Source organism: Kineosporia sp. A_224, assembly GCF_002198655.1.
Taxonomy (GTDB): Bacteria; Actinomycetota; Actinomycetes; order Actinomycetales; family Kineosporiaceae; genus R-H-3.
The window spans coordinates 1-49006 of sequence record NZ_MWLN01000179.1 but is presented as its reverse complement, the minus strand read 5'-3'; the positions used below and the strand labels follow the sequence as shown (position 1 = coordinate 49006).

At 72.7% G+C, this 49006-nt stretch carries 50 protein-coding genes; 27 read left to right on the top strand and 23 right to left on the bottom strand.

Annotated features, from left to right (window positions below; genetic code table 11):
- Together EDJALFJO_RS18455 and EDJALFJO_RS18450 are read left to right on the top strand one after the other, a co-directional pair.
- Positions 1–400, top strand: a 400-nt coding sequence (locus EDJALFJO_RS18455) for a transposase (protein WP_143448648.1), incomplete at its 5' end; no start/stop codon positions are given.
- A gap of 21 nt (positions 401–421) precedes the next feature.
- Positions 422–1432, top strand: a complete 1011-nt coding sequence (locus EDJALFJO_RS18450) for an IS481 family transposase (protein WP_369812556.1) — start codon at positions 422–424, stop codon at positions 1430–1432.
- A gap of 19 nt (positions 1433–1451) precedes the next feature.
- On the opposite strand, the gene EDJALFJO_RS18445 is transcribed toward EDJALFJO_RS18450, so the two are convergent.
- From EDJALFJO_RS18445 to EDJALFJO_RS18420, 6 genes are all read right to left on the bottom strand, one after another.
- Complete coding sequence (locus EDJALFJO_RS18445; protein ID WP_088287779.1) at positions 1452–2639, bottom strand: glycosyltransferase; 1188 nt, start codon at positions 2637–2639, stop codon at positions 1452–1454.
- Positions 2636–3721, bottom strand: a complete 1086-nt coding sequence (locus EDJALFJO_RS18440; RefSeq protein WP_158220479.1) for a glycosyltransferase — start codon at positions 3719–3721, stop codon at positions 2636–2638. The genes EDJALFJO_RS18445 and EDJALFJO_RS18440 overlap by 4 nt, the downstream gene beginning before the upstream one ends.
- A gap of 182 nt (positions 3722–3903) precedes the next feature.
- Positions 3904–4956 carry a glycosyltransferase family 4 protein gene (locus EDJALFJO_RS18435; protein WP_233149935.1) on the bottom strand — a complete coding sequence of 351 codons (1053 nt, stop codon included), beginning with the start codon at positions 4954–4956 and terminating at the stop codon, positions 3904–3906.
- 56 nt (positions 4957–5012) lie between these two features.
- Positions 5013–5570, bottom strand: coding sequence for a putative colanic acid biosynthesis acetyltransferase (locus EDJALFJO_RS18430; protein ID WP_198950425.1), 558 nt, complete (start codon positions 5568–5570; stop codon positions 5013–5015).
- Entirely contained in the window at positions 5567–6952 is a 1386-nt protein-coding gene (locus EDJALFJO_RS18425) for a WcaI family glycosyltransferase (protein ID WP_088287776.1), read from the bottom strand. The genes EDJALFJO_RS18430 and EDJALFJO_RS18425 overlap by 4 nt, the downstream gene beginning before the upstream one ends.
- A 365-nt stretch (positions 6953–7317) precedes the next feature.
- Positions 7318–8001, bottom strand: coding sequence for a hypothetical protein (locus EDJALFJO_RS18420; protein WP_088287775.1), 684 nt, complete (start codon positions 7999–8001; stop codon positions 7318–7320).
- A 518-nt stretch (positions 8002–8519) separates the two neighbouring features.
- Between EDJALFJO_RS18420 and EDJALFJO_RS18415 the strand changes: the two genes are divergently transcribed.
- The 8 genes from EDJALFJO_RS18415 to EDJALFJO_RS18380 all read left to right on the top strand — a co-directional run bounded on the left by EDJALFJO_RS18415 (position 8520) and on the right by EDJALFJO_RS18380 (position 14160).
- Positions 8520–8990, top strand: coding sequence for a hypothetical protein (locus tag EDJALFJO_RS18415; protein WP_088287774.1), 471 nt, complete (start codon positions 8520–8522; stop codon positions 8988–8990).
- A 138-nt stretch (positions 8991–9128) separates the two neighbouring features.
- On the top strand, positions 9129–9632 hold the full coding sequence (locus EDJALFJO_RS18410; protein ID WP_088287773.1) for a hypothetical protein: 504 nt from the start codon (positions 9129–9131) through the stop codon (positions 9630–9632).
- Complete coding sequence (locus EDJALFJO_RS18405) at positions 9580–10155, top strand: hypothetical protein (RefSeq protein ID WP_143448647.1); 576 nt, start codon at positions 9580–9582, stop codon at positions 10153–10155. Before EDJALFJO_RS18410 ends, EDJALFJO_RS18405 begins: the two co-directional genes overlap by 53 nt.
- Positions 10152–11855, top strand: a complete 1704-nt coding sequence (locus EDJALFJO_RS34430) for a hypothetical protein (protein ID WP_088287771.1) — start codon at positions 10152–10154, stop codon at positions 11853–11855. Before EDJALFJO_RS18405 ends, EDJALFJO_RS34430 begins: the two co-directional genes overlap by 4 nt.
- Positions 11856–11908: 53 nt before the next feature.
- Positions 11909–12385 carry a hypothetical protein gene (locus EDJALFJO_RS18395; protein WP_088287770.1) on the top strand — a complete coding sequence of 159 codons (477 nt, stop codon included), beginning with the start codon at positions 11909–11911 and terminating at the stop codon, positions 12383–12385.
- A 160-nt stretch (positions 12386–12545) separates the two neighbouring features.
- Positions 12546–12833, top strand: coding sequence for a hypothetical protein (locus tag EDJALFJO_RS18390; RefSeq protein ID WP_088287769.1), 288 nt, complete (start codon positions 12546–12548; stop codon positions 12831–12833).
- Between the two features lie 158 nt (positions 12834–12991).
- On the top strand, positions 12992–13519 hold the full coding sequence (locus EDJALFJO_RS18385; RefSeq protein ID WP_088287768.1) for a pyruvoyl-dependent arginine decarboxylase: 528 nt from the start codon (positions 12992–12994) through the stop codon (positions 13517–13519).
- A complete protein-coding gene (locus EDJALFJO_RS18380) occupies positions 13516–14160 on the top strand; it encodes a hypothetical protein (protein WP_143448646.1) in 645 nt (214 codons plus the stop codon). Before EDJALFJO_RS18385 ends, EDJALFJO_RS18380 begins: the two co-directional genes overlap by 4 nt.
- On the opposite strand, the gene EDJALFJO_RS18375 is transcribed toward EDJALFJO_RS18380, so the two are convergent.
- Positions 14113–14961, bottom strand: a complete 849-nt coding sequence (locus EDJALFJO_RS18375; protein WP_143448645.1) for a helix-turn-helix transcriptional regulator — start codon at positions 14959–14961, stop codon at positions 14113–14115. The two genes, EDJALFJO_RS18380 and EDJALFJO_RS18375, sit on opposite strands and share 48 nt — an antisense overlap.
- 117 nt (positions 14962–15078) lie before the next feature.
- On the opposite strand from EDJALFJO_RS18375, the gene EDJALFJO_RS18370 reads away from it, so the two are divergent.
- Positions 15079–15405, top strand: coding sequence for a hypothetical protein (locus EDJALFJO_RS18370; RefSeq protein WP_143448644.1), 327 nt, complete (start codon positions 15079–15081; stop codon positions 15403–15405).
- Positions 15406–15426: 21 nt separating this feature from the next.
- Here EDJALFJO_RS18370 and EDJALFJO_RS18365 read toward each other — a convergent pair whose 3' ends face one another.
- The gene (locus EDJALFJO_RS18365) at positions 15427–15750 is read right to left on the bottom strand and encodes a recombinase family protein (protein ID WP_088287764.1); all 324 of its coding nucleotides are present in this window, start codon (positions 15748–15750) and stop codon (positions 15427–15429) included.
- Between the two features lie 105 nt (positions 15751–15855).
- On the bottom strand, positions 15856–16434 hold the full coding sequence (locus EDJALFJO_RS18360; RefSeq protein WP_088287763.1) for a hypothetical protein: 579 nt from the start codon (positions 16432–16434) through the stop codon (positions 15856–15858).
- Between the two features lie 522 nt (positions 16435–16956).
- On the opposite strand from EDJALFJO_RS18360, the gene EDJALFJO_RS18355 reads away from it, so the two are divergent.
- On the top strand, positions 16957–17526 hold the full coding sequence (locus tag EDJALFJO_RS18355) for an SRPBCC family protein (RefSeq protein WP_088287762.1): 570 nt from the start codon (positions 16957–16959) through the stop codon (positions 17524–17526).
- A 208-nt stretch (positions 17527–17734) separates the two neighbouring features.
- Here the strand turns inward: EDJALFJO_RS18355 and EDJALFJO_RS18350 are convergent, their stop codons facing one another.
- Positions 17735–18961, bottom strand: a complete 1227-nt coding sequence (locus tag EDJALFJO_RS18350; protein WP_088287761.1) for a S8 family peptidase — start codon at positions 18959–18961, stop codon at positions 17735–17737.
- 229 nt (positions 18962–19190) lie between these two features.
- On the opposite strand from EDJALFJO_RS18350, the gene EDJALFJO_RS18345 reads away from it, so the two are divergent.
- Together EDJALFJO_RS18345 and holA are read left to right on the top strand one after the other, a co-directional pair.
- Entirely contained in the window at positions 19191–20270 is a 1080-nt protein-coding gene (locus EDJALFJO_RS18345; protein ID WP_143448643.1) for a hypothetical protein, read from the top strand.
- Positions 20271–20319: 49 nt separating this feature from the next.
- The gene (gene holA, locus EDJALFJO_RS18340) at positions 20320–21381 is read left to right on the top strand and encodes a DNA polymerase III subunit delta (protein WP_198950424.1); all 1062 of its coding nucleotides are present in this window, start codon (positions 20320–20322) and stop codon (positions 21379–21381) included.
- A gap of 30 nt (positions 21382–21411) precedes the next feature.
- On the opposite strand, the gene EDJALFJO_RS18335 is transcribed toward holA, so the two are convergent.
- The 3 genes from EDJALFJO_RS18335 to EDJALFJO_RS18325 form a co-directional block, all read right to left on the bottom strand.
- On the bottom strand, positions 21412–22233 hold the full coding sequence (locus tag EDJALFJO_RS18335; RefSeq protein ID WP_088287759.1) for a CAP domain-containing protein: 822 nt from the start codon (positions 22231–22233) through the stop codon (positions 21412–21414).
- Positions 22234–22543: 310 nt separating this feature from the next.
- Positions 22544–22804: a 30S ribosomal protein S20 gene (gene rpsT, locus EDJALFJO_RS18330; protein ID WP_088287758.1), complete on the bottom strand. Its 261-nt coding sequence runs from the start codon at positions 22802–22804 to the stop codon at positions 22544–22546.
- A 156-nt stretch (positions 22805–22960) separates the two neighbouring features.
- Positions 22961–23569 (bottom strand): type II toxin-antitoxin system PemK/MazF family toxin, encoded by a 609-nt coding sequence (locus EDJALFJO_RS18325; protein WP_198950423.1) that lies wholly within the window; start codon positions 23567–23569, stop codon positions 22961–22963.
- Positions 23570–23758: 189 nt separating this feature from the next.
- Between EDJALFJO_RS18325 and EDJALFJO_RS18320 the strand changes: the two genes are divergently transcribed.
- The 3 genes from EDJALFJO_RS18320 to EDJALFJO_RS18310 are packed head-to-tail and all read left to right on the top strand — an operon-like array spanning position 23759 to position 27182.
- The gene (locus EDJALFJO_RS18320; RefSeq protein WP_088287757.1) at positions 23759–25351 is read left to right on the top strand and encodes a circularly permuted type 2 ATP-grasp protein; all 1593 of its coding nucleotides are present in this window, start codon (positions 23759–23761) and stop codon (positions 25349–25351) included.
- Positions 25345–26304 (top strand): alpha-E domain-containing protein, encoded by a 960-nt coding sequence (locus EDJALFJO_RS18315; protein WP_088287756.1) that lies wholly within the window; start codon positions 25345–25347, stop codon positions 26302–26304. Before EDJALFJO_RS18320 ends, EDJALFJO_RS18315 begins: the two co-directional genes overlap by 7 nt.
- Positions 26301–27182: a transglutaminase family protein gene (locus EDJALFJO_RS18310; RefSeq protein WP_198950422.1), complete on the top strand. Its 882-nt coding sequence runs from the start codon at positions 26301–26303 to the stop codon at positions 27180–27182. The genes EDJALFJO_RS18315 and EDJALFJO_RS18310 overlap by 4 nt, the downstream gene beginning before the upstream one ends.
- A 71-nt stretch (positions 27183–27253) precedes the next feature.
- Here the strand turns inward: EDJALFJO_RS18310 and EDJALFJO_RS18305 are convergent, their stop codons facing one another.
- On the bottom strand, positions 27254–27514 hold the full coding sequence (locus EDJALFJO_RS18305; RefSeq protein WP_088287755.1) for a toxin-antitoxin system HicB family antitoxin: 261 nt from the start codon (positions 27512–27514) through the stop codon (positions 27254–27256).
- Between the two features lie 21 nt (positions 27515–27535).
- Positions 27536–28507 carry an SPFH domain-containing protein gene (locus tag EDJALFJO_RS18300; RefSeq protein ID WP_088287754.1) on the bottom strand — a complete coding sequence of 324 codons (972 nt, stop codon included), beginning with the start codon at positions 28505–28507 and terminating at the stop codon, positions 27536–27538.
- Between the two features lie 198 nt (positions 28508–28705).
- On the opposite strand from EDJALFJO_RS18300, the gene lepA reads away from it, so the two are divergent.
- From lepA to EDJALFJO_RS18280, 4 genes are all read left to right on the top strand, one after another.
- On the top strand, positions 28706–30550 hold the full coding sequence (gene lepA, locus EDJALFJO_RS18295; protein ID WP_088287753.1) for a translation elongation factor 4: 1845 nt from the start codon (positions 28706–28708) through the stop codon (positions 30548–30550).
- 103 nt (positions 30551–30653) lie between these two features.
- A complete protein-coding gene (locus EDJALFJO_RS18290; RefSeq protein ID WP_088287752.1) occupies positions 30654–32156 on the top strand; it encodes an acyltransferase in 1503 nt (500 codons plus the stop codon).
- A 110-nt stretch (positions 32157–32266) separates the two neighbouring features.
- Positions 32267–32476 carry a hypothetical protein gene (locus tag EDJALFJO_RS18285; protein ID WP_088287751.1) on the top strand — a complete coding sequence of 70 codons (210 nt, stop codon included), beginning with the start codon at positions 32267–32269 and terminating at the stop codon, positions 32474–32476.
- Positions 32477–32547: 71 nt separating this feature from the next.
- Positions 32548–33615 carry a LacI family DNA-binding transcriptional regulator gene (locus EDJALFJO_RS18280; protein ID WP_088287750.1) on the top strand — a complete coding sequence of 356 codons (1068 nt, stop codon included), beginning with the start codon at positions 32548–32550 and terminating at the stop codon, positions 33613–33615.
- Between the two features lie 67 nt (positions 33616–33682).
- Here EDJALFJO_RS18280 and EDJALFJO_RS18275 read toward each other — a convergent pair whose 3' ends face one another.
- Together EDJALFJO_RS18275 and EDJALFJO_RS18270 are read right to left on the bottom strand one after the other, a co-directional pair.
- Positions 33683–34624, bottom strand: a complete 942-nt coding sequence (locus tag EDJALFJO_RS18275) for a hypothetical protein (RefSeq protein WP_143448642.1) — start codon at positions 34622–34624, stop codon at positions 33683–33685.
- 210 nt (positions 34625–34834) lie between these two features.
- Positions 34835–36448: an amidase gene (locus tag EDJALFJO_RS18270; protein ID WP_088287784.1), complete on the bottom strand. Its 1614-nt coding sequence runs from the start codon at positions 36446–36448 to the stop codon at positions 34835–34837.
- A gap of 77 nt (positions 36449–36525) precedes the next feature.
- On the opposite strand from EDJALFJO_RS18270, the gene EDJALFJO_RS18265 reads away from it, so the two are divergent.
- Entirely contained in the window at positions 36526–37200 is a 675-nt protein-coding gene (locus EDJALFJO_RS18265; RefSeq protein WP_088287748.1) for an MOSC domain-containing protein, read from the top strand.
- The gene (gene hemW / locus EDJALFJO_RS18260) at positions 37200–38441 is read left to right on the top strand and encodes a radical SAM family heme chaperone HemW (RefSeq protein WP_088287747.1); all 1242 of its coding nucleotides are present in this window, start codon (positions 37200–37202) and stop codon (positions 38439–38441) included. Before EDJALFJO_RS18265 ends, hemW begins: the two co-directional genes overlap by 1 nt.
- Before the next feature lie 113 nt (positions 38442–38554).
- On the opposite strand, the gene EDJALFJO_RS35065 is transcribed toward hemW, so the two are convergent.
- The 4 genes from EDJALFJO_RS35065 to EDJALFJO_RS18240 form a co-directional block, all read right to left on the bottom strand.
- On the bottom strand, positions 38555–39061 hold the full coding sequence (locus tag EDJALFJO_RS35065) for a DUF4870 domain-containing protein (protein WP_198950421.1): 507 nt from the start codon (positions 39059–39061) through the stop codon (positions 38555–38557).
- A gap of 389 nt (positions 39062–39450) precedes the next feature.
- Positions 39451–39843, bottom strand: coding sequence for a DUF4870 domain-containing protein (locus EDJALFJO_RS18250; protein ID WP_198950420.1), 393 nt, complete (start codon positions 39841–39843; stop codon positions 39451–39453).
- A 129-nt stretch (positions 39844–39972) separates the two neighbouring features.
- On the bottom strand, positions 39973–40824 hold the full coding sequence (locus EDJALFJO_RS18245) for a DUF3097 domain-containing protein (RefSeq protein WP_088287746.1): 852 nt from the start codon (positions 40822–40824) through the stop codon (positions 39973–39975).
- Between the two features lie 309 nt (positions 40825–41133).
- Positions 41134–42522 (bottom strand): hypothetical protein, encoded by a 1389-nt coding sequence (locus EDJALFJO_RS18240; protein WP_158220477.1) that lies wholly within the window; start codon positions 42520–42522, stop codon positions 41134–41136.
- A 181-nt stretch (positions 42523–42703) separates the two neighbouring features.
- On the opposite strand from EDJALFJO_RS18240, the gene hrcA reads away from it, so the two are divergent.
- The 4 genes from hrcA (at position 42704) to EDJALFJO_RS18220 (ending at position 47257) form a co-directional block, all read left to right on the top strand.
- Positions 42704–43723 (top strand): heat-inducible transcriptional repressor HrcA, encoded by a 1020-nt coding sequence (hrcA, locus tag EDJALFJO_RS18235; RefSeq protein ID WP_088287781.1) that lies wholly within the window; start codon positions 42704–42706, stop codon positions 43721–43723.
- 131 nt (positions 43724–43854) lie between these two features.
- On the top strand, positions 43855–44973 hold the full coding sequence (dnaJ, locus tag EDJALFJO_RS18230; RefSeq protein WP_088287744.1) for a molecular chaperone DnaJ: 1119 nt from the start codon (positions 43855–43857) through the stop codon (positions 44971–44973).
- A gap of 230 nt (positions 44974–45203) precedes the next feature.
- Positions 45204–46211 (top strand): hypothetical protein, encoded by a 1008-nt coding sequence (locus EDJALFJO_RS18225; protein WP_088287743.1) that lies wholly within the window; start codon positions 45204–45206, stop codon positions 46209–46211.
- Positions 46212–46486: 275 nt separating this feature from the next.
- On the top strand, positions 46487–47257 hold the full coding sequence (locus tag EDJALFJO_RS18220; RefSeq protein WP_088287742.1) for a 16S rRNA (uracil(1498)-N(3))-methyltransferase: 771 nt from the start codon (positions 46487–46489) through the stop codon (positions 47255–47257).
- Positions 47258–47281: 24 nt separating this feature from the next.
- Here the strand turns inward: EDJALFJO_RS18220 and EDJALFJO_RS18215 are convergent, their stop codons facing one another.
- On the bottom strand, positions 47282–48466 hold the full coding sequence (locus EDJALFJO_RS18215) for a hypothetical protein (RefSeq protein ID WP_088287741.1): 1185 nt from the start codon (positions 48464–48466) through the stop codon (positions 47282–47284).
- Complete coding sequence (locus tag EDJALFJO_RS18210) at positions 48463–48948, bottom strand: SigE family RNA polymerase sigma factor (protein WP_369812555.1); 486 nt, start codon at positions 48946–48948, stop codon at positions 48463–48465. The genes EDJALFJO_RS18215 and EDJALFJO_RS18210 overlap by 4 nt, the downstream gene beginning before the upstream one ends.
- Positions 48949–49006: the final 58 nt, after the last annotated feature.

The window sequence follows — 49006 nt, the reverse complement described above, 5'->3', positions numbered from 1 at the left end:
CCGGCTGACCGGTGGGCAGGCCGGCGACAACCCGCAGCTCGTCCCGGTCCTGGACGCCATCGCCGTCCCGACCGGTCACCGGCCCAGGTCGCGGCCGGACGTGGTGGTCGCGCACAAGGCGTACTCGCATCCTTCGACCCGGCAGGTGCTGCGGCGCAGGGGAATCCGTGTGGTCATCCCCGAGCGGCGAGACCAGCACGAACGCAGAGCAGCCAAGGGCTCCCGCGGTGGTCGTCCGCCGGCGTTCGACGCCGCCGCCTACCGCGGCCGCAACGTCGTCGAGCGCTGCTTCAACCGGCTCAAGCAGTGGCGAGGCATCGCGTCGCGCTACGACAAGACCGGCCGCAACTACCGCGCCGGCATCACCATTGCCGCCATCGTCCTGTTCTGGCTCAACTGATCCGCAAGACAGGCCCTAAGCATCCTGCTCACCGCATCCGGCACCCGCCGCTACCGACCCCGACCACGCTTCCGTAGAGCCCCTAACGCTCGTCTGACGCCGCACGGGCGGCTGCTGCTGGTTCAGCGCGTCGTCGTGCACGATCGACCGATCGCTCATGCGGCGCGCGAGCTGGGAGTCTCACGCCAGTGCGCGCACCGGTGGGTGACCCGTTACCGCGCCGAGGGCGAGGCCGGTCTGGTCGACAGGTCCAGCCGACCACTGAGGACTCCGTCGCGGACCCCGGCACGAGTCGAGGCCCGCGTCCTGCGTGTGCCGGCCCGGTCCCGGCAGGGCCGCGACCGGGTTGCCTCCGCGACCGGTGTCCCGGCCCGCACCGTGAGCCGGATCCTGGCCCGCCACGCAGTGCCGGCGTTGACTGTCTGCGACCCGGTGACCGGGCTGCCGATCCGGGCCACACGGGCCACCAGCTGCCGCTACGAACGCGACGCCCCCGGGCGACCTGGTGCATGTCGACGTCAAGAAGCTCGGCCGGATCCCCGACGGTGGCGGCTGGCGCGTGCACGGCCGTGGATCAAGCGCACAGCGGCACGCGACCTGGGGTTCGACTACGTGCACGCCGCAGTCGCCGACCACTCCCGGCTGGCGTACGCAGAGATCCTGCCCGACGAGAAGGGCGCGACCTGCGCGGCATGCCTGCTGCGGGCCGCGGCCTGGTTCGCCGGCCACGGGATCGTTGTCCGCGAGGTCATCACGGACAACGCGAAGAACTACATCCTGTCCCGTGACTTCGCGGCCGCCCTGGCAGCGATCGGCGCCAAGCACCGCCGGATCAAGCCCCACTGCCCGTGGCAGAACGGGAAGGTCGAGCGGTTCAACCGGACCATGGCCACCGAATGGGCTTACCGTCGCCCGTTCGTCAGCAACACCGCCCGCACCAGAGCCCTGGCACCCTGGCTGCGCTTCTACAACACTGAACGCGCCCACCACGCGCTCGGCGGCCACCCACCCATCAGCCGCGCCATGTCATGAACGTCGTGGTTGAGTACAGCTAGGACGGTACGACGGTGCCCTCCTCCGGAAGATTCAAAGTCGTTGGACCGCGCCCCTGCGCCGCCTGGCCAAGCGTCGCCACATAGCGCTCGGTGCTTTCAAGCAGTGCCCGGGAGCGTTCCCGGGCGACTTCATCGTTGGCAATCCTAACGTAGTAGAGCAGGTTCACGATTGCGCCGGCACCACATCGCGCAAGCAGGTCGACTATCAGTAGGCGGAGTATGCTTCGCCAACCCCGTCTGTACGTCGTTGCTGCCCTTAGGGCTGCTAGGAATCTTCGATTCAGCCAGTGGTTCTTGAGATCCAACTGCGCGCGCAGATCGTGATTGTGCCGACTCAGCAGATGGGCATACCTCGGCACATTCATCACTACTCGCCGCTGGAGCTCATCCGTCGCGGCCGAAGATATGTAGTCCACGACGGAACGTTCGTCGCCTTTGAAGTGGGCAGCTGTAGAGCGTGACATCCGCCCGAGCATTCGCTTTGCAAGACACAGGGGTTCGTCTACGTAATGCGGGCGCACGCCCATTCGCAGAACCTGGTAGCCGAAGAGGACATCTTCTGCTGTGCTTCTGCTCAGGTTCGGGTCGAAGCGAAGATTCTCGTTCTCCAACAGGAGGGATCGTTCAACGACAGTCGCGCTGCCCATGCCCACAGGGAAGTTGTTCAGTAGATGCCATGCTAGGAAATCCGTGTAGGGCGAGGCGTTGTGGATTTCCAAGGAGCCGAACGACGATACCCGGGAACGGCGACCAAGGCTGGTGAGTAGGTCCGTCCGTACTAAGAGTACGCGTCTTGTAGGATCGCTAAGTGCGGCTTCCCACACCATCTCCAGGAATCTCGGATGCCAGCAATCATCGTAGTCAAGGAACGCCACGAACCTGCCGTGCGCCGCCTCTATTCCGGCGTTCCTTGCACCGCAAACGCCGACATTCTCAGGCAAATCTAGAACCTGCGCGCGAGATTTCAATATCTCGTCGCGTGAAACCAGTTCCTGCAGGATCGCCTGGGTTGCGTCTGGGCTTGCGTCGTTAACGAGGATGAGTTCAAAGCTGGTATCTGTCTGCATCGCGATACTAGCAAGACACCCCTCGATGAGTTGTCTTTCCAACGCGACCTTATAGCACGGGACCACGATGGTGAAGTGTAGGTCCGTGGTGTCGGTGGACTCCGGGCGAATGCTCACCTGCGCGCCCTCACTGCTCCCTGGTCAGCGCGTTCCGGCGAGAGGGAGCTCCCAACGACTTCGCACAAGTTGCGCTTGAAGTCCGGCCATCGGTACCTCTCTACGTTCCTCCGCGCCGCACCGGCGACCCGTTCGTCTGTGAGCTGTCTAGCAAGTGACTCCCATGCGTCCTGGCCGAATGATTCGAACTGCTCCGGGTCTACGTACACTGCGCCGTCACCCCCAGTACTACGAAACACGGGATCGTCGGTGACAAGCGGCACCTTTCCATGCGCCTGGCTCTCCACAATTGGCCACCCAAAGCCCTCATACTGGCTCAGAACGAGCGTGGCTGCGCAGCCACGGTAGAGCTCGGAAAGTTCCGCGTCAGAGACGTTGTGCAGCTCCATGATTCTGTCACGAGAGTGCTGAGGAACGGATTGATCTTCGTCAGCCGTGAGCGGCGGACCTACAATGACCAGACCAGCACCGTGGAGGGTGGCCGTGCTCCCGAGTCGACTCCATGCGTGAACACTCTTCTCGCGGCGCTTTCGGTAGCCGACTGAACTGACAACCAGGAGATATGGGCGGCGGGCTTCGGATGATTGCGATGAACTGCCCAGTACGCCATCGAGGGAAGGGTCAAGAGGATTCGGCAGAAGATGAGCGGTTGCTCGCGTCAGGCGTTCCACGTCGGATGCCGTCTCCGTACTGACGCTTGCCACTCTCCATGCGCGCTGAAGGCCAGCCAAGACCAGTCGCTGATAGATGCGGCCCAACGGATCGATCCTCACGAGGGGGATCTCGCCCAACGCTGCGCGAACTGCAATTAGGTCGTGACAGGTGACTAGTGCAGGCGTACGCTGGCCAAGTTGTAGCAGCCAAATTGCGTCGGAGTGGTCGGCAACATGAAGGATATCTGCCCCCCGGATCTGATACTTGGCTACCCAAGGAAACCAGATAAACTTCTCAACGTACGAGATCCACTTGCGCAAATGTGCGCTGCTCGTTCGACTGGATAGTTTGGATGGGGGGGACGCGAGTATGACTTGCCACCCCAATTCTTGATATGCGCGGCATAGCAGTCGAGTGTAGCGCTTCATGCTTTGGCCGCTACTCGCATGTGCCCCAAGAATTGCTACTTTGTGGACCAAACTCCACCCCCTGTTGTGTTCCATCGTCCTGGTAGATCCTAAGTGCTACGGTGCTCGGTCTCCGAGCGTACGCTCCGGGTCTCCGGACGTCGTGTGTGGGAATGTCACCCGGTGTGGTGGCCGATGCTGAACTACTCGTGCGGTTCGACTAAGGGTGCGGAGACTCGACTGTACGCATCGATGAGTTGCCGCGAAAGTGTCTCCTCGGACAGTGGGCCAGCCGCCAGAAGGCGCGCTCCTTGCGAATAGAAGGTCCGGTCGGCGACGACCGTTTCAATCGCCTGTGCGAGTGCGTCAGTATCCTCGTCTCGATAGATCACGCCGGCTGAGAACTCTCGCACTAGCGGGGAAAGCGCGGCGCTTTCAGCGACAACGACAGGGATTCCAAGGGCCAGAGAAGCTACCAATGTGTTCCCCCAAGGTTCGTCCCGCGAGGGCAATACAAACACGCTGCATCGTGCGATGCGATCAGCGACGGCACTCAGCGGAATGGCGCCCTCATAGGAGATGGAGTCGAATGACTCAGCCCCGCGTAGTGCCACGGAGAGATCGCCGCCGTCTGGCCCCACTATTGAGAAATTGACCCTTGTGTTTCGAGTCGACACGACGCTGGCTGCGGCTATGAAGTCGGCAACGCGTTTCCGCGGATGCAGACGGCCAAGGAACAGGACCTCGCACCCTGTGCTACTGAGGTCGGCTGTGGAGCGCGAGAGGCCAGGCAGTGGTGGATTACCTGCGACGACGATCGGGGGGTGCTTGCTGCGGAACCATTGTTCAAGTTGATGCTGTTCGCGGGCTGTTAGGGCGATAACGAGCGCGGCACGACGGGCGAGAGGACGAATAGCCGCATCAATGAACGCGCCCCTGCCTCTGCCTACGGTGAGCATCCCGTGCGGCTGCAGAATCACCTTCTTGCGAAATGCGAGCGCCACTATCAAAGCTGTAAGTGGTACAAGCTCTCGCGCTAGTGAGACATGAACGACTTGGGACCATTTGACAAGGCGCGCGGTTGTCCGGGCCATAGCCAGCGAGTAGAACAGGGGTGCGGGCGCGCCGCGTAGTAGTGTCGCTCGCGCTGTTACGAGCTCAACACCATCGCCAGTTTCAGGTTCGTCTCCTGGCGCGGAGGCGGCACAGACCCGGACATCATGGCCGTAGGTGCTCAGCACCCGCGCTTGGCTCATGCTTGTGTCAAAAGGACCGCCGTAGATCCCTTTCCTGCTGGCACGTGTAACAATCTTCACAATGCGCATGGTGGACTTTTCCGCCGATGGGGCGCCTCGAGGGTGCCCATTCGAACCATCTGCCCCGGGTCTAGGACTGTGCCCGGTGCAACTAGTGCCCGGGCGGCGACCCAAACTCCGGTGCGCACCGATATGGGCCTATTGCGGAAGGCGAATGCAGGGTCAGTGTGGCTGTGCCCCCCGGTGCACAGCAGGGCTTCCTGGCTGATGCACACGTCGTGCTCGATCGTGATCGGCTCAAGGTTGAGCAACCAGACGCCCTCCCCGATCCAGCAGTCGTCGCCGATCGTCAGCTTCCAGGGCCAGAGCACGCGCACCCGGTGACGGATGAGCACCCGATCGCCGATCTGGGCGCCGAACGCTCGCAGGATCGGCGGGCGGAGACGGGGCGGAAGCCACCACTTCATGAAGACCATGTTCATGACGGCGAACCAGGTCGCCTGCCACACCTTGTTGCGGCCCTTGTCGTAGCCGGCGCCGGTGAAGCTGCGGAGGCTTCGCTGCACCGGGGACGCGGTCACGGTGGGGGAGTCGCTGGTGCTCACATCGGTCACGGGAACAGGCCTTCGAGGACGGCATCGAGTCGGGTCATCGCGGCCGCGTAGCCGAGCGTTCGCTCAGCGTAGTCACGACCGATGGTGCCCATTCTGTGGCAGAGAGTGTCGTCCGCGTGGAGCTTTCGGACACCTGCGACGAAGTGCGACGGGTCGCCCGGGGCGACGACGAGGGCCGCGCCGCCGGTGCGGGCGAGCTCGCGGGCTGTCGCGCCGTCCGTTCCGACGGCGGCGAGCACCGGCCGGCCGGAGGTGAAGTAGGAGGTGAGCTTGCTCGGGAGGGACATGTCGGCGACGCCGGGCCGCTCGTTGACGACGAGCACGTCGGCCGCGGAGAGGGCCAGCGGGTACTGCTCGGTGTCGAGCGGGTCGACGAAGGCGACGTTCGGGAGACCGGCGGCCTGGTGCTGCACCGCGCTGCGCTGGCTGCCGTCGCCGACGATGACGAAACGTAGGCCTGGGTCGGCCCGCGCGAGGCGGGCTGCCTCGACGATGTTGCCGAGGTCCTGCTTGAGGCCGATGTTTCCGGTGTGCACGACGGTGAACGGCTCGGCCGGCCAGCCGAGGGCGGCCCGGGCCGCCGGACCGGCGACGTCGGTGGGGGAGACGTGCGACCAGTTCGGCAGCACACTGATCCGCTCGTCGGGCACGCCGTACTCCCGCACCTGCGCGCGGAACGCCTCGCTCACCACCAGAACCCTGTCCGCCTGGGTGAGCGCGTAGCGCTCCAGGGCGGCCGTCGCGGTCGCGGCCCGGCCGCCGCCGCTGATGCCGCTCTGCGCGGCCGCCTTTGCCATGAGGTCCTGGACGACGATGACGAGCTTCGCGCCGTGCCGGCGGGCCAGCCGCGCCGCGGCGATGGCGCCGCCCAGGCTCGGGGTGACGCCGACGACGACGGCGGGGGCGTGCCGCACTCGCGTCGCCCACGCATTCGCGAGGAATGTCAGCTCGTAGGCGGCCCGCGTCATCGCGGTCTGCCGGGTGGGCACGTAGTGCCGCATCCGCTGCATGAGCAGGCCTGCGTCGTTCGGCAGCTTCGACTGCTCGCTGAACCGGAAGCGCCAGCGGTACGCCGCCGGCACCCGCCACTGCGGGTAGTGCGGCACCCCGGTGAGGACGGTGACGCTCGCGGCGTGCTGGGCCAGGTGCTCGGCCAGGCCGGTCGTGTACGGGGCGATGCCCGTCGGCTCGGGGGCGTAGTTGATGCCGACGACGAGCGCGTGCCGGTCGGTGAGCGGGTGCCGGCCGGCGCGGCCCGCGCGGACGGCGAGCGCATCCGGTGCCGTTCGCTGCGGTACGACCCCCACCGTGAGGCGATCGGCCGGTGCAGCAGGCCCGACGGTGACCGGGGGCGACGTCACCCGGGCCGGTGCGCCGCTCATCGGGCCACCTTCGTGACGGTCCGCAGCGGGCAGTGGGCCCAGCGGCCATTCGATCCGGAAAGAATCACGTGCGGTTACCCCCAGGGTTTCGACCGCATCGTTCGGCGCCGGATTCTGACGCTGCGTGATGCGAGCGAGATATGCATTTCTTGATCGAGACAAGGCGTGGTCGAGCAGCGCCGCAGCGAGCCATGCGCGTGGCGCCGGGAAAGACTCATGCGCCCCCGCGCGGAAATCCCCCAACCGGTTCGAACGCTAGTGGTGACGCTGCGTGCGGCGGGCATTCTTCGATGAATGCGATATCGCTCACCGGCGTGCGATCGATAACCAGCGCCCTGTCGGGCTGGTGCGCCGGTGCGGCTTGATCAGCCGGTGAGGGCCGGTGTCGGTGCCAGCAGGTTCGCGAGGCGCTGCAGGCCTGTCGATGCGCCGGGTGTCGTCGTTAAGGCCGCTCCGACGACGACCTCATCGCCGCTCGCCGGATGCAGCTCGAGGCCGCCGGTGACGAGCAGGAGCGGCACGTGGTGCAGGACCGGCAGGGTCTCGCCGGCGCGGAGCCGGTGCTGCCGGAGGAAGAGCGGCGCGACGATCCCGGGGTCGTCGGGCCGGTCCGCCGCGAGCGCGACGACGGTGTGCAGTGCTGAAGTAGAACCGTTGAGCGGGAACGGATCGATCCCTGCCGTGAGCCGCCGGGCCCGGTCCGCGACGTCGTGCGCGATGCGGTCTGGCGACGCGAACTTCGAGAGCAGAGCGCGGGCCAGGCCGCACAGTGCGGCGCTGCCCGGCGCCGTCCGGTCGGTGGACCGGGCCGCGTGCTCGACAGCCGCCCGCACCCGGACCGTCGTCGGCAGGGCGAGCAGGGCGAGGAGCGTCGTCACCGCCGGGGCCGGGAGCCACCCGTGCAGCACGGTGCAGTCGGTGAGGGCCTCCATCACCGGGCCGGGCGCTGTGTCGTGAGTGGTGAGATCGACGACGTCCGGGTGCGACGCGGAATGCGTCAGAGGACCCTTCGCGGGGACGACGACGAACAGAGGCGTCGGCCCGAACATCCGGGTCCCGACCGTCGGGCGGATATCGGCGAGCGTTGTCACAGTATTTCCCCCGTGCATGTCAGATCAGTTCTCGTGGCCCGCCGGCGCGTCACTGCAACCGGAGCAGGAAACGGTCGCCGCCGCCGCGAGGACGGTGCCCGGCCATCGGCTTCACGAGGAGATTGCAGGAATTCCCCGAACGTCACCGGAAATGATTCTCCGGCCGACAAGCAGTCACAGTAGTCCGCACTTCACCATCACGCGGCGTAAATCGGTCAGAGACGGAGCGTGTCGCCCGCAGTCGGTCCGGTCGGCCCCCGCGGACCCTGGCCGAACGGGCGATCTTCCCTGGATTCCGGTGAGGTCGGCGCGTCGCGTCGCGTGTTGCTGTACGTGACTGAGAAGTTACGGACGGTCCTGATGGGGCCACGGTGACTACAGGAGTCGCCGACCGTGACAGCCAGTGCGCATCTACCGGCGGGGGTCGCACGCACTGGTTGCTCCGGGCTTCCAATCGCGCTCAGGGGAAGAGAGCCATGATCGTCCACAAGAAGACCCTCGCCGTCTCGACCGCTGCCCTGCTCATGACAGGCGGTGTCGCCTACGCGTTCATCAGCGCGACCAGCGTCAGCGGCTCCGGTACCGCGGGCACGGCGACCGCCTCGACCGCGCTCGTGCTGACGACCGCTGTCGGCGACACCGCCGATCCGTTCTCCAGCGTCCCGAACGCCGGCGACGTCGTCGTGGTCGCGTCGAGCAGTTCGACGGTGGCGCTCACGTCGCCGTCGTCCGCCGCCGTCGAGGTGGCGGTCACGCTCGACGCCGCACACGCGGCGACCTGCGAGCCGGGCTCCTTCACGGCGACCTTCACCGGCACGCCGGCGTCGGTCCCGGCCGGGGCATCGGGCGTGCCGGTCGGCTTCGCCACCGTTGTGTTCAACGAGAAGCCGGTCGACCAGGCGGGCTGCATCGGCGCCGAGCTGACGCTCGCGTTCAGCACCGTCTGATTCGACGCACTCCCCGAGGTGCCGGCCCGCGCGATGGGCCGGCACCCGGGGTTGCAGCAGGCAGACGCAGGAGACCGCTGGGGGAGGCACCACGTGTTCGCGGTGAGAGCTGGGCGAGGCCGGGGCGTTCCGTTAGCGGTGATCGGCGCCGCGACGGCGCTCATGCTCGGCGGCTCGCAGAGCGTCGACCCGGCGACGGTTCTCACACACTCGTCTTCGCACCGGGTCAAGGTGAGCGGCAGCGCCAAGGGCCTGCTGCCCGGCGGCACGGTCCACCTCGACGCGAAGATCCGCAATCGGTCCTCGAAGCCGCTGCTCGTCGACGCGCTGACGGTCACTGTCGTCAAGGTCGACAAGAAGCACCGCGCGTGCGCCCTGGAGAACTACGAGCCGGTCGCGTACAGCGGGCCGCTGCCCCTCGTCGTCCCGCCCCGCAAGACCCGGAAGCTCTCCCAGCTGCACATCCCCCTGGCCCAGCGGCCGGGGGTCACGATGCCCGACCGCCCGTGGCCGCAGAACGCCTGCCTCGGCGCGAAGCTCACCGTCACCTACACGGGGACGGCGCGGATCCAGAGCGGAGGTGACGGACATGGCCACCACGACGACGATGACGACGACCACGACGACCACCACCACCGCTGACGGTCGGCGCAGCCCCCGGCACCAGGCGGGCGACGCCCCCTACCGGGGCCGGCCGCGCCGCGTGCGTCTCGTGCGCTCCCTCGCGCTGGTCGGTCTGGCCGCGTCCGGTGTCGCCGTGGCCGCCGGTGCGGCGACCGGGTTCGTGGGCGGGCTCGCCTCCGGCTCCGGCACGACGCCCGTCGGTGCCCCCGTGCCGTTCACCGCGCTCGCCCGCCCCGCCGAGGACCTCGCCCCCGGGCTCGAGGTGCCCGCGACCGTCACGGTGGAGAACCCGTACGACCGGCCGGTCGTCGTCCAGTCCCTGACGGCGGACGGCGCCCGGCTCGCCGACGGGGACCCCGCCTGCGACCCGGCGGTCGTCGGGTTCGCCGCGACCGTCGACCCGCTCGCGCTGGCCTCGACCGTGCCGGCCGGTGGGCAGGCGACCTTCACCGGCAGCATCACCATGTCGTCCGCCGCGGCGCCCGCCTGCCAGGGGGCCTCGTTCCGGATCCCCGTCGTGGTCTCGGTGAGGCTCTCGTGAGGCGCCGCCCGCTGACGCCGGTCACCGTCGCCGCCCTCGGTGCCGCGCTCGTCGTCGGCGTCGCCGGGCCCGCGCTCGCCTGGGTCGCGCTCTCCGGCACGGCCGACGTCGCCGTCGGGACGGCGCGGCTCGCGGCCCCGACCGACCTCGCGACGAGCGTCACCGCGACCGACCTCGACACCGGCCGCGTCCGGCTCGCGTGGCAGGAGCCGACCGGGCTCGCGGCCACCGGCTGGCAGGTCGAGCGCAGGGGAGTCGGCAGCGCGGCGTGGGCGGTCGTCAGCCCGACGTCCGGCCCCGCATGCTCCGCCGGGGCGTGCACCGCCGTCGACACCCACGGCGCACCCGGCGGCTCCTTCCGGTACCGGGTCACGGCCCTGCGCCACACCTGGGCCGGGCCCCCGAGCGAGGAGCGGCTCTCCGCCTCGCTCGAGCCGGGCCGCGCCGACGTCGTCGGTGCGCGAGCCGCGCTGCACGGGATCGCGGTCGCCGCCGACGGGGCACGCGGGTTCGCCGTCGGGGACGGTGGCAGCGAGGTCGTCTGCGCGGACAGCGACTGCACCGACGACACACGCCCGCACTGGGTGCCCGCTCTGAGCGGGACGACGGCCGACCTGCGGGCCGCCACCTACCTGTCGGCGTCGCAGGCCTGGGCCGTCGGGGCGGCGGCCGTGCGGCACTGCACCGACGACTGCTGGGACGACAGTGCAGGCTGGAACGCCGTACCCGCCGCCGAGGCGTTGCTCGACGGCGCGACCGCCACCGGGGTCCGCGGCTCCGACGACGACAGGCTCGTCGCCGTCGCCGCCGGCGCACACTTCCTGCGGTCCACGGACGGCGGGCAGACCTGGGCGGACGACGCCGCCGCCGTCGCGGCACCGGACGGCGTCGCGCTGCTCGGCGTCGCCGGCCCGACCGACCACGACCTGCTCGTCACCGGCACCGACGGCTTCGCGGCGCGCTGCGTCACCGACACCACGACCTGCGGCGACCCGGGCACCTTCGCGCCCCTCGCCGTCCCCGTCGCGCTGTCGGCCCTCACCTGGGACCGGACCGGGCAGACCTACCTCGCGCTGGGCGCCGACGGTCACCTGTGGCGCGGCACCCCGGACGCGACGACGATCACCTGGGCGCAGGACGTGGCCGGCAGCGGCGCCCCGGCCGGCATCCGCGGGCTCGCGGCCGCCACCGTGCTCGGCGCCTCGCACGTCTGGGCCGTGGCCGACCCCGCCTCCGGTGTCGCCGCCGCCGGCATCTGGCACTTCGACGGCACCGCCTGGGCACCGCAGCCCGTGACGGCGCCCCTCGACCCCGCCGCGCTCGCCGGCCCGGGCGGCGGTGCCGTGGAGGTGCCGCCGGACCCGGCCGGCCCGCTCCCGGCGACCTGCACCGCGCCGGCGCTCGTCGTGGCGGTCGCCGTCCCGGCCGGGCCCACGCCCGTGACGACGCCGACGGTCACCGCCCGGCTGCGGTTCGCCGGTACCCCGGCCGGGGTGGACGAGGCCCAGGTCATGGCGTCCCTGGACGGCACCACCTGGGGACCGGCCGAACCGCTCGACCTCGGCGCGGACGCCACGTCGGTGACCTTCACCGGCCCGGCCTTCGACACCACGACGCCCCGCACGCTCCACGTGTGCGTCATGGCCCGCGGCAGCGCGGGTCTCGAGATCGACGCACTGCGGATCGGGGTCCAGGAATGAGCACCGCAGCACGCCACAGGAACCGCACGGCCCATCGGGGAAGGACATAGAACATGAAGGTCAGGACGAGGACCGTGCTGGTCGCAGCCGCGACGCTGGTGGCGATCGGCGGTGTGGCGAACGCGTTCGTGCCGGCGACGTCCGTCAGCGGCTCGGGGCAGGTCCAGACGCCCGCCGACGCGGCCCGCCTGCGGCTCACCGTCGACAAGGTCGGCGTCGACGTCATCGGTGCGGGGACGGCGTACCTCGACGTCATCGCCTTCAACCCCACCGTCGCGAACGTCGTGCTGCCGGCGGGGCGGCTCGCCGCGCCCCAGATCGAGGTGTTCAAGAAGGTCGGCGTCGCCGGCGTCTGCCCGCAGGAGAGCTTCACCGTCGGAGCCCCGACCAACTACACCCTCACCCAGGTCGCCCCGGCGGACACCGCCGTCGTCGCGCAGGTGCCCGTGACGTTCAACAACCTGCCCGTGAACCAGAACGCGTGCATCGGTGCAACCCTTCTGCTCACCTGGCCGCTGCAGTCGATCTGACCGCGCTCTGGATGCCCTGCGGGGCAACGGGTCCTGCCCGCGGGTGATCGGCGCTGATCTGTGCCGATGTGCATCGGTCCCGGCGCGTCGTCGGTCTGCCGGTCGCCCGTCCCGTCAGGATGGCCGTGTCGGGTGACGGTCGAGTCGGGAGGTGACGGGCGTGGGCGGGCAGAAGCTCTCCATGACGATGACCGTCATCACTGCCGAACCGCGCTCCCGCCGGCGCCGCGCCCGGCGACCGGGCGAGGAGTGCGCCGCACCGCGGCACGAGGCCGGAGCGCCGCCACGGTCGAGGTCGGCCCGCCCGCGGGGCAGCCGGGTCAGGGTGCCCCGCGCGGCCGCGCACGCCGTCCGGCCGCGGGTGCGGACCACCGTGCTCGCCGTGGGGCTGGCGGCGAGTGGCGTCGTCCTGTTCGGCGGGACGGCGCTTGCGTTCGTCCCGGGCTGACCGGCCACCGCCGGCCGCGGTCGTGCGCATCGCGGTCGTACGTATCACGCGTGCCTCCACGGACCTCGTTGTGACGCCGCACTGATCCACTCGCGCGACTCTCTCGCCGGGTGGCGCCCACGACCGGGCGTGCGGACCCGCCAGGCCAGGAGGGGTACGTGGATATTCCCGTCGTCGCAGCGGTCGGTCACGGGCCGACGGAGCTGAGCGCCTTCGACGCGGCGCTCGTGAGCGCCGGCATCGCCGACCGCAACCTCATCTACCTCAGCTCGGTGCTGCCACCGGGGGCGCGGCCGCGGCTCGTGCCGCGGGTCCGGGACACCCCGGGCGGCTGGGGCGACCGGCTCTACTGCGTCATGGCGCAGGCGCGCACGAGCACGCCGGGCGACGAGGTGTGGGCCGGGATCGGCTGGGTACAGGACCGCACCGGCCGCGGCCTGCTCGTCGAGCACGAGGCGCACGGGGAGACCGCGCTGCGCGAGACGGTCGCGGCGAGCCTCGACGCCTTGCGGGCCAACCGCGGCGGCATCGCGCTGCCGTCGTCCGGGCTGCAGGTCGCGGGGGCGCGCTGCGACGGGACACCGGTGTGCGCGCTCGTCGTCGCCGTCTTCGAGTCCGTCGCGTGGCGGTCCACCCGGCCGGTCGCCGAGCGGTGGCCGGTCGCCGAGCCGGTGCCGGCGCCGTGACGCCGTCCGTGGCGCTCGACGTCTTCGCGGTCGCCGGCCTGCTCGGCGGGCTGCTCGCCGTCGTCGACCCGGTGCCGTACGTGCGCGACATCATGCGCGGCACGACCCGGCCGCACCGCGGCACGTGGCTCATCTGGAGCGTGCTCGGCTGCACGGCGCTCGCCTCGCAGGTCGCGTCGGGCGGCGGGTGGAGCCTCGTCGTCCTCACCGTGCAGGCGGCGAGCACGACGCTCGTGCTGCTGCTGTCGCTGCGCCGCGGGGTCGGCGGCGTGAGCCCGGGGGAGTGGGCGCTGCTCGTGCTCGCCGGAGCAGGCATCGTGGGCTGGGCCGTCTCGGCGCAGCCGCTCGTCGCCACCGCGTGCGTGCTCGTCGCGGACGCCATCGGCGTGCTGCTCATGCTGCCGAAGACCTGGCGCGACCCGTCGTCCGAGACGGCGAGCACGTTCGCGCTCGCCGCCGGCTCCGGGGTGCTCGGCACCGTCGCGGTCGGGCAGGTCGCGGTCGACCTGCTCCTCTATCCGGCCTACTTCGCCGTGGTGAACGCCGTGACGACGGCCGTCATCCTCGGTCGCCGGCGGATGCTGGGCCTGGTCTCAGACGCCGAGGTCCTCCAGCGGCACGGCCCGGGCGTGCACGGCTGACCACACCGCGCGGTGCCGCTCCACGGGCGCCGTCCGGTCGTAGTAGCGCGAGGCGACGTACGACGCGTCGTACGCGACGGAGGGGTCCTCGGCGTCCGGGAAGTCCATGATCGTGAAGTCGCCGAGCAGGCCTGTGTGCGGGCCGTCGCGAAAACGGAGCACCCGGATCTCGGTGCTGTCCGAGCGGGCGACGTCCAGCAGATGCGCGCCCTGGTCCTTCATGAGCGAGTCGTCGCCGACGGTCAGCCGCAGCACCCCCTCGCCGAGCACGACGTGCAGGTCCACGGGCACCTCGCGCTCGGCGAGCGCGGTCTGCCGCAGCATCCGCAGCCGGACGGCGGTCTCGACCGCCGCGGCCGGCCGGTCCGGGGCGCTCGCGCGTTCCAGTGCCCGCGCGTAGTCCTCGGTCTGGAGCAGGTCGGGGACGACGAGCTGCTGGACGACGTAGACGGCGCTCGCGGCGTACTCGAGGTCGACGAGCGTCTGGAGCGTCTTGTCGGCGGCGCCGCCGCGTTCCGGCCACCACCCGTCGTGGGTGGTGGCGCTCGCGAGCTCGCGCAGTGCCGTGGTGACCTCGGGTGCCGCGCCGTAGAGCGCGCAGAGCTCGTACACGTCCCCGGGCCGGACGGCGGCGCGCCCGTACTCGATCGTCTCGAGCTTGCCGTGCGACATGATCCGCGTCGTCACGACGTCCTGCCGGGTCTTCCCGCAGGCCTCGCGCAGCGCCCGGAGCCGGCGGCCGAGCTGCCGCCGGACCATCGTCGAGCTGCCCGGCGCCGGAGGGCCCGCAGTCTGGCTCACGGCGCCCCGCCCCTGCCGTTCCCAACTACTGGGACTCGCCCGGTGCGCACCGTCGTGACGATGATGGGGCAGGCGGATGCGCTCGGGGGAGCCACCGCCCTATGCAGGGGGGACTCCATGCGCAGCACGCCTTTCGACGGCCCAGGACCCGGTCGGCGCGGCGACCTCCGGGCGGTGCAGGAGGCCCGCACCCGGGTGTTCGACGCCGCCTGCGCGGTCATGGTCGTGCACCGGCTCGACCCGGCGCTCGGCTGCTGCGGCGCGTGCGGGGCGTCGAGCCCGTGCCCGGCGTCGAGCGAGGCGGCAAGGGTGCTTGTGGACGGCGGGGCGTGGAACGCCATGCCGTTCCTGCCGGCGTTCGGCCCCGCCCCCGTCGCGCCCGCGCAGCCACGGGGGCTGCGCCGGGTGCTGCGGGGGATGCGGCGGCGATCGCCGGGCGCGTGACCGCCGGCTGCCGAACGACCGTCAGCTGTCGTGGACCGGCAGCACCGGGGCGCCGACGTACCGGCCCGCGGTCGGCAGGTCCGCGCCGAGCAGGCACGGCAGGTGGGTCAGCTGCTCCATGTCCGGCACGATGACCGCGGCGACGTCGCCGTTGCGGACCGCGCCCTTGAGGGCGTCGAGGCCGCGCTGCGACGTCGGGTCGATGTCGGTGAAGACGCCGGCGAGGTCGTAGCCCTCGCTCTCCGCGTAGGTCGCGATCTCGCGACGGGCGGTGGCGACGTCACGCTCGACGTCGGTGCGCTGGCTGGGAAGGTTGACGTAACCGAAGACCTGGCGGGTCGACACTGGAACAACACCTCGAGGTAGCGAACGTGACCGCCGGGAAACGCGGCCTCGACGAGGATGCCACGGTCTCTTCTTGATCGCCGTCACATGCGCGTAACACATCGACTATCCGACGTCGAGTGCTGCTGCCTCCGCACTGCGGGCGGCGATCTCGCGCCCGAGGTCGGTGACGACCCGGTCGAGCGGTGCGAGCAGGCTCGGCCGGCACGCCTCGAGCGTGGCCTGCGCGTGGACCAGCAGGTCGATGTGGTCGGCGTAGACCCGGGCCCGGTCCGGCAGGTCGTCGTCCACGTCGAGGTGGTCGGTGCGCGTGAGCAGCAGCACGAAGCTGCCGCCCGCGACGACGAAAAGGACCATGAGCACCCAGCCGAGCACCGCCGCGGCGCCGTCCGCGAGCACCGCGGCCGGCACGGCCGCGACCGCGGCCAGCCCGGCCACCCCGAGACGGACCCGTACGACCTGGGCCCTGCGGGCGTGGGCCGGGATCTCGTGCCGTGCCAGGGGAAGAGCCCGCTGGAACTCCTCCCGCCACTGCGCGAGCCAGGCGCGGACGGCGGCGATCGTCAGCTCCCGCTCGGCCTGCGCCGCGGCGTCCGCCGGCGGCATCCCGCAGCCGACGAGGTCACGCTGCAGCCCCTCCCGCGCGACGTCCCGGTCGGCGGGCGCGTCGGTCGACGCAGACATCTGTGGTTCCCCCATCGATCCCGGCAGGCTTCCCCCACGGACCCCTGCGCGCTCCGTCGACGGTAGGAAGGCCGACGCCCTGCGCGGGCGGACGTGGATCACGGTCACCCGGACGACGCAGCGCGGCGCGGGGGAGCGTCACGGGGTGACCCGATCGGGTCACGACAATGACCCGGTTTCACCAGGGCACCTGTGACGCGGGACACGTAGGTTCGCCGTCCAAGGGATCGGGCACGGCGGCGCGCGTTCGCGCGCATGACCCCGCCGCGCTCGGTCCCACCAGGCGCGCTGGTGGCCGACCCGGTCGCCTCGTCCCCGGCGGCGCTGACACCGGTCGTCTCACCCGTCCGGCCGCCGCCCCCGACGTGGTCTGTCGCGTGAGCGTGACCTGGCCCTCTTCTGCGTCATGTCGGAGCACGGGGGCGGCATGGTCTACTTCTGTCCGGCCGGGCGCTCGCGCGCGTCCGACGCGAACCGGGCAGTCCATCTGAACGCTCGCCGCACCACTCGACGAGGAGTGCCATGAAGATCACCCAGGAGTTCACCGTCGCCCGCCCCGTGGCCACGGTGTGGGACTTCTTCCAGAACGTGCCCGAGGTGGCCCAGTGCCTGCCCGGCGCCGAGCTGCTCTCGGACGACGGTGCGGGCAACTACACCGGCAAGGTCTCGGTGAAGCTCGGCCCGCTCAACGCGACGTTCGACGGCACCGCGAAGGTCACCCCCGACGCCGCAGCGAAGACCGGCCTCATCGACGGCAAGGGCTCCGACCGCCGCGGCGGCAGCCGTGGCTCGGTCAAGGTCGTCTACGCCCTGATCGAGGACGGCCCGTCGTCGACGAAGGTCAGCGTCGACGCGGACGTCGTCCTCTCCGGCTCCGCCGCCCAGTTCGGCCGCGGCGGTCTCATCACCGAGATGAGCAACCGGCTCATCGGCGAGTTCGTCGCCTGCTGCGAGGCCAAGCTCGCCGCGACGACCGTCGAGGAGCGCGCCGAGATCAAGGCCGCCGACGTCAAGCCGCTCGCGCTGTTCTTCCAGAGCCTCGTCGCGTGGATCAAGGGGCTGTTCGGCGGCAAGAAGACGCCGGCCGCCTGACGTCGCACAGCACCGACGCTGCACCCACGCTGCACGAACGCTGCACGAAGGGCGGCCTCCCAGGGGGAGGCCGCCCTTCGTTCTGTGCGTGAGCTGCTCGGAGCGATCGCGCTCGGGCCCCTCAGAGGTAGATCACCCTCGCTATGCACGGCGATCTACCTCTGAGGGGCCGAAGAGGGGGGGACGCCACCCACCCACGCGGAGCCGGTCAGATCAGCGAGAACAGCAACCGGTTCGGCGAGTTCGTCCCCGGGCTCGTGACGACGCCCGTCGTCGCCCCGTTGACGATCGCGTTGCGGACCGTCGCCGGGCTCGCCGACGGGTTGTTCGCCAGATAGAGCGCCGCGACACCGACGACGTGCGGGGTCGCCATGGACGTCCCGCTGATCGTGTTCGTCGCGGTGTTCGACGTGTTCCAGGCCGACGTGATGCTCGAGCCGGGGGCGAAGACGTCGAGGCACGAGCCGAAGTTCGAGAACGACGACCGGGCGTCGGTCGAGGTCGTCGAGCCGACGGTGATCGCCGTACCGACCCGGGCCGGACTCGTGTTGCAGGCGTTCTGGTTCTCGTTGCCCGCCGCGACGCCGTACGTGACGCCCGACGCGATCGAGTTCGCGACGGCCGTGTCGAGGGCCGAGCTCGCGCCGCCGCCGAGGCTCATGTTCGCGACCGACGGGGTCACGTGGTTGCGGGTCACCCAGTCGATGCCCGCGATGACGCCGGAGAGCGTGCCGCTGCCGGCGCAGTCGAGCACCCGCACGGCGACGAGCCGCACGCCCTTCGCGACCCCGTACGTACTGCCGCCGATCGTGCCCGCGACGTGCGTGCCGTGGCCGTTGCAGTCGTTCGTGCCGCGGCCGTCGTTGACCGCCGTGAAGCCGCCGGTCGCGCGGCCGCCGAACTGGTTGTGCGTCGTCCGGATGCCGGTGTCGATGACGTACGCCGTCACGTTGCTCGCGGTCGTGTTGTACGTGTAGGTGCCGTTGAGCGGGCGGGCCCGCTGGTCGATCCGGTCGAGGCCCCAGGTGGCGCCGGTCTGCGTGACGGACGCCGTGACGACCGCGTCCGGCGCGACGTACGCGACGTTCGCGTCGCCCCGCACCGCCTTGAGCTGGGCGGCGGTGAGCCGCGCCGCGAAGCCCTTGAGTGCCGTCCCGTAGGAGTGCACGACGCGACCGCCGTGGCTGCGGCCGGTGCCGCTCTTGAGGACGACGATGTACTGCCCGGGGACGGCGCGGCCGGCCGACTTCAGGAGCGGCGCGGGGGTCGGCGTCGTGGCGGCCGAGGCGGCCGGGGCGACAGTCAGCGTCGCGAGGGCGGTCGCGAGCAGGACGGCGCCGAGGCGCCGGGCCGGGCGGGCGGTGGTGCCGCTGAGGGCGGTGGAGAAGGGGCGGTGCGTGCGTCGGGGCGACGCTGCGGCCTCGTGAGTCGACATGGGTGCTGTTCCCTTCGAGCGGATCTGCGGAAAGGAGTGCCGCGGACGGGTCCGTCGCGACCGGTGCAGTCGATCAGCCGTGACGGGTGCAGAAAAAGATGTCGGGCGTCCCGTCCGTCCCGTCGGCTACGGTGCTCGTGTTGTCCGGCGGCCCCCGGACGGCGGGACAAGGCCGAGGCGCCCGGGACAGGCCGGGACAGGCCGTGGGACACGCGCTCGGGGGTCGACCGTGGGACCGCTTGACGACGAGAACATGCCGGTGGACGACGGGACGGCGCAGTCGCTTGACGCGACCGTCGCACCGCCGCCGGACCCGGCCCTGGCGGGGTCGGTCGGCGAGCTCACCGCCCTCGTGGTCGCCCAGGCCCGGACCCGGCGCCAGCAGCTGCGCTCGCTCGAGGCCGAGACCGGGATCTCCAAGACGACCTGGTCGGCCTGGGGCCGCGGGCAGCGGACGATCGCCCGCGACCGGCTCGCCGAGGTCGTCCAGCGCTACGACCCGGACCGGGCCGGCGAGTGGCTCGCGGCCTGGGACCGGCTCTCCGCAGCGGGCGACGGGGCGGGCGGGACGGCGTCCCTGCCGGACGCCGCAGCCCGGCCCGACGTCAGCCCTGTGGGAACCGGACCGGAGCGCCGGGCCGAGCCGGGGGAGACCACGGGGACCGCGCGCCGGCCTACGCACCGACGGGCCCGTCCGCTGGCGCTCGCGGCGACCGGGGCGCTCGTCGCGGCCGGCGCGGCCGCGCTGCTCCTGCCGGGGCAGGGCACCCGCGCACCGCTGGCGGCCGGCCGGGTGCAGGCGGCGTCGTCGCTCGCCGCCCCGGTCCGGGCGCCGGAGGAGGCCGCCGACCTGGCAGAGGCAGAGGCACCGGCGGCCGCCAAGGTCGCGATCGGCAGCGCCCCGGTTCGGCTGCTCTCACCGGTGACCGGAGCCCGCGTCCCGCCGTGCCTCGTCGTGTCCGGAGCGGGGCGTCCCGACGCGGGGCAGACCCTCGTCGTGTCGGTGCGGGACTGGGGCTCCCCGGCCTCGCTGTTCCGGCTCGAGCCGGTGCGCTTCGCCCCGGGCGACCCGAGCCGGCGCTGGACCGTGCAGCAGCCGCTGCCGCGGGGCAGCGGCGCCGGGTACGAGGTGCTCGTCGTCGCGCTCCCCGGCCAGGTGGCCGACCTCGAGCGCGGCCTCGGCGCCCGGACCGGGCAGGGCTGGGTCGCCCCGCAGCTGCCGATGTCGGCGCGGGTCGTGGCCGCCGTCCGGGTGCGCCCGCGGGTGGACCGGGCCGGCGCGGCGGACGGCGGCTGCCCGCCCTCCTGAGTCGGCCGGTGCGCGCCCGGGTGTCGGCGGCGCGTGGCAGGCTGTGCGGGTGGCAACCAGGGCGGGGACGACGAAGACGGCAGCGCCCAAGGGTGCGCCACGCGGTGGCGGCAAGACCCCGGCGAACATCGTCCCGATCGACGCGCTCGAACCGGCACCGGTCGTGCTCGTCGTCGGCGGCGAGGACGTGCTCGCCGAGCGCGCGGTGGCTGTCGTCATCGCCAAGGCCCGCGCGGCCGACCCGGAGGTCACCGTCGAGCGGATCGAGGCCGCCGGGTACGAGACCGGCCGGCTCGAGCTGCTCGCCAGCCCGTCGCTCTTCGGTGGTGGCTCGCTCGTCGTCGTCGAGAACGCCGAGGCGTCCAACGACGCGCTCGTCGCGGACCTCACCCGCTACCTGTCGGCCCCGCCGAGCGACGTCTGCCTCATCGTCCGGCACAGCGGCGGGGTGCGGGCCAAGGGGCTCGTCGAGGCCGCCCGCAAGGCCGGCGCCGCCGAGGCGTCCTGCCTGCCCATCACCAAGGACGAGGAGAAGGTCGACTTCGCGACCGCCGAGTTCCGCCGGCTGGGGCGCAAGGCGTCCCCGCAGGCGATCCGGGCGCTCGTCGACGCGGTCGGCAGCGACCTGCGCGAGCTCGCGGCCGCCTGCTCCCAGCTCGCGTCGGACGCCGTCCTCGAGGGCGACGGCCGGGTCGAGGCCGACACCGTCGAGCTGTGGTTCGGCGGCCGGGTCGAGGTCACCGGCTTCAAGGTCGCCGACGCCGCGGTCGCCGGCCGGGCCGACCAGGCGCTCTCCCTGCTGCGGCACGCCCTCGCGACGGGCGCCGACCCGGTGCCGCTCGTCGCGGCGATCGCGATGAAGGTGCGCGGGCTGGCCAAGGTGTCCGCCGCGCGGCGCGGGCCGGCCGCCCAGCTCGCCGGTGAGCTCGGGATGGCGCCCTGGCAGATCGACAGGGCGCGGCGCGAGCTCACGGGGTGGACCGACGACGGGCTCGGCGAGGCGGTGCTCGCGCTCGCGGCCGCCGACGAGGCCGTCAAGGGCGGCGGGCGCGACCCGGTCTACGCGGTTGAGCGGGCGATCCTCACGATCGCGGGCGCGCGCAGGCGCTGAGGTCCTTCACCCGCGAGCGGTCGGGCGACGTCAGCGCGGTGTGCCGAAGTCCTGCGTCCAGTAGACGCCGTACTGGCTGCCGGACTGCTTCCACATCCCGACGCCGAGCTCGGTGAGCTTGCAGTTGAGGATGTTCTCCCGGTGGCCCTTGGAGTTCATCCACGAGTCCATGACCGCGGCCGCGTCGCTCTGGCCGGCGGCGATGTTCTCCGCGGCCCAGCTGTACTTGTAGCCGGCGTCCGACATCCGCTCGAACGGGTCCTTGCCGCCGGGGGTGTCGTGCGAGAAGTAGCCCTTGACCGCCATGTCCTTGCTGTGGGCGCGGGCGACCGTCGTCAGCGTCGCGTCGGCCGTGACGGCCTTGCAGCCCACCTTGCCGCGCTCGACGTTGACCAGCCGCAGCACCTCGGCCTCGGCGGCGTTGTTCGTCGTCCCGCTGCCGGCCGCGGTCGTCGTCCTCGTCGTCGACGGGGCGGGCTTCCTCGTGGTCTTCGTCGTCGTGGAGGTCGACGGCTTCGCCGCGGCCTTCGACGTCGTGCTCTTCGTCGGGGCCGGGGTGCGGACCTGCTCGCGGGACGCGCCGTCGGTCGTCGTCCGGACGGTCTTCGGGGTGGCCGAGGAGACCTTCGGGCCGGGGACCTTCGACGTCGGGCTCGCCGCGGGGTCGGCGCCCTGCGCGTTCGCGTCGTCGTCGAGCGGGGCGCTGACGATCTGCGCGGCGTCGTCCGCGCCACCGCCGAGCACCGAGAAGCCGCCGTAGAACGCGCCCGCCAGGGCGACCGGGGCGACGAGCACGGTGAGGATGCGGTTGCGGCGACGCGCGGCCCGCCGGCGGATGTCACGGCGACTCATTGCTGTACGCGGCGTCTCCGGGGCGTCGAGGTCGGAGAAGAACGACGAATCCCGATCGGCTCTCACGGGGGAGGACACTACGGCGAGTTACCACGCTCGATCAAGCGAGGCGCGGACGTTTAAGGATCCTTAACGTTCCGTCATGATGATCCTCCGAACGGAGGATGCTCCGGATCCTCTGTATGCATGACGTCACGATGCGGCATCCGGGCTGGTGGGGCGCCCGGAGACGGCCGCAAAACGCCGTCGGCGCCGCCCGGGTGACCCGGACGGCGCCGACAAAGGCTGTGCTGCTGCGGTGACGTACGCCTCAGGAGGCGCTGACCGCCTTGGCCATGGCCGACTTGCGGTTCGCGGCCTGGTTCTTGTGGATGACGCCCTTGCTGACGGCCTTGTCGAGCTTCTTCGAGGCCAGGCGGAGGGCGTTCGCGGCCGTCTCGGCGTCGCCGCCGGCGGCTGCCTCGCGGAACGCGCGGACGACCGTCTTGAGCTCCGACTTCACTGCCTTGTTGCGCAGCCGGCGCTTCTCGTTGGTCGCGTTCCGCTTGATCTGGGACTTGATGTTCGCCACGCGTCGTCTCTTCCTGATGCTGGGACAGGTCGGTTCGAGGACGTCGGCCCGTCCGGGACTGTCGGCGGTGGGGACTCGCCGGACGGCGAAACGGGCCTGGCGCGCGCACGACCTGAGCGCGCACCGTCGTCCAGGGTATCAGCCGGTGACCGGTGGTCAGGCCCAGCCGTTGACCGCCCGGACCTGCTCGGCGACGGCGTCGAACGTGCCCTTCGGCATCGTCCCGCCCTCGCGTCGGACGGCGGCCGGGTCGAGCCGCACGACCCGGTCGAGCCGCACCTCGCTCGGGCGGCGCTTCGGGTCCCACGGGCCGGAGCCGACGTCCGTCCACTGCCGGCCGGCGCGGGCCTCCTGGGCGGCGTCCCGGTCGTGGTCCTTGCTCGTGAGCATGAGGCCGAGCAGCCAGTCGCCGTCCCGGCCGATGACGAGCACCGGCCGGTCCTTGCCCTGGGAGTGGTCCTCCTCGAAGGGGACCCAGCCCCAGACGACCTCGCCGGGGTCGGCCTGGCCGTCGGGGTCGGGCCGGTACTCGATGACGGCCCGGCCGGTGAAGTCGCCGGGATAGCCGTCGGAGGTCGGCGCCGCCTGCTGCTGCGGGCGCGGCCGCGGCCGGGGCTGCGGTTGCGCGTCGCGGCGCGCGGGCCGCGGGGAGGTCGGCGTCCGCTTGCTCGGTGACCGCAGAAGAGAACGGACCGCCGCCTCGGCGCCGGCGGCGAGCGCACGGCCGAGGGCCTTGCCGAACGAACCTGCGAGTCCCTGTGCCACCCGGCGATCGTACGGCCCGTGCGGCCGCCGGTCGGTGCCTTCGGCGGGCACGCTCCGGAGTCGTCCGGCGTGCTCGGAGCGCCCCGTGTGAAGGTCACCAACCCCTGTGTGACGCGCGCGACACGCACTGAGAGGTTCATTGCCGACAAGTAACTCGCGCGTGACATCGGAGGGCTACGGTTCCGAGCCATGGCGGAACTCTTCGACGGCTACCGGCTGGGGACCGCCTGGGACGAGATGCTCAGCGACGGCGACCAGCCCCGCCGGCCGTACCGGGCGGTGCACGGCACGCTGCGCCGGCTCACCGGCGACCAGCTGAGCGTCCGCGCCGACGCGCTCGCCCGCTCCTACCTCGACCAGGGCGTGACGTTCGACTTCGCGGGCGAGGAACGGCCGTTCCCGATCGACATCGTCCCCCGGGTCATCTCGGCCGAGGAGTGGAGCGAGGTCGAGGCCGGCGTCGGCCAGCGGGTGCGGGCGCTGGAGATGTTCCTCGCCGACATCTACGGCAAGCGCGAGTGCGTCCGCGCCGGGATCATCCCGTGGCGGGTCGTCGCGTCGGCGTCCGGCTTCCAGCGGGTCGCGTCCGGCATCGCGCCGGCCAACGGCGTGCGCTGCCACGTCTCGGGCATCGACCTCATCCGCGACGAGGAGGGCAACTTCCGCGTCCTCGAGGACAACGTCCGCGTGCCGTCCGGGGTCAGCTACGTCCTCGCGAACCGGCGCGCGATGCAGCAGGTCTTCCCGGAGTCGTTCGCGACCCACCGGATCCGCCCCGTGAGCGACTACCCGCGCCGGCTGCTCGCGGCGCTGCGGGCCGCGGCGCCGCGCGGGGTCGCGGACCCGACGGTCGTCGTCCTCACGCCGGGCATCTACAACAGCGCCTACTTCGAGCACACGCTGCTCGCCCGCACGATGGGCGTCGAGCTCGTCGAGGGCCGGGACCTCGTCTGCTCCGACGGCCGGGTGCGGATGCGGACGACGGACGGCGAGCGCCAGGTCGACGTCATCTACCGGCGGGTGGACGACGAGTTCCTCGACCCGGTGCAGTTCCGCGCCGACTCGCTCCTCGGCTGCCCGGGTCTCGTCAACGCGATGCGCGCGGGCAACGTGACGATCGCCAACGCGATCGGCAACGGCGTCGCCGACGACAAGCTCGTCTACAGCTACGTGCCGGACCTCATCCGGTTCTTCCTCGGCGAGGAGCCGATCCTGCGCAACGTCCGCACCTACCGGTGCAGCGAGCGCGACGACCTCGCCGAGGCGGTCGACAAGCTCGACCAGCTCGTGTTCAAGCCGGTCGACGGCGCGGGCGGCAAGGGTCTCGTCATCGGGTCGCGGGCGACGAAGGAGCAGCTCGCGACGCTGCGGACCCAGGTGCTCGCGGACCCGCGGAGCTGGATCGCGCAGCCCGTCGTCATGCTCTCGACCGTCCCGACGCTCATCGACGGGCAGCTCCGCCCGCGGCACGTCGACCTGCGCCCCTTCGCCGTCAACGACGGCCAGAACGTCTGGGTGCTGCCGGGCGGGCTGACCCGGGTCGCGCTCCCCGAGGGCCAGCTCGTCGTCAACTCGAGCATGGGCGGCGGCTCCAAGGACACCTGGGTGCTCTCCGGCCAGACGACGGCCATCACGCCGCGCCGGGCCGTCGCCGTCGGTGCCGCACGGCGGATCTCGCTGCCCGGGCCGGACCTGCCGCCCGACGAGAACGAGGTCGCGCACCAGCAGCAGCAACAGCAGCAGCAGCAACAGCAGAGCGGGAACGGGGTGGGGTCGTGCTGAGCCGCATCGCCGAGTCGCTGTTCTGGATCGGGCGCTACGTCGAGCGCGCCGACGACACCGCGCGCATCCTCGACGTCCACCTCCAGCTGCTGCTCGAGGACCCGTACCTCTCCGAGGCCGAGGCCTGTACGGCACTGCTCGCCGTCATGGGCGTCGAGATCGACACGATGGACGCCGGCAACGGCATCGACCCGCCGCCGCCGGACATCGACCGCAACCTCGTGCTCGAACGGCTCGCCTACGCGAGCGACCACCCCAGCTCGATCGTCGGCTCGCTGAGCGCAGCCCGGGAGAACGCCCGCCGCGCCCGGGAGACGGTCTCGTCGGAGCTGTGGGAGTGCCTCAACATGACGTGGATCGGGATCGACGCCGCGCGCGAGCGTGCGACGACGGCCCACCAGTTCTTCATGTGGGTGCGCGAGCGCAGCGCGCTCGTCGCGGGCATCGCCGACGCGTCGATGAGCCAGGACGACGCCTGGCGCTTCCTCACCCTCGGCCGCTCGCTGGAGCGCGCCGACATGACGGCGCGGCTCGTCGCGACGTCGACGATCTCGGGCGCCGTCCCGTCGTGGACGACCCTGCTGCGTTCGTGCGGCGCGTACGAGAGCTACGTCCGCACGTACCGCGGCGTCGCGTCCGACGAGCGGGCCGCGGAGTTCCTGCTGCTCGACCGGCTCTTCCCGCGGTCGGTGCTCTACGCGCTCAACCAGGCCGAGGACTGCCTTGCCGACCTCGCGCCCGCGACCGAACGGGTCGGGGTCTCCGACCAGGCCCGCCGGCTGCTCGGCCGGGCCCGCACGTCCCTGGAGTACCGCTCGCTCGGCGAGGTCCTCGCGGACCTGCCGGCCGAGATGGAGAAGGTGCAGCGAGCCTGCTCGGCCTCGAGCGAAGAGGTGGCCAAGCGCTACTTCCCGCGCGCGGTGACGACGGCCTGGATCGGGGAGGTCTCGTGACCGTCGCACCGAACGGCCTCGGCGGGTACGGCGGTCAGCCGCGCCGCATCGTCATCGAGCACCGCACCGGCTACCGCTACGAGAAGCCCGTGCTCGCGTCGTACAACGAGGCCCGGCTCACGCCGATCACGACGATCGGCCAGACCGCGCTCGACGCCCGCGTAGAGGTCAGCCGGATGACCTGGACGCACACCTACTGGGACTACTGGGGCACCCAGGTCACAGCGTTCGACGTGCTCACCCCGCACGACGCGTTGGAGGTCACCGCCTCGAGCACCGTCGAGGTGTGGCCGTCGCGCGAGGTCCACGCGACGGCGACGTGGGACGACGTCCGCAGCGACGCCGTCACCGACGAGTGGGTCGAGTTCCTCGGGCAGAGCCGCAGCACGACCCCGGACGACGAGCTCGTCGACCTCGCCCACGAGGTCTCGTCAGGGCTGTCGCCGGACGCCGCCGCCCGCGCGATCTGCGAGCGGATCAACAGCCTCGTCGAGTACGTGCCCGGTGTGACGAACGTGAGCACCGACGCCGTCGAGGTCTGGCGCACCAAGCAGGGCGTCTGCCAGGACTACACGCACCTCACCCTCGGCGCCCTGCGCGCGGTGGGCATCCCGGCCCGCTACGTCTCGGGCTACCTGCACCCGCAGCCGGACGCCGCGCTCGGCGAGACCGTCGAGGGCCAGAGCCACGCGTGGGTCGAGTGGTGGGCGGGGGAGTGGGTCGCCTTCGACCCGACGCACGCCGCGCCGGCGGGGTCGGACCATGTCGTCGTGGCGCGTGGTCGGAACTACGGCGACGTACCGCCGCTCAAGGGTGTGTACGCCGGCACCGCGGGGTCGGAGCTGTTCGTGTCGGTGAAGCTGACGCGTCTGAGCTGAGGCACACCGGCGACGGAGCTACCGGGGTGACCCCAGCGGCAAGCTGCCGTTCTCGTTTCCCCGCAAGGGGTTCAGCCCGGTGGGCGGCCGCGGCGCGGGGGCGGGGCCGCGTGCCGCGGCAGCCGCCCCGCGTCGTCCAGGGCCTTGCGCAGCAACCACTCCACGTGCGCGTTGACGCTGCGCAGGTCCTGCGCGGCCCACGCCGCGACGGCGTCGTGCACGGCCGGGTCGAGCCGCAGCAGCATGCTCTTGCGCTCGCGGCGGGCCGCGCGTGACGCGGCCCCGGGCGGCGGGGGAGTCCCGCCGTCCGGGGGCGTCGCGTCGTCCGTCACGAGCCTGTCTCCGCGACCGGCTCAGGTGTAGAGCGTGCCGGTGTTGACGACCGGGGTGGCCCTGGAGTCGCCGCAGAGCACGACGAGCAGGTTGCTCACCATGGCGGCCTTGCGCTCCTCGTCGAGCTCGACGACGTCGTTCTCGCGCAGCCGGGCCAGGGCCAGCTCGACCATGCCGACGGCGCCGTCGACGATGCGGGTGCGGGCGGCGACGATGGCGCCGGCCTGCTGGCGCTGGAGCATCGCCTGGGCGATCTCGGGGGCGTAGGCGAGGTGGCTGATCCGCACCTCGAGGATCGCGACGCCGGCGACGGCGACCCGGGCGTTGACCTCGGTGGCGAGCTCGGCGGCGACGAGGTCGGTCGAGCCGCGCAGGCTCGTGCGGTCGATGCCGCCGTCGTCGTACGGGTGCGACGTCGCGACGTGGCGGATCGCGGCCTCGGCCTGGACGGTGACGAAGTCGAGGTAGTTCTGGACGGCGAACGTCGAGCGGGCGGTGTCGGAGACCTGCCACACGACGATCGCGGCGAGCTCGACCGGGTTGCCGTCCGCGTCGTTGACCTTGAGGGTGCGGGTCTCGAAGTTCTGCACCCGCACCGACACCCGGCGCCGGGTCGTCAGCGGGGTCACGAGCACGAACCCGGTACGGCGCACCGTGCCGACGTAGCGGCCGAGGAACTGCACGACCCGGGTCTCGACCGGCTGGATGATGACGAGCGCGGCCGCCGTGACGAGCGCGACGAGGCCGAGGAGCACCATCGTCGCGAGGACGACGCCGGCCTTGCCGACGGCGACGTCGCTGCCCGTCGCGAGGTCGGCCAGCCGGCGGACGAGGAACAGCTCGCCGATGCCGCACGCGAGGACGACGGCCACCCCCAGCCAGCCGCTCGCCGAGAACGCGCGGCGCTCGCTGAGGTCCACCGCCCGGGCCGTGGCGACGGGGGGCGCGAGCTGCTCGCCGGGGGAACCTGGGGTGAGGGTGGGGCTGGACATGGCGACCTCCCGAGTCGGCCCGGCCGGTCCGTGCCGGCCGATGTCAAAGTGATATCACTTTTCTGATGCCGATCAAGGGCCTTCGGTTCCGTCGTGTGCAGGTGGGCGCGGCGCTCATGGGACGATGGACGCTGCGCCGTTCCACGGGCGCACCACCCGTCCCCGACGACGTCCAGAGGTAGCCCCGCCGTGTCCCCGATGGCCCGAACGGCGCTCACGCCGTCCGCCACGCCCCCGGAGGCGATCCGGAACTTCTGCATCATCGCCCACATCGACCACGGCAAGTCGACGCTGGCCGACCGGATGCTGCAGCTCACCGGCGTCGTCGACGGCCGGGCGATGCGCGCGCAGTACCTCGACCGGATGGACATCGAGCGCGAGCGCGGCATCACGATCAAGTCGCAGGCCGTGCGGATGCCGTGGGACGAGGACGGCACGACGTACGCCCTCAACATGATCGACACCCCGGGGCACGTCGACTTCACGTACGAGGTGTCCCGCTCGCTCGCCGCCTGCGAGGGCGCCGTCCTGCTCGTGGACGCCGCGCAGGGCATCGAGGCGCAGACCCTGGCGAACCTCTACCTCGCCATGGAGAACGACCTCACGATCATCCCGGTGCTCAACAAGATCGACCTGCCGGCCGCGCAGCCGGAGAAGTACGCCGCCGAGCTCGCCGGGCTCATCGGCTGCGACCCCGACGACTGCCTCAAGGTCTCCGGCAAGACGGGGGAGGGCGTCGAGGCGCTCCTCGCCGAGATCGTCAGGCAGATCCCGCCGCCCGTCGGCGACCCCGACGCGGCCGCCCGCGCGATGATCTTCGACTCGGTCTACGACACCTACCGCGGCGTCATCACGTACGTCCGGGTCATCGACGGCCACCTGTCCCCGCGCGAGCGCATCGTCATGATGTCGACCCGGGCGACCCACGAGCTGCTCGAGATCGGCGTCATCTCGCCCGAGCCGGTGCCCTCGAAGGGGCTCGGGGTCGGCGAGGTCGGCTACCTCATCACCGGCGTGAAGGACGTCCGCCAGAGCAAGGTCGGCGACACCATCACGAACTCCTCGAAGCCGGCCACGACCGCGCTCGGCGGCTACCGCGACCCCAAGCCGATGGTCTTCTCCGGGCTCTACCCGCTCGACGGCTCCGACTACCCCGCCCTGCGCGAGGCGCTCGACAAGCTCAAGCTCAACGACGCCGCGCTCGTCTACGAGCCGGAGACGTCGGCCGCGCTCGGCTTCGGGTTCCGCTGCGGGTTCCTCGGGCTGCTCCACCTCGAGATCGTCCGCGAGCGGCTCGAGCGCGAGTTCGGGCTCGACCTCATCTCGACGGCGCCGAACGTCGTCTACGAGGTCCACATGGACGACGGCAAGGTCTTCACCGTGACGAACCCGTCCGAGTACCCCGGCGGCAAGGTCGACGAGGTGCTCGAGCCGATCGTCAAGGCGACGATCCTCGCGCCGTCCGAGTTCATCGGCGCGATCATGGAGCTGTGCCAGGAGCGCCGCGGCACCCTCGGCAGCATGGACTACCTCTCCGAGGACCGCGTCGAGATGCGCTACACGCTGCCGCTCGCGGAGATCGTCTTCGACTTCTTCGACCAGCTGAAGTCGCGCACCCGCGGCTACGCGTCGCTCGACTACGAGGCGGACGGCGACCAGGCCGCCGACCTCGTCAAGGTCGACATCCTGCTCCAGGGCGAGGCGGTCGACGCGTTCAGCGCGATCGTCCACAAGGACAAGGCCTACGCGTACGGCGTCTCGATGGCCGGCAAGCTCAAGGACCTCATCCCGCGCCAGCAGTTCGAGGTGCCGATCCAGGCCGCCATCGGCGCCCGGATCATCGCCCGCGAGAACGTGCGCGCGATCCGCAAGGACGTCCTCGCGAAGTGCTACGGCGGCGACATCACCCGTAAGCGCAAGCTGCTCGAGAAGCAGAAGGAGGGCAAGAAGCGGATGAAGATGGTCGGGCGGGTCGAGGTCCCGCAGGAGGCCTTCATCGCCGCGCTCTCCAGCGAGGCCGCAGCGGGTGAGAAGAAGAAGTAGTCGTCACATGCCGTAATCTCCCGGTTTCGTTCAGACGTCGTCACGCGGTGTGCAAGGCTGCTCACCGATCTGTTGGACGACGTCACCCGGGAGACCACTGCACATGGCGCGGGTCCGTGCGCTGGACGGCCTCCGGGCCGTCGCCGTGATGCTCGTGTTCCTCAAGCACCTCCAGCTCCCCGCGTTCCGCGGCGGCTGGGTCGGCGTCGACATCTTCTTCGTGCTCTCGGGCTTCCTCATCACGAGCATGCTGCTCGGCGAGCACGAGCGCACCGGTCGGATCGACCTCAGGAGCTTCTGGGTGCGCCGGCTCGCCCGGCTCTACCCGGCGCTCATCGCCATGGTCGTGCTCGGCCTCGCGATCGCCCCCGAGCGGTTCGCCGGGCACCCGGGTGTCACCTGGTCCGCGGTCATCGCCCTGACGTACACCCAGGACCTCACCCGGTTCTGGACGCCGTACGCCGGCGGCTTCGACCACACCTGGTCGCTCGCCGTCGAGGAGCAGTTCTACCTGCTGTGGCCGCTCGCCGTGCTCCTCTGCCGAGGCCGCCGGGCCGCGATCGGGGTGCTCGCCGCCGGGATCGCCGTGGCCGGCGCCGGCTCGCTCTACCTCTACGGCGGGCTCGTCCCGCCGGCCCGCAACGTCGCCTACTTCTTCCTCCACACCCGCGGCTGGGAGATCGTCGTCGGCTGCCTGCTCGCCGTCGTGCTGACCAGGGTGCGGGTGCCGGCGCTGCTCGGCTCGGCGCTGCTCTGGCTCGCGCTGCCGGCGACCGCAGCCGTCGTCCTGCTGTGCGGCCGGCCGACGACCCCGCTGTGGGTGGCGGTCGGCGCCGCCGTCGTGCTCTCGGTCGTCGTCGTCGCGGCCCTGGTGTCGGCGCCGCGGGCGACGGTCGGCCGGGTGCTCTCGCTCGCGCCGCTCGTCTGGCTCGGGCGGGTCTCGTACGGCGTGTACCTCTACCACTGGGTCGTCATCCGGCTCGTCTACCGGCACCTCACGCCGTACGACGGGCTGCCGTACGCGACGGCGCTCAAGCAGGCGACCGTCGTGGCGGTCACCCTCGCCGTCGCCGGGCTGTCGTACCACCTGCTCGAGCGGCCGATCCAGGTCGGCGTCCGGCGTCACCTCGAGCGCACGGCCGCCGGCCTGCCGCGCGGACGGCGGATGCGGCACGCCGCGGGCGCCGGTGCCGCGCCGGACCTGACGATCGACCTCAGGGAGCCGTCGCTGCTCGTGCCGGCCGGGGGGCCGGACGTCTGGGACTGGCCGGCGGTCGCGGCGCCCTCTGCTGCCGGACCCTTTGCTGCTGACCCGTTCGCTGCTGACCCGTTCGCTGCTGAAGCCTTCGGTGCTGACCCCTCTGGCGCGGAACCGGTTGTCGTGCAACGGGTCTCCATCGACGCGCTCTTCGGCGGGCCGGTCGAGCCCGCGCCCGCAGAGCGGCACGCGGGGGAGCGGCCGTCCGGCGCGCACGTCCGCTCCGGGCCGGCGCCCGACGGGCCGGTGTCGGCCGAGCCGGTGTCGCAGCACGCGTGGATGGGGCCCGACGGGCTCGTCATCCCGATGCCGGGGCGCGACGCGCTGCACCCGTCCGGCTCGCTCTGACCTCACCGCGACTGTCGTCGCCCCTTCGTTCCTGCATCTTCTTGACCGGTACAGACGATCGCGATACTGTACCGGTACAGAACATCACGAGACCTGAGGAGGTCCCCGACATGGAGCTTCTCCCGCTGGCTGCCTACCTGTCCCGCGAGGGGCAGCGGGCCACCGCGCTGAGCGCCCTCCCGAACGCCCCCGTCGTCCCCGACCGGGCCGCCCGCACCTCGCGGGCCCCGCGGGCCCGGGCCGCGCTGGCGACCGGGCTGCACCGCCTCGCGGACGGCGTGGCGCCGCGCCGCGTCGCCGGCTGCGCACCCGTGTGCTGACCGACGTACGCTCGGCCCTGGACCCCGGCCGGCCCCCGGCCGGGGCCGGGTCGGGAGGGCCGGGAGGTTCGGTGGCACGGGTCACCCTGCAGACGATCGCCGACCGCGTCGGCGTGAGCCGGATGACCGTGTCCAACGCGTTCTCCCGCCCCGACCAGCTCTCCGCCGACCTGCGGACCCGGATCCTCACCGCCGCGCAGGATCTCGGGTACGTCGGCCCCGACCCCGCGGCCCGCGCGCTCGCCCGGGGGACCACCGGCGCCCTCGGCGTCCTGCTCAGCGACTCGGTGCCCTACGCGTTCACCGACGAGGTCGCGATCGGCTTCCTCGGCGCGGTCGCCGAGGAGCTCGCCCCGACCGGGCTCGCCCTCACCCTGCTCACCGCCGCGGCGGACGGCGACATCGTCCCTGCCCGGGACGTCGCGATGGACGGCGCGCTCGTCTACTCGTGCGACACGGCGTCCCCGGCGGTCGAACTGCTCTCCCGGCGCGGCCTGCCGCTCGTCTTCGTCGACCAGGAGCCGGTCCCCGGCATCCCGAGCGTCAACGTCGACGACCGCGGCGGGGCCCGCGCCGCCGCGCAGCACGTCGTCGACCTCGGCCACCGCCGGGTCGCGCTCCTCACGACCGGCCTGCGCGGCCGGCACGGGCTCGTCGACGCCCCCTTCGTCGACGGGCAGCACCACACCGAGCGGCAGCGGCTCCTCGGCTGGACCGAGGTGCTCGACGCCGCCGGCGTCGACGTCCGCGTCGTCCGGACGCCGCACTGCCGCCCCGAGGACGGCGCGGACGCCGCCGACCTCGTCCTCGACCCGGCCGGCGGTCCGCGCCCCACCGCCGTCCTCTGCTACTCCGACGCGATGGCCGTCGGCCTCGTCCGGGCCCTCGCCGAGCGCGGGCTCCGGGTGCCGGACGACGTCTCCGTCGTCGGCTTCGACGACAACCCGGTCGCCGCCCGGATGAGCCCCGCGCTCACGACGGTCCGGCAGGACCACCGCGCCAAGGGCCGGGCCGCCGCTGCGGCGCTCACCGGTGCCCTCGACCGGGCCCGCCGCGGCGAGCCCGTCGCGCAGGCCGAAGCGGTGCTCCTCCCGACCGAGCTCGTGGTCCGCGAGAGCACCGCCCCGCCCTCCACCTGACCGGGCCGGTCCGTGAGCGTCTGCGGGGATCCGACAGCGGCAGAACGCCGTTGTCGTTACCCCGCAGTCAGGTGAGCGGGGTGCTGTCGGGGATCAGTGGGCTGACCGCGCAGGTGGCGCTGCACGCGACCGGGGTGCCTCGCCAGCCGGCCCGACGCAGGACGACGACCACGTCGGCCGCGACCTGGCACGGAGTCTCGACCACCTCGAACCACCCGTACTGCAGGGACCGGTCACCGACGAGGGTCACGCTGTTGTCGCGACGGCGGTCAAGCCGGCGCAGCCACTCCGGATGTGCCTCGAGGCCGTCCAGCTCCACGACCGTCTCCCACCGCCGGTAGCGGACGTCGCGGTAGCGCCGGCGCACCTGACGACCCGACCCGTCGAGGACCGCTTCGGGGCGGTTCCGCTCGGCACGCGGCAGCTCGTGAGCGCGCTCGACGGCCCGTCGGTAGCGACTCTCCAGAGCCGACTGGACCCCTTCCGTCACCTCCCCGAGCATCTCCGCCAGCAGCGCCCGGTGCCGGATGCGCGGCCGTTGCACGAGCGCCGCGCGGATCCGCCCAGGGGTGGTCCGTCGCGTCGCGGTGGCCCGGATGACCAGGTCCACCACCTGACCGGGAGGGGCGTTGCGCACGACGTCGAGCAGCGCCTCCTCGAGACGGACCCGCGGTGGGCTGCCGACCGGGTGCACCACCTCGTCCAGCCGGCGTCGCCGCACGACCACGACGCCGGTAGGTGCCCGCACGCGACGCTCCCACGGGATGCACACCGTCAGTCGCTTCGGCGGGCTGTCGAGGACACCCCACAGCCACAGCGCGGCCGTTCCGCCCAGTGCTGCACCGCGGCCCGCGTGGAGAACCGCGGCCCAGGCTTGCGTCATGGCCGGGACCGGCCCCGTGAAGACGGCGTAGACGCCGAGGTGCAGCCCGGTCCAGCGTCGGGCGTCGAGCAGGGCACCGACCTGCCCGACCGTGCAGCCTGTCGCGAGCAGCTGCTCGCGGCTCACGACACCTGCCTGCTCCGCCGCCAGCTGCTGCCAGGCCGGCACGGCACGGCCCCGCTGGTGCTTCCTCCGATCCCTCCCGACCACCCCCGAGATCCTGCCGACAACCACGGAAACCCGTGATCCGTTGTCCACAGGCGGCGTTCTCACGCCTCTGCGGGGATACCCCGACGGCGTTCTGCCGCAGGCGTTTCCCCACAACCGGGGGCAGGGTCAGCTCTTCGTGCGGTACGTCGGGGGGCGGCGGTGGTGGGTCGCCTGCTCGAACGCGTACGCGAGCGACAGGAGCCGCGGGTCGCTCCAGCGCGCCCCGACGAACGACACCCCGACGGGCAGCCGCTCGACGAACCCCGCCGGCACGGTGACGCTCGGGTAGCCGGACACCGCCGCGGCCGTCGACGAGAACGGCAGCGCGAACCGGTCGCCGGCGCCGAGCGTCGTCCGCCAGGCCGGGCCGTTCGTCGGGGCGAGGACGGCGTCCAGGTCGTGGGCGGTGAGCGCGCCGTCGATCGCCGCGCGGGCCGCCGCGGTCGCCCGGCGCCGGGCCGCGACGACCGACCGGTGCGTCGCCGACTTCGCCGTCGCGGCGGCCTCGAACGTCTCCTGGCCGAAGTAGCGCAGCTCGACGCTGTCGGCCCGGTGCGCGGCGACGAGCGCCGCGATGGTGCGCGGGTGGTCGCCCGGGGTCGCCTGCAGGTAGGCCTCGAGGTCGCGCCGGAACTCGCTGTCCAGCGCGGTCGACTCGTCCTCGAAGACCGGCTCCATGTCGAGGTCGACGTCGACGACGGCCGCCCCGGCGCGTCGCAGCGCGGCGACGGCGCGCTCCACGACCCGGTCCACCCGGACGTCCTGCCCGGCGAGCCGCCAGACGCCGATCCGTGCGCCGGCCAGGGCGTCGGCGTCGAGCGCGGCCGGCGCGGGCAGCCGGCGCGGGATCTCCTGCGTCGCGACGTCCTCGGGGTCGCGGCCCTGCAGGACGGCGAGGAGCAGCGCGGCATCGACGACGTGCCGGGCCATCGGGCCCGCGGTGTCCTGCGCCGCGGAGATCGGGACGATCCCCGAGCGGCTCACCAGGCCGAGCGTCGGCTTGAGCCCGACGACGCCTGACAGGCTCGCGGGGGAGACGATCGAGCCGTCGGTCTCGGTGCCGACGGCGACCTGCGCGAGGCTCGCCGCGACGGCGACCGCGGACCCCGTCGAGGAGCCGGACCCGTTGCGGTCCAACGCGTACGGGTTGCGGGTCAGGCCGCCGACACCGCTCCACCCGCTCGTGCTCCGCGGGGAGCGGAAGTTCGCCCACTCCGACAGGTTCGTCTTGCCGAGGAGCACCGCCCCCGCCCGTCGCAGCCGCTTGACGACGGTCGCGTCGTCCGCCGGGCGCAGCCCGAGCAGCGCCCGCGAGCCCGCCGTCGTCGGCAGGTCACGGGTGTCGATGTTGTCCTTGACCATCACCGGGATGCCGTCGAGCGCACCGCGGGTCGCACCCGCGGCCCGGCGGGCGTCGGACGCCACCGCCTCGGCGAGCGCCCGCGGGTTGAGCCACAGGACGGCGTTCGTCAGCGGGTCGACCGCCTTGACCCGTCGCAGGTACGCCGCGGTGAGGTCGACGGCGGTGAGGGTGCCGGCGGCCATCCGGTCCTGGAGGTCCGGGATCGTCGCGGCGTCGAGGTCGAACCCGAGCAGGTCGTCGAACGCCCCGGCCGGCCGCCGTGCCGTCGAGGGCAGCGGGGGCGAGGTCGGGTCGTCGGCGGCGGCCACGCCGGGGTCGGCGGGACCCGTCGCGGGGGTCCTCACGGCCGCGAGCACGTTCGTCGGCTCGCCACTCATCGTGCCCACCTCGGTCGTCGGCCGTGCCCCTGGCCCGCGGCGATCGCCTGCGGGGCCCGGGTGAGAGTATGCGACGCATGGACACCGCGCCTGCCCCGGGACGGCTCACCGCCGTCTGTGTCGTCCACGAGATCGTTCACGTGGTCGGCGGCGAGCCCGGCGAGGTGACCGCGATCGACAAGCGGCAGGTCACCGGCGCGGTCGAGGTCGGCGTCCTCGGGCTCGCCGGGGACACCCAGTGCGACACCGCCCACCACGGCGGGCCGCCGAAGGCGCTGTACGCCTACGCCGACGAGGACGCCGCCTGGTGGGCCGCCGAGCTGGGCCGGGAGATCACGCCCGGCCTGTTCGGCGAGAACCTGCGCACGAGCGGCATCGACGTCGGCGGCGCCGAGATCGGCGAGCGCTGGCAGGTCGGCGAGCCGGGCACCGGGGTCGTGGTCGAGGTCACCTACCCGCGGATCCCGTGCATGACCTTCCAGGGCCGGATGGGGGAGGACCGCTGGGTCAAGCGGTTCACCGACCACGGCGCGATGGGCACGTACCTGCGGGTCGTCGTCCCGGGCCGGGTGGCCGCGGGCGACCTGGTCAGCGTCGTGACCCGGCCGGGGCACGGCGTCCGGGTCGCCGACGTCTACCCGACGATGAGCGCGGCGGCCGGCCGGGCGCTGCTCGACGCCGCGGGCGTCGGCGTCGTCGCCCTGGAGCCCGAGCTGCGCGAGGCGGCCGACCGGGCCACGGCCCGCCGCTGATGCCCTCCGCCCTGCCCGACGGCGAGCCCGCCCCCGCGGACGGCGCGCTGCCGGCGTCCGTCGCGGACGGTGCGGCGGGCCGCGGGTTCGGGGTCTACGTGCACGTGCCGTTCTGCGCCGTGCGCTGCGGCTACTGCGACTTCAACACGTACACCGCGCTCGAGCTCGGCGGCGGTGCCGACCAGAGCGCCTACGCCGCAACGGCATCCGGCGAGGTGACGCTCGCCGCCCGGGTGCTCGCGACGGCGGGCGCGGCGGCCCGGCCGGCCGCGACGGTGTTCTTCGGCGGCGGCACGCCCACCCTGCTGCCGCACGCCGACCTCGGCCGGCTGCTGGGCGCCGTCCGCGACGCGTTCGGGCTCGCGGCGGGCGCCGAGGTGACGACGGAGGCCAACCCGGACTCGGTGTCCCCGCAGTCCCTGGCGGCGCTCGCGGCCGCCGGGTTCACCCGGGTCTCGTTCGGGATGCAGTCGGCGGTGCCGCACGTGCTCGCGACCCTCGACCGCACCCACGACCCGGCACGGGTGCCGCAGGCCGTGGCCTGGGCCCGGGAGGCCGGGCTCGGTGTCTCGCTCGACCTCATCTACGGCACGCCGGGGGAGAGCCTCGCCGACTGGACGACGAGCGTCGACGCCGCGCTGGAGTGCGAGCCGGACCACGTCTCGGCGTACGCGCTCGTCGTCGAGGAGGGCACGAAGCTCGCGGTGCGGGTGCGCCGCGGCGAGGTGCCCGTGCCGGACGACGACGACCTCGCCGACAAGTACGAGGCGGCCGACGAGCGGTTCGCCGCGGCCGGGCTGGGCTGGTACGAGGTGAGCAACTGGGCGCGCACGCCCGCCGACCGGTGCCGCCACAACATCGGCTACTGGCGCGGGGACGACTGGTGGGGCGTCGGCCCCGGGGCGCACTCGCACGTGGGCGGCGTCCGCTGGTGGAACGTCCGGCACCCGCGGGCCTACGCCGACCGGCTCGCCGCCGGGCTCAGCCCCGCCGCGGGTCGCGAGACGCTCGACGCCGGGCAGCGGGACGCCGAGGTGGTGCTCCTCGGCGTCCGGCTCGCGGACGGTCTCCCGCTCGAGCGGCTGCCCGCCCACGGCCGGCAGGCGGTCGCCGGGCTCGTCGCCGACGGGCTCGTCGCCGGGCCCGCGGCGCTCGGCGCGGACGGGCAGGGCCGGCGCGTCGTCCTCACCCGCAGCGGGCGGCTGCTCGCCGACGCGGTGGTGCGGGCGCTCGTCGACTGACGCGGGACGCCGTCCGGAGACAGGCGTGCGGCCCGCCTCCTGCACGGGGAACAGGATGCGGGCCGCACGGTCCGGTGCGCCTCGGGACGAGGCCGCCTCAGCAGCTCAGCAGCTCAGCTGATGAGTCGCAGGGCGAACGGGTAGCGGTACCGCTCGCCGCGGTTGGCGGCCATGCCGCCCATGATCGAGAGGATCAGGCCGCCGATCCACAGGACCGGGTAGAGCAGGAACCCGATGGCCACGAAGGAGAGCACGACCGCGACGACCCAGCCGATCGCGAGCGTGATCTGGAAGTTCAGGGCCTCCTGGGCCTGGTCCTTCACGAACTCGTCGCGGTCCTTGTACATGATCCAGACGACGAGCGGCGCGATGAAGCCCAGGACGATGCCGCCGAGGTGCGCGAGCATCGACCACGTGCGGCGGTCGGAGTCGCTGACGGCGCCGGCGCCGCCGAAGCCCTGGGGCGTGCCGTACTGCTGCTGCGGGGCGCCGTACCCGGGAGCCTGCTGCTGGTACGCCGGGGGCTCGCCGTAGGACGGGGCCGGCGCGCCGTAGGACGGCGGCGTGGAACCGGCGCCCGGCGTCGGGTCGCCGACAGGTGGCGTCGGGTTCTCGGTCATCGTGGTCCTCTCGTTCGGGTCGGGCCGGTCGCAGGGACCGGGTGCCGCAGGGGGCTGCGGCGGAGCACGGGCGGCGATGACGCCGCTCGTCCGCGGCGACCCTGACACCGGCTCACGGGGTGCAGGAGGTGCGGCGGACCGTGCGGATACACGTCATCGGCGTGTCGCGGGCGGCCGATCGTGCGTGGCCTGCCGGTCGTGCATGCCTTCTCGTGGATCCGTGCGGTCGTGCGCCCCGAGTGCCCCGGAGGCCCGGTGCCGGGCCTCCTCGCCGGACACCGTATGCCCCCGGGGGGCGGGTGCGCGCAGATTGCGGAGATCGCGACATGACAAGTTCACATGCCCTGTCATCGACCTGTCACGCGGTGAATCAGGCGGACGACGCAGCGTCAGCTGACGAAGCGGATCGTCAGCGGGTAGCGGTACTCCTCGCCGCGGTTCGCGGCCATCGCGCCCTGGATCGTCGTCACGAGGTAGAGCACCGCGAGGGCGACGAGCAGCGGGATGCCGATGAGCACGAACGCGAGGACGCCGGAGACGAGCGCGTAGATGAGCACGGAGATGTTGAAGTTCAGCGCCTCGACCGCGTGCCGGCGGACGAACGCGGAGCGCTGCCCCATCGTCGCCATGACGACGGCCGGGCCGATGAGCCCGAGCGCGACGTAGGCGGCGACGAAGCTGGACAGGTGGGCGACCATGCCCCACGTGCGCTCGTCGCCCGCGGAGAGCGGGGCGGGGCCGGTGGGGTAGCCGTACGGGGCGGGGCCGGTGGGTTCGGACATCGTGGTGACCTCCTCAGGACACCTCCAACGGTAGGAGCGTCCTTCTCCACCGACGATGCCGTCACCCGGCCGGTTCCGGGTGGGGAGAACCCCACCCCCCGTTCTCGCCGGTCCTGGTCCTGACCTGGGTCAAAGGTCGGTCGTGTCGCCCGTCGTGAAGTCGATGAGCTCCTCGACGCGGCCCAGCAGTTCGGGCTCGAGGTCGGTCCAGGAGCGGACCGTGCCGAGGATCCGCTTCCAGCCGCGGGCGACGTCCGTCTGCGTCTCGTGCGGCCAGCCGAGGTGGGCGAGCACGCCCTCCTTCCACGGCCGGCCCTTCGGGATCCGCGGCCAGGCGTCGAGCCCGACCCGGGCCGGCCGGACCGCCTCCCAGATGTCGATGTACGGGTGGCCGACGACGAGCACGTGCGCCCGGGCGGCGCCGAGCCGGGCGACGGACGCCGCCTCGTGCCACTCCTTGGAACCCTCGACGAGGTGGTCGACGAGGATGCCGAGCCGCCGTCCGGGCCCGGGGGAGAACTCCGCGACCGCGGCGGCCAGGTCGTCGACGCCGTCGAGCATCTCGACGACGACGCCCTCGACGCGCAGGTCGTCGCCCCAGACCTTCTCGACGAGCTCGGCGTCGTGCCGGCCCTCGACGAGGATCCGCGACGCGCGCGCCGTCCGGGCCCGGTGGTGCTCGACGACCCGCGAGCCGGACGCCGTCCGGGTCGGCCGCGTCGGTGCCGCCGCCTTGGGCGCGACCAGCCGCACCGCCACGCCGTCCACCCAGAACCCCGGCCCGAGCGGGAACGCCCGCACCTTGCCGCGCCGGTCCTCGAGCGCCACGACGTGGATGCCGCCGCTCTTCTCGACCCGCACGACGGCCCCGACCCAGCCGGTCTCGACGTCCTCGACGACGACCCCGGTCTCGGCGGCCACCTCGGGCAGCACCTTGGGCTTGCGCGCGTTGGCGAGGACGTCCCCCGAGTACCTGTCCATACGGTGACGTTAACCACCGGTCTGCGCCGCCCGGCCGAGGCTCGCCGGGGTGGGGTGGCGTCCTCTGGTGGGTTGTGCACGTGTAGGCGGCGTCGTGTGGTGGGTCGCGCACGTGTGGGGCGGCGTCCTCTGGTGTCAAACGCACCCAACGTCGTCCTTTGGTGTAGAAAACACTGCAAAATGCTGTTTTGGAGTACTTTTCACACCAGAGGACGGTCCGCACCCAGGCCGCCCGCGTGCCACCGAGGCCCATGAGATGCGTGAGACCGATGGTGCGCGTGAGGCGTTCTGACGTGAACGGCGGCGTCCTCACCGCCAGTCGAAGTACTCCCGGTGGAACCGGCCGACCGGGACGCCGCCCGCGCGCAGGCCGTCGGTCATCGACTCGACGAGGCCCTCGGGGCCGCAGAGGAACACGGACAGGTCGCGGGGCTGCGCCCGGACCCGGGACAGCACGGTCGCGGCGGTGAGCCGGCCGTCGACGTCGCTGCGGACGACGTGCACCCGCACGCCGGGGTGCGCCGCGGCGAGGGCCTCGATCTCCTCCGCGTAGGGCACCGGCTTCTCGGCGGACGTGTAGAAGAAGTCGACCTCGCCGTGCACCGGGTGCTCGCCGAGCGAGCGCAGCCACGACAGGAACGGCGTCACGCCGACCCCGCCCGCGACCCAGACCTGGTGCGCGGTGCCCTTGCGGTGGGTGAAACGGCCGTGCGGGCCGCCGATGACGGCGGGCATCCCGGGCTCGACGAGGTCGCCGACGGCGCCGGTCCAGTCGCCGAGCGCCTTGACGGTGAACCGGACGACGCCCTCGCCGGGCGCGCTCGCGATGGTGAACGGGTGCCTGTGCCAGCCGTCCTTGGCCTCGAGGAAGACCATCGCGAACTGGCCTGGGACGAAGTCGAGGCGGCGGCCGAGCGGGCGCAGCGCGATCTCGACGAGGCCGGCGCCGACGCTCGTCACGGCGGACACCTGGTAGTCGTGCAGCGCCATGAACCGGCGGGCGAGCAGCTCGCGGTAGACGTAGAAGGCGAGCCCGAGGCCGGCGACCGCGACGTACGACCAGCGCAGCGTCTGCGAGCCGAACGTCGTGGCGTCGAGGAGCCCGTGGAGGAAGCCCGCGGCGACGAAGAGCCCGGTGAGGCGGTGGAAGCCGCGCCAGCGCTCGTACCCGCCGAGGATCTTCTGGAGCAGGACGACGCCGGGCAGCCGGGTGGCGCGGTCGGTCACCGGGTGGAGCACCGGCGGGAGCACCGAGCGCCAGCGGGGGAGCACCGACCAGACGACGAGCGCGACGAGCCCGCCCGTCGCGACACCCGCCAGGGCCGGGCCGACCGTGCTCGGCGAAGGGTTGCCGGCGAGCGCCGCGTGCGGGGCGAGCAGGAGCATCCCGGTGATCGCGACCCGCCGGTGCCAGATCGCGGCCCGGTCGATCCCGTCGAACCAGCGCTCGACCCACGGCAGCGTGCTCACCAGGACCAGGCCCGTCGACAGCAGGAGGACCGCCTCGGCGCCCGCGAGCTGCCCGAGGAACGTGCGCAGCCCGACGTCCGGCGGCCGGACGGCGAACCACAGGGCCGCGTAGGCGGTCACCAGGGCGGCCACGACGAGGGGTCCGGCCTGCCGGTACCAGGGCGGGACCAGCCCCGAGGACGTCGTCGACCGGCGGTGCGGGATCTTCTCGGACGTCTGCGGGGTCACAGGGACGATCCTCGCCCTCGCCGGGGTCGGCGGGCGGGACGTCGGCCCCGACGCGGCCGCCGGAGGTGCGCGAGGGGTGCCGGACCGCTCCAGCACGTAGACTGGCACTCGACTGACGCGAGTGCCAGGGCGTGGGTCTTGGCACATGGTCGAGGGCGGAGGAGGTGGCTGAGTGGCGGCGTTGCCCGATGACCGCAGGCTCGCCGTCCTGCGGGCGATCGTCGAGGACTACGTCCAGACGCACGAGCCCGTGGGCTCGAAGGCCCTCGTCGAGCGGCACAGCCTCGGCGTCTCCCCGGCCACGATCCGCAACGACATGGCCGCGCTCGAGGAGGACGGGCTCATCGCCCAGCCCCACACGAGCGCCGGCCGGGTGCCCACCGACAAGGGCTACCGGCTCTTCGTCGACAAGCTCCAGAGCGTCAAGCCGCTGTCGGCCGCGGAGAAGAAGGCGATCCAGACCCTGCTCGACGGCGCCGTCGACCTCGACGACGTCATCGACCGCACGGTCCGGACCCTCGCGACGCTCACCCGGCAGGTGGCCGTCGTCCAGTACCCGTCCCTGACCCGGTCCACGGTGCGCCACGTCGAGCTCGTGCCGATCGGCGGGCCGCGGCTGCTCGTCGTCCTCATCACGAACACCGGTCGCGTCGAGCAGCGGGTCGTCGAGGTCGGGGCGGAGCCGAACGAGGCGCTGCTCGGCGAGGTCCGGGCGCGGCTCAACGCCGCCGTCATCGGCAAGCGCCTCACCGACGTCGCGAGCCTGGTCGCCACGCTGCCCGAGCAGTTCGGCGCGGAGGACCGCGAGCTCGTCCGGACCGTGCTCGAGGCGATCGAGGACTCGCTCGCGATCGAGCGCGAGGAGCGGATCGTCCTCGCCGGGACGGCGAACCTCGCCCGCTCCGGCACCGACTTCGTCGGCTCGATCGGGCCCGTCCTCGAGGTGCTCGAGCAGCAGGTCGTGCTGCTCAAGCTGCTCTCGGAGATGGCCGAGGACGCGTCCGGCGTCGGCGTGCTCATCGGGCACGAGACGGCGCACGCGGGCCTGTCCGAGGCCGCCGTCGTGGCGTCCGGGTACGGCGGCCAGGGCGAGCCGCTCGCCCGGCTCGCGGTGCTCGGCCCGACCCGGATGGACTACCCGACGACGATCGCCGCCGTCCGCGCCGTCGCGCGGTACGTGTCGCGGATCCTCGCCGAGTGAGCCCGCCCGAGCGGCGAACGTAGACCGCGCCCAGACGTTGAACCCCGCAGACGTTGAACGAGGGACGCCGGCCCGACCGGCCGGCGTCCGCCCCCACCGGCCATGACCCCAGGCCCTGACGACGGAGCTCCGTGAGCGACTACTACGAGATCCTCGGCGTCTCGCGCGACGCGACGAACGACGAGATCAAGAAGGCCTACCGCAAGCTCGCCCGCGAGCTGCACCCGGACGTCAACCCGGAGGCGGGCGCGGAGGACCGCTTCAAGGAGGTCGGGCGCGCCTACGAGACGCTGTCCAACCCCGAGAAGCGCCAGGTCTACGACATGGGCGGCGACCCGAACGGTGCCGCGGGCTTCGGCCAGGGCTTCGGGTTCACCGACATCTTCGAGACGTTCTTCGGCGCGGCCGCCGGCGGCCAGCGCGGCCCGACCCCGCGCCAGCGCCGCGGGCAGGACGCGCTCATCCGGATCGAGGTCGACCTCCAGGAGGCGACCTTCGGCGGCACCCGCGAGCTCCAGATCGACACCGCCGTCGTCTGCCCGACGTGCACCGGCTCCTGCTGCCGCCCCGGGACGTCCCCGCAGGTCTGCGACGTCTGCAAGGGCCGCGGGCAGGTCCAGCGGGTGGCCCGGTCGTTCCTCGGCCAGGTCATGACGACCCAGCCGTGCGCGCGCTGCCACGGCTTCGGCAGCGTCATCCCGGACCCGTGCCTCGAGTGCTCCGGCGAGGGCCGGGTCCGCACCCGCCGCACGATCGCCATCAAGATCCCGGCGGGCGTCGACACCGGCACCCGGATCCAGCTCGCCGGCCACGGCGAGGTCGGCCCCGCGGGCGGGCCGTCCGGCGACCTCTACGTCGAGGTCGTCGAGCGCCCGCACCCGACGTTCACCCGCCGCGGCGACGACCTGCACTGCACGCTCGAGATGCCGATGACGGCCGCCGCGCTCGGCACGACGGTCGAGCTGGAGACCCTCGACGGCAGCGAGGAGATCGACGTCCGGCCCGGGACGCAGTCCGGCGAGGTCGTGACCCTGCGCGGGCTCGGCGTGGCGCACCTGCGCGGCGCGGGCCGGGGCGACCTCGTCGTCCACCTGTCGGTGCTCACCCCGAAGGCGCTCGACGAGGAGCAGGAGCGGCTGCTCCGCGAGCTCGCCGCGCTGCGCGGCGAGGAGCGCCCGGCCGGGCGGATGGCGCCGGCGCAGGGGGCCGGGTTGTTCTCGAAGCTGCGGGACAAGATCGCGGGGCACTGACAGCTGGGTCGACCTCGTTCTCTGGTGTCGGAAGCACACTAAAAGTCGATCTTGAGGTGTTTTTGACACCAGAGGACGTCGCGGGGTGCTGACGATCGTCAGTCGCCATTCGCTGGGGGATGGACATCTGACAGGCCTCGCCCCGTCCCCGCCGAGCGCGTTCGTCACGTCGTCCACAGGCGGGGTCCTCGGGCGAGGCACGAGGACCCTGGATTCGATGCTGTTCGGGCATGCCTCGTCGCCTCGTCGTCCCCGAGCAGCTCAAGGGATCCCCGTTCCGGGGCACCGCCGTCGTCGCGAGCGGACTTCTCACGCGTCGGCAGCTCGCCTCGCAGGCCTACGTCCGCATCGCCTCCGATCTGTACGTGGTCCGCGGTGACGAGCGCTCGGACGACGTCCGCCGGGCGGCCCTGCACCTGCTCGCCGGTGACCGTGCCGTCGTCAGCGGGCTCACAGCGGCATGGCTGCACGGCGCGTGGAAGCCGGCGCCGGGCCAGCTGGTCCCGCTTGAGCTGACCCGGCCGGTGCGGGCTCCGGGCACGCGGGTGCAGGGCGTCGGCCGGCGCAGGCTCACGCTGCGGGGGAGCCCCGACCTGCCGGCGCCCGGCTACGGACTGTCCGAGCTCGACGACGACGTGGTCGAGATCGGCGGTCTCGCCGTCACGTCGCAGCTGCGCACGTGCTTCGACCTCATGCGGCAGCGGGAGCTCGTGGAGGCCGTCGCGGTCGCGGACCAGTTCGCCTACCGGTGCGGCATGCCGCTCCACCTGCTGGCGGCGTACTGCGACGACCGGCGCCGATGGCCGCACGTCCGGGCGGCGCGGGTGGCCGTCAGCCTGGCGGTCCCCGGGGCGCGGTCGCCCGGGGAGACCCGTCTGCGCATGGTCCTCGTCCTCTCGGGCTACCCGGAGCCGTTCGTCAACGTCGATGTCGTCGACGAACGCGGTGGGCACGTCGCCACCCCGGACCTCCTGCTGTGGACCCGGCGCTGGGTCGCGTTCGAGTACGACGGCGCCTACCACGACGAGGGCGAGCAGCCGGACCTCGACCGGGACCGCGGCAACGACATCACGACCGACCTCGACGTGCCGACGCTGCACTACGTGGACAAGCACGTGCGCTACGGGCGGGCGGGCATCCTGCGGTCCGTCGCGAAGCTGTCCGACTGTCCGCCGGCGCGGCCGCTCGACGACCGCGACTTCTCGAGGTGGGTCAGAGGCGGCGGGCGTCGGTTCTAGCGCTGCTGCTTCTGCCTCGCGACACGCTGCACCGACACGCCGTAGCGGCGCGTCCTCTGGCGGGTGAAGAACTCCAAAACCGGGTTTTGATGTGCTTTCGACACCAGAGGACGGGCGCCGGGTTGGCGTTGAGTGCATACCCCGCCAGAGGACGACGCGAAGCGTGCACAACACACCAGAGGACGCCCCCGCACACGTGCAAGACCCGCCAGAGGACGCCCGTCCGCGCACACCACCCGCCAGAGGACACGCGCACCCACCGGTAGCGTCGCCCCGTGACCCTGCCGCTCTTCCTCCTCGCCGACGGCGCGCTGCGCGAGGTCAGCCCCGGCGCCCGTCTCGTGCTCGACGGCGACGAGGGCCGGCACGCCGCGACCGTGCGGCGGATCCGGGCCGGCGAGAGCGTGGACGTCGCCGACGGGTCGGGGCGGACGGCGCGCTGCGAGGTCGTCGAGGCGCTCAAGGCGGCGCTCGTGCTGCGGGTCGAGGCGCTGGCGGACGTCGCGCCGCGGCTGCCGGGGCTCGTCCTCGTGCAGGCGCTCGCCAAGGGCGGGCGGGACGAGGCGGCCGTCGAGACCGCGACCGAGTACGGGGTCGACGCCGTCGTGCCGTGGCAGGCCGGGCGCAGCGTCGTGCGGTGGGCCGCCGAGCGCGGCGAGAAGTCCCGGCTGCGCTGGGGCGCGACGGCCCGGGCGGCGGCGAAGCAGTCGCGCCGGGCCACGGTGCCGGACGTCGGCCCGCTCGTCACGACGACGGCGCTCGCCCGGCGCACGGCCGAGGTCGTCGCGACCGGGGGAGCGGTGCTCGTGCTGCACGAGGGGGCCACCGAGCCGCTCGCGACCGCGCCGCTGCCCGACGCCGGTCGGCCCGGCGCCGAGGTGCTCGTCGTCGTCGGCCCCGAGGGCGGCATCGCCCCGGACGAGGTCGAGGCGCTCGTCACCGCGGGCGCGCGGGCCGTCGTCCTCGGGCCGGAGGTGCTCCGGGCGTCGTCCGCGGGGCCGGCGGCGCTCGCCGTCCTCTCGGTGCGGCTGCGGCGCTGGGGCTGAGCAGCCGCACCCGGAGCGTGCGGATCAGTTGACGGTGAACGTCTTCGAGTCGCTCCAGGCCGGCTCGCCGGCGGGCCCGGGGATGCTGACGACGAGCTCGTAGAAGCCCGGCTTCGTGTGGTCGACGTCGATCGCCGCCGCCCCCCGGGAGCCCGGTACCGCTGCCTCGCGGCCGCCCTCGAAGCCGACGACCGCCGTCCCGGACGCGATCTTCTTGTCGTTGCGCCGCACGGTCCAGGTCACCCCGTCCCGGGCCTCGTAGCCCGCGCTGACACCGAACGTCCCGAGCCCGCGGCCCAACGTCGTCCCGTCGTCCGGGTCGACGAGCCAGACCGGGGCCAGCGGGTCGTCGACCGAGTGCTGCCGGCGGAAGACGCCGCCGAGCTCGAAGTTCGGGCGGCCGAAGAGGTAGGTGTTGAGCGCCGGGCCCTTGACGGTGATCCGGACCGGGACGTCGGGGCGCCCGACCACCGCGGACGCCGTCCAGACGAGCTGCTGGATCGCGATCGTCGCCCGGCTGTCCGTCGCCAGCCGGACCGTCGTCATGGCCGGTGTGAGTGCGACGACGACCTCGCCCTTCGCCTCGTCCCACCGGGCGTCGACCTTCGACGAGCCGGCACCGCCGAAGACCCGCACGTAGTCCGCGTCATCCGGGCGGCGGCTGACCGCCTCGGTGAGCGCGTCCGAGAGCCGCTCGCTGATCCCCACGGCGGTCGTCGGGCGGTACTCCCGGTAGAGCCTGTACTCGACGCGCTTGCCGCGCTCGAGCTCGCCGACAACGTAAACGGGCAGCCGGGGGACCGGGTCGGTGTTCACGGACGTCGTCCCGTTGCCGCCCTCGCCGGCGGGCGGGGCGTCGGTCTTGCCGGTGAAGATCGGGAACCGGTCCAGCGCGAAGCCGCCGACGCCCGCGAGGACGACGACCGCTGCCGCCGCGGCGAGCACGCTCACCCAGGACCGCCGTCCGTCGCCCCGGCCGGAGCGACCGGTACGACCCGAACGGCCCGGCAGCGACACGAGCCGGCGCACGCCGGACGACGCCGTGCCCTGCTCCGCCTCGATCGCGGCCCGGATCCGGGCCAGCCCGTCCGCGGACGGCGTGATCGCCGCCGCCTCCCGGGCGAGGGCGTCGCGCAGCAGCGCCGCCGTCGGCTCCAGGGCCGGGTCGGGCAGGGGCTCGAACGCGTCGACGATCCGCTCGTCGCTCATTCCGGCACCTCCCCGAGGCGCTCGAGGGCCGCCTTCAGCGAGGCGAGGCCGCGGTGCGCGTGGCTCTTGACGGCACCGCGCGACAGCCCCAGGGTCTGCGCGATGTCGAACTCGGACATGTCGGAGTAGTACCGCAGGACGAGCACCTCCTGCTGCCGTCGGGGCAGCGTCCTCAGGGCGGCGAGCACCCGCGCGTCCTCGCTGGAGCGCACGGCGCGCTCCTCGGGGCCGGCGGGCTCGGGCGGGGCGGGCTGACGGTAGCGCTCCTCGACGCCGCGGTGCCGCAGCGCGGACCGGGAGGCGTTGACGACGCTCGTGCGCAGGTACCCGTGCGCGGCGGCGGGGTCGGCGAGCGAGCCCCAGCGGCGGTGCAGGGCGACGAAGGCGTCCTGGACGAGCTCCTCGGCGACCGAGGCGTCGCGGGTGAGCATCGTGGCGAGGCGGACCAGCGGGGCCCAGTGCGAGCCGTAGAGCATCGTCACGGCGGTCTCGGCGTCCCACGTCGTGGGGTCGTCGGCGACCGGGGCGCTCCGGGCGGGG

Coding starts and splice junctions, on each gene's coding strand:
- EDJALFJO_RS18440 (WP_158220479.1), bottom strand. CDS start 3,721: ATGAAGCGCTACACTCGACTGCTATGCCGCGCATATCAAGAATTGGGG.
- EDJALFJO_RS18435 (WP_233149935.1), bottom strand. CDS start 4,956: ATGAGCCAAGCGCGGGTGCTGAGCACCTACGGCCATGATGTCCGGGTC.
- EDJALFJO_RS18425 (WP_088287776.1), bottom strand. CDS start 6,952: ATGAGCGGCGCACCGGCCCGGGTGACGTCGCCCCCGGTCACCGTCGGG.
- EDJALFJO_RS18420 (WP_088287775.1), bottom strand. CDS start 8,001: ATGTTCGGGCCGACGCCTCTGTTCGTCGTCGTCCCCGCGAAGGGTCCT.
- EDJALFJO_RS18415 (WP_088287774.1), top strand. CDS start 8,520: ATGATCGTCCACAAGAAGACCCTCGCCGTCTCGACCGCTGCCCTGCTC.
- EDJALFJO_RS18405 (WP_143448647.1), top strand. CDS start 9,580: ATGGCCACCACGACGACGATGACGACGACCACGACGACCACCACCACC.
- EDJALFJO_RS18395 (WP_088287770.1), top strand. CDS start 11,909: ATGAAGGTCAGGACGAGGACCGTGCTGGTCGCAGCCGCGACGCTGGTG.
- EDJALFJO_RS18370 (WP_143448644.1), top strand. CDS start 15,079: ATGCGCAGCACGCCTTTCGACGGCCCAGGACCCGGTCGGCGCGGCGAC.
- EDJALFJO_RS18360 (WP_088287763.1), bottom strand. CDS start 16,434: ATGTCTGCGTCGACCGACGCGCCCGCCGACCGGGACGTCGCGCGGGAG.
- EDJALFJO_RS18355 (WP_088287762.1), top strand. CDS start 16,957: ATGAAGATCACCCAGGAGTTCACCGTCGCCCGCCCCGTGGCCACGGTG.
- EDJALFJO_RS18350 (WP_088287761.1), bottom strand. CDS start 18,961: ATGTCGACTCACGAGGCCGCAGCGTCGCCCCGACGCACGCACCGCCCC.
- EDJALFJO_RS18335 (WP_088287759.1), bottom strand. CDS start 22,233: ATGAGTCGCCGTGACATCCGCCGGCGGGCCGCGCGTCGCCGCAACCGC.
- EDJALFJO_RS18320 (WP_088287757.1), top strand. CDS start 23,759: ATGGCGGAACTCTTCGACGGCTACCGGCTGGGGACCGCCTGGGACGAG.
- EDJALFJO_RS18300 (WP_088287754.1), bottom strand. CDS start 28,507: ATGTCCAGCCCCACCCTCACCCCAGGTTCCCCCGGCGAGCAGCTCGCG.
- lepA (WP_088287753.1), top strand. CDS start 28,706: ATGGCCCGAACGGCGCTCACGCCGTCCGCCACGCCCCCGGAGGCGATC.
- EDJALFJO_RS18290 (WP_088287752.1), top strand. CDS start 30,654: ATGGCGCGGGTCCGTGCGCTGGACGGCCTCCGGGCCGTCGCCGTGATG.
- EDJALFJO_RS18285 (WP_088287751.1), top strand. CDS start 32,267: ATGGAGCTTCTCCCGCTGGCTGCCTACCTGTCCCGCGAGGGGCAGCGG.
- EDJALFJO_RS18270 (WP_088287784.1), bottom strand. CDS start 36,448: ATGAGTGGCGAGCCGACGAACGTGCTCGCGGCCGTGAGGACCCCCGCG.
- EDJALFJO_RS18265 (WP_088287748.1), top strand. CDS start 36,526: ATGGACACCGCGCCTGCCCCGGGACGGCTCACCGCCGTCTGTGTCGTC.
- hemW (WP_088287747.1), top strand. CDS start 37,200: ATGCCCTCCGCCCTGCCCGACGGCGAGCCCGCCCCCGCGGACGGCGCG.
- EDJALFJO_RS35065 (WP_198950421.1), bottom strand. CDS start 39,061: ATGACCGAGAACCCGACGCCACCTGTCGGCGACCCGACGCCGGGCGCC.
- EDJALFJO_RS18250 (WP_198950420.1), bottom strand. CDS start 39,843: ATGTCCGAACCCACCGGCCCCGCCCCGTACGGCTACCCCACCGGCCCC.
- EDJALFJO_RS18245 (WP_088287746.1), bottom strand. CDS start 40,824: ATGGACAGGTACTCGGGGGACGTCCTCGCCAACGCGCGCAAGCCCAAG.
- EDJALFJO_RS18225 (WP_088287743.1), top strand. CDS start 45,204: ATGCCTCGTCGCCTCGTCGTCCCCGAGCAGCTCAAGGGATCCCCGTTC.
- EDJALFJO_RS18215 (WP_088287741.1), bottom strand. CDS start 48,466: ATGAGCGACGAGCGGATCGTCGACGCGTTCGAGCCCCTGCCCGACCCG.